Source organism: Actinomadura sp. NTSP31 (genome assembly GCF_041951385.1).
In the GTDB taxonomy this organism is placed as follows: domain Bacteria; phylum Actinomycetota; class Actinomycetes; order Streptosporangiales; family Streptosporangiaceae; genus Spirillospora; species Spirillospora napierensis.
Genome location: NZ_JBGNUT010000003.1, coordinates 442,915 through 500,585, shown reverse-complemented (window position 1 = coordinate 500,585; position 57,671 = coordinate 442,915). Strand labels below are relative to the sequence as shown.

Annotated in this window: 46 protein-coding genes; 32 read left to right on the top strand and 14 right to left on the bottom strand. The window is 73.6% G+C overall.

Annotated elements, in window-relative coordinates:
* Positions 1 to 341 precede the first annotated feature (341 nt).
* Positions 342 to 992 (top strand): HAD family hydrolase, encoded by a 651-nt coding sequence (locus ACA514_RS07460; RefSeq protein WP_375040269.1) that lies wholly within the window; start codon positions 342 to 344, stop codon positions 990 to 992.
* Between the two features lie 145 nt (positions 993 to 1,137).
* Positions 1,138 to 1,533 carry a cold-shock protein gene (locus tag ACA514_RS07455; protein WP_375040268.1) on the top strand — a complete coding sequence of 132 codons (396 nt, stop codon included), beginning with the start codon at positions 1,138 to 1,140 and terminating at the stop codon, positions 1,531 to 1,533.
* Positions 1,534 to 1,579: 46 nt separating this feature from the next.
* Here the strand turns inward: ACA514_RS07455 and ACA514_RS07450 are convergent, their stop codons facing one another.
* Positions 1,580 to 3,004 carry an MFS transporter gene (locus ACA514_RS07450; protein ID WP_375040267.1) on the bottom strand — a complete coding sequence of 475 codons (1,425 nt, stop codon included), beginning with the start codon at positions 3,002 to 3,004 and terminating at the stop codon, positions 1,580 to 1,582.
* A 179-nt stretch (positions 3,005 to 3,183) separates the two neighbouring features.
* Between ACA514_RS07450 and ACA514_RS07445 the strand changes: the two genes are divergently transcribed.
* Positions 3,184 to 4,041: a DUF3027 domain-containing protein gene (locus tag ACA514_RS07445; protein ID WP_375040266.1), complete on the top strand. Its 858-nt coding sequence runs from the start codon at positions 3,184 to 3,186 to the stop codon at positions 4,039 to 4,041.
* A 79-nt stretch (positions 4,042 to 4,120) separates the two neighbouring features.
* A complete protein-coding gene (locus tag ACA514_RS07440) occupies positions 4,121 to 7,123 on the top strand; it encodes a sacsin N-terminal ATP-binding-like domain-containing protein (RefSeq protein WP_375040265.1) in 3,003 nt (1,000 codons plus the stop codon).
* A 13-nt stretch (positions 7,124 to 7,136) separates the two neighbouring features.
* Here ACA514_RS07440 and ACA514_RS07435 read toward each other — a convergent pair whose 3' ends face one another.
* Together ACA514_RS07435 and ACA514_RS07430 are read right to left on the bottom strand one after the other, a co-directional pair.
* A complete protein-coding gene (locus ACA514_RS07435; RefSeq protein WP_375040264.1) occupies positions 7,137 to 7,493 on the bottom strand; it encodes a DUF2530 domain-containing protein in 357 nt (118 codons plus the stop codon).
* A gap of 36 nt (positions 7,494 to 7,529) precedes the next feature.
* Positions 7,530 to 8,093 (bottom strand): TetR-like C-terminal domain-containing protein, encoded by a 564-nt coding sequence (locus ACA514_RS07430; RefSeq protein WP_375040263.1) that lies wholly within the window; start codon positions 8,091 to 8,093, stop codon positions 7,530 to 7,532.
* Between the two features lie 110 nt (positions 8,094 to 8,203).
* On the opposite strand from ACA514_RS07430, the gene ACA514_RS07425 reads away from it, so the two are divergent.
* The 3 genes from ACA514_RS07425 to thpR all read left to right on the top strand — a co-directional run bounded on the left by ACA514_RS07425 (position 8,204) and on the right by thpR (position 11,253).
* Positions 8,204 to 8,671, top strand: a complete 468-nt coding sequence (locus tag ACA514_RS07425; protein WP_375040262.1) for a MarR family winged helix-turn-helix transcriptional regulator — start codon at positions 8,204 to 8,206, stop codon at positions 8,669 to 8,671.
* Between the two features lie 556 nt (positions 8,672 to 9,227).
* Entirely contained in the window at positions 9,228 to 10,469 is a 1,242-nt protein-coding gene (locus ACA514_RS07420) for an MFS transporter (protein ID WP_375040289.1), read from the top strand.
* A gap of 160 nt (positions 10,470 to 10,629) precedes the next feature.
* Positions 10,630 to 11,253: an RNA 2',3'-cyclic phosphodiesterase gene (gene thpR / locus ACA514_RS07415; protein ID WP_375040261.1), complete on the top strand. Its 624-nt coding sequence runs from the start codon at positions 10,630 to 10,632 to the stop codon at positions 11,251 to 11,253.
* Here the strand turns inward: thpR and ACA514_RS07410 are convergent.
* Together ACA514_RS07410 and ACA514_RS07405 are read right to left on the bottom strand one after the other, a co-directional pair.
* Positions 11,190 to 13,364, bottom strand: coding sequence for a hypothetical protein (locus ACA514_RS07410; protein ID WP_375040260.1), 2,175 nt, complete (start codon positions 13,362 to 13,364; stop codon positions 11,190 to 11,192). The two genes, thpR and ACA514_RS07410, sit on opposite strands and share 64 nt — an antisense overlap.
* A gap of 397 nt (positions 13,365 to 13,761) precedes the next feature.
* The gene (locus ACA514_RS07405; RefSeq protein ID WP_375040259.1) at positions 13,762 to 14,796 is read right to left on the bottom strand and encodes a hypothetical protein; all 1,035 of its coding nucleotides are present in this window, start codon (positions 14,794 to 14,796) and stop codon (positions 13,762 to 13,764) included.
* 239 nt (positions 14,797 to 15,035) lie between these two features.
* On the opposite strand from ACA514_RS07405, the gene ACA514_RS07400 reads away from it, so the two are divergent.
* A complete protein-coding gene (locus ACA514_RS07400) occupies positions 15,036 to 15,914 on the top strand; it encodes a hypothetical protein (RefSeq protein WP_375040288.1) in 879 nt (292 codons plus the stop codon).
* Between the two features lie 31 nt (positions 15,915 to 15,945).
* On the opposite strand, the gene serC is transcribed toward ACA514_RS07400, so the two are convergent.
* Together serC and ACA514_RS07390 are read right to left on the bottom strand one after the other, a co-directional pair.
* Complete coding sequence (serC, locus tag ACA514_RS07395) at positions 15,946 to 17,082, bottom strand: phosphoserine transaminase (RefSeq protein ID WP_375040258.1); 1,137 nt, start codon at positions 17,080 to 17,082, stop codon at positions 15,946 to 15,948.
* A gap of 10 nt (positions 17,083 to 17,092) precedes the next feature.
* A complete protein-coding gene (locus tag ACA514_RS07390) occupies positions 17,093 to 17,428 on the bottom strand; it encodes a hypothetical protein (protein WP_375040257.1) in 336 nt (111 codons plus the stop codon).
* A 208-nt stretch (positions 17,429 to 17,636) separates the two neighbouring features.
* Here ACA514_RS07390 and ACA514_RS07385 point away from each other — a divergent pair, with 208 nt between their 5' ends.
* Positions 17,637 to 20,528 carry a hypothetical protein gene (locus tag ACA514_RS07385; protein WP_375040256.1) on the top strand — a complete coding sequence of 964 codons (2,892 nt, stop codon included), beginning with the start codon at positions 17,637 to 17,639 and terminating at the stop codon, positions 20,526 to 20,528.
* Between the two features lie 92 nt (positions 20,529 to 20,620).
* On the opposite strand, the gene ACA514_RS07380 is transcribed toward ACA514_RS07385, so the two are convergent.
* Positions 20,621 to 21,730: a citrate synthase 2 gene (locus tag ACA514_RS07380; protein WP_375040255.1), complete on the bottom strand. Its 1,110-nt coding sequence runs from the start codon at positions 21,728 to 21,730 to the stop codon at positions 20,621 to 20,623.
* 92 nt (positions 21,731 to 21,822) lie between these two features.
* On the opposite strand from ACA514_RS07380, the gene pdxH reads away from it, so the two are divergent.
* The gene (gene pdxH, locus ACA514_RS07375) at positions 21,823 to 22,593 is read left to right on the top strand and encodes a pyridoxamine 5'-phosphate oxidase (protein ID WP_375040254.1); all 771 of its coding nucleotides are present in this window, start codon (positions 21,823 to 21,825) and stop codon (positions 22,591 to 22,593) included.
* Positions 22,594 to 22,655: 62 nt separating this feature from the next.
* Positions 22,656 to 23,954, top strand: coding sequence for an MFS transporter (locus ACA514_RS07370; RefSeq protein WP_375040253.1), 1,299 nt, complete (start codon positions 22,656 to 22,658; stop codon positions 23,952 to 23,954).
* Positions 23,955 to 23,964: 10 nt separating this feature from the next.
* Here the strand turns inward: ACA514_RS07370 and ACA514_RS07365 are convergent, their stop codons facing one another.
* Positions 23,965 to 24,669: a UdgX family uracil-DNA binding protein gene (locus ACA514_RS07365; protein WP_375040252.1), complete on the bottom strand. Its 705-nt coding sequence runs from the start codon at positions 24,667 to 24,669 to the stop codon at positions 23,965 to 23,967.
* 100 nt (positions 24,670 to 24,769) lie between these two features.
* Between ACA514_RS07365 and ACA514_RS07360 the strand changes: the two genes are divergently transcribed.
* The 3 genes from ACA514_RS07360 (at position 24,770) to ACA514_RS07350 (ending at position 29,028) form a co-directional block, all read left to right on the top strand.
* The gene (locus ACA514_RS07360) at positions 24,770 to 25,471 is read left to right on the top strand and encodes a metal-dependent transcriptional regulator (RefSeq protein ID WP_151542213.1); all 702 of its coding nucleotides are present in this window, start codon (positions 24,770 to 24,772) and stop codon (positions 25,469 to 25,471) included.
* A gap of 234 nt (positions 25,472 to 25,705) precedes the next feature.
* Entirely contained in the window at positions 25,706 to 28,033 is a 2,328-nt protein-coding gene (locus tag ACA514_RS07355) for a SpoIIE family protein phosphatase (RefSeq protein ID WP_375040251.1), read from the top strand.
* 14 nt (positions 28,034 to 28,047) lie between these two features.
* Positions 28,048 to 29,028: a zinc-binding alcohol dehydrogenase family protein gene (locus tag ACA514_RS07350; protein ID WP_375040250.1), complete on the top strand. Its 981-nt coding sequence runs from the start codon at positions 28,048 to 28,050 to the stop codon at positions 29,026 to 29,028.
* 192 nt (positions 29,029 to 29,220) lie between these two features.
* Here ACA514_RS07350 and ACA514_RS07345 read toward each other — a convergent pair whose 3' ends face one another.
* Together ACA514_RS07345 and ACA514_RS07340 are read right to left on the bottom strand one after the other, a co-directional pair.
* Entirely contained in the window at positions 29,221 to 30,039 is an 819-nt protein-coding gene (locus ACA514_RS07345) for a class I SAM-dependent methyltransferase (protein WP_375040249.1), read from the bottom strand.
* A gap of 133 nt (positions 30,040 to 30,172) precedes the next feature.
* A complete protein-coding gene (locus tag ACA514_RS07340) occupies positions 30,173 to 30,337 on the bottom strand; it encodes a hypothetical protein (RefSeq protein ID WP_375040248.1) in 165 nt (54 codons plus the stop codon).
* A 106-nt stretch (positions 30,338 to 30,443) separates the two neighbouring features.
* Between ACA514_RS07340 and ACA514_RS07335 the strand changes: the two genes are divergently transcribed.
* From ACA514_RS07335 to ACA514_RS07320, 4 genes are all read left to right on the top strand, one after another.
* Positions 30,444 to 30,842, top strand: coding sequence for a hypothetical protein (locus ACA514_RS07335; protein WP_375040247.1), 399 nt, complete (start codon positions 30,444 to 30,446; stop codon positions 30,840 to 30,842).
* A 150-nt stretch (positions 30,843 to 30,992) separates the two neighbouring features.
* Positions 30,993 to 33,032 (top strand): MFS transporter, encoded by a 2,040-nt coding sequence (locus tag ACA514_RS07330; protein ID WP_375040246.1) that lies wholly within the window; start codon positions 30,993 to 30,995, stop codon positions 33,030 to 33,032.
* Between the two features lie 107 nt (positions 33,033 to 33,139).
* Positions 33,140 to 34,273, top strand: a complete 1,134-nt coding sequence (locus ACA514_RS07325) for an acetyl-CoA C-acetyltransferase (RefSeq protein WP_375040245.1) — start codon at positions 33,140 to 33,142, stop codon at positions 34,271 to 34,273.
* Between the two features lie 109 nt (positions 34,274 to 34,382).
* Positions 34,383 to 35,177 (top strand): enoyl-CoA hydratase-related protein, encoded by a 795-nt coding sequence (locus ACA514_RS07320; RefSeq protein WP_375040244.1) that lies wholly within the window; start codon positions 34,383 to 34,385, stop codon positions 35,175 to 35,177.
* 27 nt (positions 35,178 to 35,204) lie between these two features.
* Here ACA514_RS07320 and ACA514_RS07315 read toward each other — a convergent pair whose 3' ends face one another.
* Positions 35,205 to 35,969 (bottom strand): IclR family transcriptional regulator, encoded by a 765-nt coding sequence (locus ACA514_RS07315; RefSeq protein ID WP_375040243.1) that lies wholly within the window; start codon positions 35,967 to 35,969, stop codon positions 35,205 to 35,207.
* A gap of 338 nt (positions 35,970 to 36,307) precedes the next feature.
* On the opposite strand from ACA514_RS07315, the gene ACA514_RS07310 reads away from it, so the two are divergent.
* Both ACA514_RS07310 and ACA514_RS07305 read left to right on the top strand, forming a co-directional pair.
* On the top strand, positions 36,308 to 38,290 hold the full coding sequence (locus ACA514_RS07310; RefSeq protein ID WP_375040242.1) for an acyl-CoA dehydrogenase family protein: 1,983 nt from the start codon (positions 36,308 to 36,310) through the stop codon (positions 38,288 to 38,290).
* Between the two features lie 267 nt (positions 38,291 to 38,557).
* Entirely contained in the window at positions 38,558 to 39,376 is an 819-nt protein-coding gene (locus ACA514_RS07305; protein ID WP_375040241.1) for a class I SAM-dependent methyltransferase, read from the top strand.
* A gap of 217 nt (positions 39,377 to 39,593) precedes the next feature.
* Here the strand turns inward: ACA514_RS07305 and ACA514_RS07300 are convergent, their stop codons facing one another.
* Together ACA514_RS07300 and ACA514_RS07295 are read right to left on the bottom strand one after the other, a co-directional pair.
* Entirely contained in the window at positions 39,594 to 42,578 is a 2,985-nt protein-coding gene (locus ACA514_RS07300; protein ID WP_375040240.1) for an AAA family ATPase, read from the bottom strand.
* 42 nt (positions 42,579 to 42,620) lie between these two features.
* Positions 42,621 to 43,685, bottom strand: coding sequence for a CaiB/BaiF CoA transferase family protein (locus tag ACA514_RS07295; RefSeq protein WP_375040239.1), 1,065 nt, complete (start codon positions 43,683 to 43,685; stop codon positions 42,621 to 42,623).
* Positions 43,686 to 43,871: 186 nt separating this feature from the next.
* Between ACA514_RS07295 and ACA514_RS07290 the strand changes: the two genes are divergently transcribed.
* The 12 genes from ACA514_RS07290 (at position 43,872) to ACA514_RS07235 (ending at position 57,547) form a co-directional block, all read left to right on the top strand.
* Positions 43,872 to 45,179 (top strand): hypothetical protein, encoded by a 1,308-nt coding sequence (locus tag ACA514_RS07290; RefSeq protein WP_375040238.1) that lies wholly within the window; start codon positions 43,872 to 43,874, stop codon positions 45,177 to 45,179.
* 151 nt (positions 45,180 to 45,330) lie between these two features.
* Positions 45,331 to 47,049, top strand: a complete 1,719-nt coding sequence (locus tag ACA514_RS07285; protein ID WP_375040237.1) for an LLM class flavin-dependent oxidoreductase — start codon at positions 45,331 to 45,333, stop codon at positions 47,047 to 47,049.
* A 182-nt stretch (positions 47,050 to 47,231) separates the two neighbouring features.
* Positions 47,232 to 48,368, top strand: coding sequence for an FAD-dependent oxidoreductase (locus ACA514_RS07280; protein ID WP_375040236.1), 1,137 nt, complete (start codon positions 47,232 to 47,234; stop codon positions 48,366 to 48,368).
* Positions 48,369 to 48,477: 109 nt separating this feature from the next.
* Positions 48,478 to 48,927 carry a VOC family protein gene (locus ACA514_RS07275; RefSeq protein WP_375040235.1) on the top strand — a complete coding sequence of 150 codons (450 nt, stop codon included), beginning with the start codon at positions 48,478 to 48,480 and terminating at the stop codon, positions 48,925 to 48,927.
* An 88-nt stretch (positions 48,928 to 49,015) separates the two neighbouring features.
* Positions 49,016 to 49,561: a chorismate mutase gene (locus tag ACA514_RS07270; protein WP_375040234.1), complete on the top strand. Its 546-nt coding sequence runs from the start codon at positions 49,016 to 49,018 to the stop codon at positions 49,559 to 49,561.
* 64 nt (positions 49,562 to 49,625) lie between these two features.
* Positions 49,626 to 51,557 carry a WD40 repeat domain-containing serine/threonine protein kinase gene (locus ACA514_RS07265; protein ID WP_375040233.1) on the top strand — a complete coding sequence of 644 codons (1,932 nt, stop codon included), beginning with the start codon at positions 49,626 to 49,628 and terminating at the stop codon, positions 51,555 to 51,557.
* Positions 51,558 to 51,677: 120 nt separating this feature from the next.
* A complete protein-coding gene (locus ACA514_RS07260) occupies positions 51,678 to 52,190 on the top strand; it encodes a SigE family RNA polymerase sigma factor (RefSeq protein WP_375040232.1) in 513 nt (170 codons plus the stop codon).
* Positions 52,187 to 53,266 (top strand): hypothetical protein, encoded by a 1,080-nt coding sequence (locus ACA514_RS07255; protein ID WP_375040231.1) that lies wholly within the window; start codon positions 52,187 to 52,189, stop codon positions 53,264 to 53,266. Before ACA514_RS07260 ends, ACA514_RS07255 begins: the two co-directional genes overlap by 4 nt.
* 24 nt (positions 53,267 to 53,290) lie before the next feature.
* Positions 53,291 to 54,247, top strand: coding sequence for a deoxyribose-phosphate aldolase (deoC, locus tag ACA514_RS07250; protein ID WP_375040230.1), 957 nt, complete (start codon positions 53,291 to 53,293; stop codon positions 54,245 to 54,247).
* 2 nt (positions 54,248 to 54,249) lie between these two features.
* Entirely contained in the window at positions 54,250 to 55,680 is a 1,431-nt protein-coding gene (locus ACA514_RS07245) for an aldehyde dehydrogenase family protein (RefSeq protein ID WP_375040229.1), read from the top strand.
* Positions 55,673 to 56,524, top strand: coding sequence for an aldehyde dehydrogenase family protein (locus ACA514_RS07240; protein ID WP_375040228.1), 852 nt, complete (start codon positions 55,673 to 55,675; stop codon positions 56,522 to 56,524). Before ACA514_RS07245 ends, ACA514_RS07240 begins: the two co-directional genes overlap by 8 nt.
* An 84-nt stretch (positions 56,525 to 56,608) precedes the next feature.
* Positions 56,609 to 57,547, top strand: a complete 939-nt coding sequence (locus tag ACA514_RS07235) for a hypothetical protein (RefSeq protein ID WP_375040227.1) — start codon at positions 56,609 to 56,611, stop codon at positions 57,545 to 57,547.
* The last annotated feature ends 124 nt before the right edge of the window (positions 57,548 to 57,671 follow it).

Below are 57,671 nucleotides of genomic sequence, written 5' to 3'. Positions count from 1 at the left end.
CTTCGCCGGGCCGGCCTGCGGCTGATCGTCCTTGGGGTTCGGGTGGCTCGTTCGAGCCCTACGTTTTCCCTGGTCAAACGGTTTTCGGCAGGGGGTGCGGGCATAACCACGACACGGGCGGCCGCCCGGGACCCGGCGAACCAGACCGGGCCGGGGCATCGAAGGCTCCCGCGCCAAGAGTTCCCGCGCTCTCCTACTCGGATCCCGTCGCATCGCCACTACCGGGAGAGCGCGGGTACTTGCGTCCGGGGCCGGTCCCGGGGGACCCGGCCGGACGGGATCGTCCCGTGCCGCACCCGGCGTTGGCAATCGCTCCATACCGGACCTTTACCCTGTTGGGCGTGCTGGACCTTGATTCGCCGAAGATTCCCCGTCCGGATGGGGCCGGATTCGCCGTCGGCTTCGACCTCGACCTCACGCTGGCCGACACGCGCGCCGCGATCGGCGCGGTGTACGCGGCGATCGCGGCGGAGACCGGCGTCCCCATCGACGTCGACGCGGTCGTCGGGCGGCTCGGCCCGCCGCTGGAGGACGAGCTGGCGTACTGGTTCCCGCCCGAGCGGATCCCCGCCATGGCGGACCTGTACCGGGCGTTCTACCCCGACATAGCGCTCCCGGCGACCGTGGCGATGCCCGGCGCCGCCGCGGCGCTGGCGGCCGTCCGGGCGGCCGGCGCCCGGGTCGTCGTGGTGTCGGGGAAGAACCAGCGGGACACCGAGCGCACCGTCCGCTACCTGGGCCTGGACGTGGACGCGGTCATCGGCGGGCTGTTCGGCGCCGACAAGGGGGCCGCGCTGGTCGAGCACGGCGCCCGCGCCTACATCGGCGACCACACCGCCGACGTGGACGCCGCCCGCGCCGCGTCCGCGGTGGCCGTCGGGGTCGCGACCGGCGCGTTCGACTCGGCCGCCCTCGCCGCCTACGGCGCGGACGTCGTGCTGCCCGATCTGCACGCCTTCCCGGAGTGGCTGTCGGGGTTCCGGGCGGCCTGATATCGGGGTGCCGCGGGGCGGGGGTCCGGGATAGCTTCATCCCGTTGCCCCAAAGGGCTTCGCGGGGGTCCCGGCCTGTTCACCGGTCCCCGGTGAGGCACTAATCTTGGGGTCGATTCAGGACGATTACCGAACGAGGTCTCCCGTGCCGACTGGCAAGGTCAAGTGGTACGACTCCGACAAGGGGTTCGGCTTCCTCACCCGCGACGACGGCGGTGAGGTCTTCGTGCACTCCTCGGCGCTGCCGGGCGGTGTGACGACGCTGAAGCCAGGCCAGCGCATCGAGTTCGGCGTGGTCGAGGGCCGGCGCGGCCAGCAGGCGCTGCAGGTGCGCGTGCTGGAGAGCCTGCCGTCGGTCGAGCGGACCATCGCCAAGCAGCGGCGCAAGAAGCCGGACGAGATGGTCGTCATCACCGAGGACCTGATCAAGCTGCTGGACGGGATCTCCAACACCTACCGGCGCGGCAAGCATCCTGCCCCGGCCGAGGCGAAGAAGATCGCGACGGTGCTGCGCGCGGTCGCCGACGACATCAGCGCGTAGCCGCCGGCCTCCGGCCGCGGTACGGCCACCCGGCGGGGGCGGGCGGTTAGGCGCGCATCTCGGGGTGGGCGTCCTTGATCGGGGCGCCCGCCTGGGAGCGGACGCGGCGCTGGGCGCCGGCCTGGCGGGTCAGCAGCAGCGCCAGCGACAGCGTGAGCGCCCCCGCGACGATCGCCAGCGCGACCCGGCCGTCCGCGACGATCGACATGCCGAGGCCGAGCAGCCCGCCGACCACCCAGGACAGCTGGTGCAGCGTCTCGGTCACCGCGAACGTGGACGAGCGGACCTCCTCGCCGATCTCCCGCTGGACGACCGCGTCCATCGACAGCTTGCCGAGGACCTGGCCGAGCCCGGCGGCGAGCGAGACGGCGAGCGCCGCCCACAGGCCGAAGAACAGCGCGGAGACCGCCGTGACGGCGGTGACGGCGGCGAGCGTCGCCGACACGATGAGCCGGGGCGCCCGCGCCTTCATCCAGGCGCCGAGGGCGGTGCCGATGAGGCCGCCGGCGCCCGCGAATGCCGCCAGCAGGCCGAGCGCGACGTTGTGCGACACCGGGTCGAACCGCTCCTCGCGCAGCAGGAACGCCAGGTAGAGCACCAGGAAGCCGGACAGCGCGCGCAGCACCGCGTTCGCCTGCATCGCCTCCGCGACGATCGGGCCGACGCGGGGGAGGGTCCGCCAGTGCCTCGCGGCCGGCTCGGCCGGTTCGGGCGGCGGGTCCGCTCCGGTGTCCGCCGCCGGTGAAGGGGCGGGGGCCTTGCCGGTGTCGGGGACGTCCACCCGCCTGGGCAGCCGCATCGCGAAGATGATCCCGAGCAGGAACATCGCGGTGCCGATGCGCAGCACCCAGCCGGTCCCGATCAGCACGGCCAGCCCCGCGCCCGCCGGGGCGGCGATCGACGAGCCGACCAGCCCGGCGAACGACGCCCGCGCGTTCGCCGTCACCAGCGTGATCTCCTCGGGCAGCAGCTGCGGCGTCACCGCGGCCCGCAGCACCCCGTACGCCTTGGAGACCACCAGCACGCCGAACGCGGCGGGCAGGAAGGTGATCGGGTCGTTGTGCGCGACGGCGCCCGCCATCCCCCAGCACAGCAGCCCGCGGATCGCGAACGTGCTGGCCAGCGCGTACCGGCGGACGTGCCGCATCCGGTCCAGCGCCGGGCCGATCAGCGGCGCGACGAGCGCGAACGGCGCCATCGTCACCAGCAGGTACAGGGCGACCTGGCCGCGCGCCTGGTTGACGTCCAGGCCGAAGAACAGCGACCCGGCCAGCGCGACCGTGACCAGCGCGTCCCCGGCCGAGTTCAGCGCGGACGCCTCGATCAGGACGCCGAGGCCGCTGCGCCCGGCGCCGTGCGCGTGGGTGACCCGGCGGGTGAGCCGCCCGGCCCCGCACACCGTCGAGCGGACGCCGCGCAGCGTCCGGCCCGCGCCGCCCACACCGGCGCGCACGGAGCGTCCCAGTCCCATCGCGCCCTGATCTCTCCTCGCTGGGTCGTGGCGGTGGCCCGGCCGCCCTCGCGGCCCGCCTCGTCGCGGATCCGGCCACCTGCTTGAGAGTACGTTCCCTTCTGGAGGGCCGGATCACCTCGCGCCGGGCAGGAGCCCCGTGTGTCGGGTCATCCCCCGTGATGCGCGAGAATCGACCTGTGAGCCCAACGCGTCAGTCCAGCCCCGCGCGTCCCGCCGCCGCGCGCACCGTCTCCGGGCCAGCCCGCCGGACCCGCACGCCCGCCGTCGACCCCGCCTGCGCCGAGGCCGCGGACCTCGCGCGGACCGCCGCCGAGGAGACCGCCCATCCGTCGCCCGTCGGCGAGCACCTCGGCATGCACGCCGAGGGCGACCGGGTGGTCACCCACTACTTCGCCGCGCTGGACCCGGCCTACACCGGGTGGCGCTGGGCGGTCACGGTCACCCGCGCCGCCCGCGCCAAGATCGTCACGGTCAGCGAGTGCGTGCTGCTGCCCGGCGACGACGCGCTCCTCGCCCCGCAGTGGGTGCCGTGGCTGGAGCGGCTGCGCCCCGGCGACCTCGGCCCCGGCGACCTGCTGCCGACCACGGCCGACGACGTCCGGCTCGCGCCCGGCTACGCGCAGGTCGACGACGCGGCCGAGCGCGAGGTGCAGTGGGAGCTCGGCCTCGGCCGGGTCCGGGTGCTGTCCCGCGAGGGCCGCGACGAGACCGCCGCCCGCTGGTACGACGGCGTCGCGGGCCCCCGCGCGCCGATCGCCGCGTCCGCGCCCGCCCAGTGCTCCACCTGCGGGTTCTACGTCGCGCTGGCCGGTGAGCTGCGGCAGGTGTTCGGGGTGTGCGCCAACGAGTACGCCCCCGACGACGGGCGCGTGGTGTCGGCCGACCACGGCTGCGGCGCGCACTCCGAGGCCGTCAACCTCCCGGCGGCGTCCGAGCACAACCCGCCGGTGATCGACGAGCTGGGCTACGACGTCGTCCCGTCCGCGGGCGAGGAGGCCGAGCCCCTGGACGACGAGGCGCTCGGGCACAGCTGACGACGAGCGGGCCGGTCCGGGGCGCCGAGGGGATTCCTCCGGGCGCCCCGGCCCGCGCGCGGCGAGGGTGGTGACGGCGGTGGGTGCTGATCCGTTCGGCACGGGCGTCCTGCGCGACCGCGTCCTGCGCGCCTGGGGCGAGTCCCCGGCGCGCTTCCGCGAGGACGCCAACACCGAGGAGGACCACGCCCTCGGTGGCTACCGCGACCGGGTGGTCATCGAGCTGGCGCAGAACGCCGCGGACGCCGCGCTCCGCGCCGGCGTCCCCGGACGGCTGCGTCTGCTGCTGGACACGGGCGCGGCGGAGGTGACGGCCTCCAACACGGGTGCGCCGCTTGACGCCGCCGGGGTCGAGGCCCTGTCCACGCTCCGGGCGTCTGCGAAACGTGATGACGCGGGCGCGGTGGGGCGCTTCGGCGTGGGTTTCGCGGCCGTCGTCGCCGTCACCTCGAACCCGTCCATCGCCTCGGCTACGGGCGGGGTCGAGTGGTCGGAGGAGCGGGCCCGGGAGCTGGTGCGGGGCCTTCCGGCCGTGGCCGGCGAGCTGGCGCGGCGGGAGGGGCGCGTCCCGTTGCTGCGGCTGCCGTTCGCGGCGGACGAGCCGCCGCAGGTGCCGGACGGGTTCGACACCGTCGTGCGGCTGCCGTTGCGTGCGGGCGCGGTCGATTCCGTGCGGCGCCAGCTGGAGCAGGTGGGTGCGGCGTTGATGCTGGCGCTGCCCGCACTGGAATTCGTAGAGATCGGCATCGACGGGGACGTGCGGGTGGTGTCCGCCGAGCGGCGCCACCCCGGGACGGTCGTCGTCGACGGGCAGGCGTGGCAGACCGTCGAGGCGCATGGGGCGACGCCGGCGGAACTGCTGGAGGACCGGCCCGTGGAGGAGCGCGCGCGGGCCGTCTGGCAGGTCCGGTGGGCGCTCCCGGAAGGCGGGCTTCCGGAAGGGACGCCCGCCGTCGTGCACGCCCCGACCCCCAGCGACGAGCGCCTCGACCTGCCCGCGCTGCTCATCGCGTCGTTTCCGCTCGCACCCGACAGGCGGCACGTCGCGCCCGGCCCGCTGACCGACTTCCTGGTGGACCGGGCCGCCGATGCCTACGTGGCCCTGCTGAAGGCGCGCCCCGCCGACCCCCGGTTGCTCGACCTGGTGCCCGGCCCGCTGGGCGCCGGCGAACTGGACGCGCGGCTGCGGCGGGCCGTCCGCGAGCTCCTCCCCGAAGCCGCGCTGCTCCCCGTGCCGGACGACGTGCCGGGCGACCCGGACGACCCCGAGGCCCACCGGATGCGCGGCCGGGACGCGGTGGTGCTGGACGCCCCGGCGGCGTTCCTGGACCTCCTCGCGGGCCGGGCCGGCGAGGACCCCGTGGTCGGCGGGCTGCTGCCGCCCGGCTGGCCCGCGCGCAGCCCCGCGCTCGGCGCGCTGGGCGTCCGCCGCGTCGAGCTCGCCGACGTCGTGGACGAGCTGGCCGCTGTGGACCGGGGACCGCGCTGGTGGCACCGGGTCTACGAGGCGCTCGCCGAGGCCGCCAGGGACGCTCTGGGGGCGCTCCCGGTGCCGCTGGCGGGCGAGACGGCCCGGACGGTCCGCGGGCCGCGCGGCCTCCTGGTCGCGGACGGCGTCGATCCGGCGGGCCTGGACGCGCTCGGCCTGCGGTTCGTCCATCCGGACGCCGTCCATCCGCTGCTGCTCAGGCTCGGCGCGGTCGAGGCGGGCCCGCGGGCGGTGCTCGCCGACCCGGCGGTGCGGGCCGCGGTGCAGGACTCCTTCGACGCCGACGACCCCGACGCGGTCGCCGAGGCCGTGCTGGGCCTGGTCGCGGCGGCACGGCTCGATCCGGGGGACGAGCCGTGGCTGGCGGAGCTGGCGCTCCCCGGCGACGACGGCGATCTCTACCCCGCCGGCGAACTGCTCCTGCCGGACAGCCCGCTGCGGACCGTGATGGCCGAGGACGCGCCGTTCGGCGTCGTCGCCTCCGAGGCGCTGGAGCGGTGGGGCGCCGAGCCGCTCACAGCGGTGGGCGTCCTGGACGGCTTCGCCCTCGCGCGCGCCGAGGACGTGAACCTGTCCGGCCTGGTGGACGAGGCCGAGACGCTGCACCTCGACGACGAGGACCGCTGGGCCGACGACGTGCTCGAACGGATCGGCCCGCAGGAGCTTCCGCCGCTCGTCCCGGAGTTCCAGGCCGTCCGCGACTTGGAACTGGTGGACGACTGGCCCGCCGCTCTACGGCTGCTGGCCGCGCCCCCTTGGCGCGCCGCCATCGTGGAGCCCGCGCACATCACGCTCCACACGGGACGCCGCGCCACTGTGCCCTCCTACACGGCGTGGTGGCTGAGCCAGCGTCCCGTCCTGGACGGCCGTAGGCCGGGCGAGTTCCGGCTACAGGGCGACGACGCGCTCGCCGGGCTCTACGACGTCGCGCCTACGGGATTCGATGAGCAGTTGTTGCTGGCGCTGGGCGTCCGCACGTCGCTGGTCGATCTCCTTGACGAACCCGGCGGCGCGCAAGAACTCCTCGACCGGATGGGCGATCCGTGGCGCGCCGTCAGCCGCGTCCAGCTCGGCGGCCTGTGGACGGCCCTCGCCGACGCCGAGGTGACCGTGGAGCCGCCCGAGCACGTCCGCGCCGTGGTGGACGGCGCGGTGGAGGTCGTCGACGCTGCGGACGCCCTCGTCCTGGACAGCCCCGACCTCCTGCCGCTGCTGGCCGGGCAGCCCCTCGTCATCGCCGCGCAGGGCCGCGACGCCCGGCTCGCCGAACTGCTCGATCTGCCCCTGGCCGGTGACGAGGTGCCGGGTGTGGTGGAGACGGCGGGGGAGAAGCGGCCCGTGCCGGACGCCGTCCGGGCCGTGCTGCCCGACGCGCCGGCCACGTACCTCGCGCATGAGCGGCTCGTAGTGGACGGCCAAGAAGTCCTGTGGTGGACGGGAGACGGCGAGATCCACGCCGGCGGTACCGGCGGCCTCGCGCGCGCGCTCGCCTGGGCCTGCGGGGACTGGGCGGCCCGGCTGCTCGCCGAGGCCGTCCTGCGCGATCCCGAAGCCCTGCCCGTGCTGCTGGCCGAAGACGACCTGGAGCCCTAGACGCCGGCGCGTCCTAGACGTCGGCGTCGGACGTCTCGACGGCGTCCTCCCGCGTGACGCCCGGGGGCTCCGCCGCGGAGGGCTGCGCCTCGGAGGGTTGCGCGGCGTCCTCGACGGCGGCGTCGCGGCGGGCGGCGCGGGCCGCCTCCTGCCGCTCGCGGCCCGCCTGGAGCCGCGGGATGTACCAGACGCCGAACAGGCCGGTCACGACACCCGTCACGCACACCCACAGCCACCAGCGGTCCCCGGACGGCGTCCCGGCGATCAGCAGCACGACGAGCGCGACCGCCCACGCCGCGGTGCCCATGAGGGCCACGCGGACGTCGTTGGTCCGCATGGGCGGCGGGTCCGGGCGGCGCGGAGGGGTCATGCGATCAGGTTACGCGGCGGGCGCGGGAGAGCCTCGTCACACCCTGGGCTGGGAGAAGCCGGAGGTGAGGACGGTGATGAGCCGCTCGTAGCTGGCCTCCAGGTCCGCCGGCAGGCCGAACCCGCCGGAGGCCTCCAGGATGGCGAAGCCGTGCACCGCCGAGCGCAGGCAGCGGGCCGCGTGGACGAGCTCCGGGCCGTCGAGGCCGTAGCCGCGCAGCACCGCGTAGATGACCCCGAGGAGGCGCTCCCCGGCGGCGTCCCCGGCAGGTCGCCGCTCGGCGGACTGCTCCATCGACGCGTAGCGGCTAGGGTGCTCCACGACGTAGCCGCGGTAGGCGCGCATCAGGGCCGCCACGGCGTCGTCGCGGGAGCGGCCCATGGCGGCGTTCCCGAGCCGGTCGGCCAGCTCTTCCAGGATTCTCTCGGTCACCAGTTGTCGCAACTCGGCCAGGTTGCGGACATGCTTGTAGAGGGAGGGGGTCGCGACCCCGGCCCGTCCGGCGACCGCCGCGAGGGTGAGGGCACCGGGTCCGCCGGCGTCCACGACGGCGATGGCGGCGTCCACCACCGCGTCCGGCGACAGGCCCGCGCGCGGCATCCCGGTCCCCCTTCTCGTCGACTTAATAGCCAAAAAGCTAATCTCATTAGCCGATCGTGTCAAGGAGCGGGCGTGGCAGCATGGGGCATCAGCACGGGAGACCAATGACGATGACTACGCCACCGACCGGCGGCCGGACCGCCTCGCCCCCGGGGCTGGCCGAGGAGCTGCGCATCTCGATCGCGCGGCTGTCGCGCCGGCTGCGGCACCTGCGCCCGCCGGCGCCGGGCGGCGGGCCGAACCCGCTGTCGCTCACCCAGTTCGCCGCGCTCGCGGCCATCGAGCGGCACGGCGCCATGACGCCCCGCGAGCTGGCCGACCACGAGAAGGTGCAGCCGCCCTCGATGACGCGCGTCATCGCCTACCTGGAGGAGCGCGGGCTCGTGGTGCGCAACCCGCACCCGACCGACGGGCGCCAGGTGGTGCTGAACGCCACCGAGGAGGGGACCTCGCTGCTGCGCGCCGAGCGGCGCCGCAAGGAGGCCTGGCTGTCCACGCGGCTCGGCGAGCTGACCGACGCCGAGCGCGAGATCCTGCGCCGCGCCGCGCCCATCATCGACAAGCTCAGCCGCTCCTGACGCCCGCGCGGCGGCGGGTTTCGGGCGCCGCGTTCCGGCGCGGTCCGCGGTGCCGCGCGGGGCTGCGTTTGCCGGAATAGCACTCGCGCGATTATCGTTAGCCTTGATAATGACTTCTGCTAACGATGGTCCTGACGAACCGGACGGTGCCCCGGCGCGCGGGGCACGCCCGGGGCGGCCCGCGCGTCCCGGCGCCGCGCTGCCCGTGGCGCCCCGCGCGCGCCGCCGCCGTCCCGTCCCCCGGACCTCCCCTCATTCCCCCCATTCCCCCTTCCATCCGGCAGGGCGCTCGGACGCCGCAGCGCCGCCGCCGCACGTCGAGGACGTCGCCCGGGGGCAGCGCGCCGGGAGCCCCTCTGGAGCGGTCCAAGAGCCCGGCGTCGAGCCGTCTCCGGAGACGCCCGCCGGGCAGGCCGCCGAGGCGCCCGAGGCCGTCGTCGCCGCCGAGGCCGACTCCGTCGCGGAACCGCCGCAGGACGCCGAGCCTTCCGAAGAGGCCGCGCCTGCCGACGAAGCCGACGAAGCCGACGAAGCCGAAGAGCAGAGCCACGGCGGCATGTTCCGCTCGCTGCGGACCCGCAACTACCGCCTGTACGCGAGCGGCCAGGTCGTCTCCAACACCGGCACCTGGATGCAGCGCGTCGCGCAGGACTGGCTCGTCCTCGACCTCGCCCACAACAACGGCACCGCGCTCGGCATCACCACCGGCCTGCAGTTCCTGCCGCTGCTGCTGTTCGGCCTGTGGGGCGGAGTGATCGCCGACCGCTACCCCAAGCGCCGCGTCCTGATGATGACGCAGGTGTCCATGGGCGCGCTCGCGCTGATCCTCGGCGTCCTCACCGTCACCGGCCACGCGCAGGTCTGGCACGTGTACCTGCTGGCGTTCGGGCTCGGCCTCGCCACCGTCGTCGACAACCCGACCCGCCAGTCGTTCGTGATCGAGATGGTCGGCAAGAGCGACCTGCCCAACGCCATCGCGCTCAACAGCGCCACCTTCAACGGCGCCCGGCTGCTCGGCCCCGCCGTCGCCGGCGTGCTGATCGCCGTCATCGGCACCGGCCCGGTGTTCCTGGTCAACGCGGCGTCGTTCGGCGCCGTCCTGCTCGGCCTGTACGCGATGCGGGAGAGCGAGCTGTACGCGGCGGCCACCGTCAAGCGCGCCAAGGGGCAGCTGCGCGAGGGCCTCCGCTACGTCCGGGGCCGCCGCGACCTGGTCCTCGTCCTGGTGATGGTCGGGTTCGTCGCGACGTTCGGCATGAACTTCCAGATGACGACCGCGCTGGTCGCCAAGGAGGTCTTCCACACCGGGGCGTCCTCGTTCGGCCTGGCGTCCAGCATGCTGGCGCTCGGCGCGCTGACCGGCGCGCTGTTCGCCGCCCGGCGCGTGGCCAAGCCGAGGCTGCGGCTGCTGCTCATCGCGGCGATGACGTTCGGCGTGATGGAGACCGCCGCCGGGCTCGCCCCGACGTACTGGTCGTTCCTGGTCCTGCTCGTCCCGGCCGGGATCGCGCTGATGACCTTCACGACGTCGGCGAACGCGACGATGCAGCTCGGCGTCCAGCCCGAGATGCGCGGCCGGGTGATGGGCCTCTACATGTTCGTGTTCATGGGGACCAACCCGCTCGGCGCCCCCACGGTCGGCTGGATGGCCGAGCACTTCGGGCCCCGGCTCAGCATCGTGCTCGGCGGCCTGGTCTCGATGGCCACCGCGGCCGTCGTGGCGCTGCTCGCGGCGCCGCGCGGCTCGATCCGGCCGGCGCTGGCCCGGCTGTGCCGCGTCCCCGTCCCCGGAAGGTGACGCCCGGCGGCGCCGACGCCCCGATGACGCGCGGCGCCGACGCCTCCGGGTAAAGCGCGCCGCCGGCGCCCCGGTAACCGGGGCCGATGGCGCAGCGCAACCGCGTGACAACGGGTGCCGTCTGCTGGAAAGCTGTTGTGGTGGCTCTCCGGACGTTTCCATGAGGCTTTTCGTGGCGCTCGTACCGCCACCGGACATCCTGGATGAACTCGAGGAGGCCGTCCTTCCGCACAAGGGCGACATTCTCGGACTCAAATGGATCCGGCGGGAGCTACTCCACGTCACCCTCGCCTTCCTGGGCGAATGCGACGACCGCACCGTCGACCGGCTGCTGCCCCGGCTGGAGCGCGCCGCGCGGCGCCACGAGCGGATGACGCTGTCGCTGGCGGGCAGCGGGGCGTTCCCGGGCAGCGGGGCGCACGCCCGCGTCCTGTGGACGGGCCTGTACGGCGACCGCCGCGACCTGGCCCGGCTGGCGGCGTCCGTCGCCGCCGCGGGGCGCCGCGCCGGGACCCCGCCCGACAAGCACCGATCGTTCCGCCCGCACATGACGCTGGCCCGGTCCCGGCAGCCGATCGACGTGCGGCCCCTCATGGAGGCCCTGTCGGCCTTCGCCACCGGCTCCTGGACGGCGGACTCCGTCCAGCTGATGTGCAGCCACCTGCCGGGCAAGCAGTACGACCAGCTCACCTACGAACCGCTGAAGACCTGGTCGCTGCGTCAGAGCTCGGGCGGCGGAGGCGCGGGCAGGTCGGCGTCCGGCGGGCCCCAGGGGACGCCGTAGCGCTCGCAGGCGCGGCGCAGCTCGTCCAGGTCGGGCGGGAACGTCACCTGCCGCAGCACGCGCCCTGAGGGCCCCCAGACGACCAGCCGGGGCAGCCGCTCCGTCGCCTCGTCGATGCCGACGCCGCCGACCCGGTCGCGGGCGAGGTCCCATTCGACCTTGCCGCGCCGGGTCACGACGGCCAGCCCGGCGGACGACACGCGCAGCTGCGGCCGGTTGCGGTCGTAGAGCCAGTAGCCGGCGAGGCCGATCAGCAGACCGGCCGGCACCGACCAGCTCGCCGTGGTGCCGAACCCGCCGAGGTCGGGGCCGAGCCACACCGCCCCGATCAGCGCGACCGCCTCGCACAGCAGGACGCTCATCCCGTACGTGCCGACGCGCGAGCGCCGCGTCGCGTCCAGCAGCGTCCCGGGCGCGGTCACCGGGCTCGGCGGCGCCGGCACCGTGAAATCGAACTCCGGCTCGTCGGCCGGCTCCCCGGACGCCCGCGACGCCTCCCGCTCGCTCTCCGGTACGGATCCGGGCCTGGAGCCGGACCGGGTGTCGGGCGCGGCGCCCGGCGCGGGCAGCGACGCCGTCGCGCGGGTCTCCGGCTCCGGCGCCGTCAGCGTCGACATCGCCGAATGGAAGGCGGCGCTCATGTAGGCGTCGTACTCCGCGTCGTTCACCGGCAGGCCCGCCCGCCGCGCCGACTCCCGCAGGTCCGTCCGCGAGATCCGCAGCGCCGACAGCGGCGCCGCGAAGAACTCGTCGCCGTCGCTGTCGTAGAGCCGCACCCACGCGTGCCCGGCGATCGTCAGCAGCTCGATGCCGCCGATCCGGTCCTCCGGCATCTTCAGCACCACGTCGCCCGCCGCGTCCGCCCAGCCGAGACCGCCGTCCGCGACGACCAGCCGCCCGCCCGGGACCTGCGCGAAGATGTCCGGCAGCCCCTCCAGGCCGTACTCGGGACGGCGCGGCGCCCGCGCCCCCGGCGTGATCACGTGGTAGCCGTGGTCGTCCAGCGCGTGCGCGAGCTGGAACCCGTCCAGGCCGTGCGCGGGCAGCCGGGCGACCAGCTCCAGCCGGTGCCCGAACGCCAGCGCCGCCAGCTCGGCCCGGCGCGGCTCCCCGCTCAGCGGGTCCAGCCGCAGCCCCGGCCCCACCACGACCGCCGCGACCTTCCCCGACGGCAGGTCCTGCAGCCGGCGGCGGCCCGGCCGGGCCCGCACCAGCAGCCGGTCCGCGGTGATCGTCCAGCGCACCCGCGCGGCCCGCAGCAGCCGCCGCCGCGCCGCCAGCACCCCGGCGATCGCGGCCAGCGCCCAGCAGCCCGCGGCCAGCCGCGCCTCGAACCCGCCCGCGCCCTGCACCGCGATCCGCACGATCATGACCGCGCCCAGCACGGCCGTGAGCGTGCCGAGCAGCGCGACGCGGCGCCGCCCCGGCAGCGGGTCCGGGGTGTCGAGCCGGAATTCCCCGCGCTCGGCCGCCGCGCCGTCGGCGTCCCTCTCGCGCGGCGGCTCGTGCACGGCCGCGAGCAGCGCCGCCTCCTGGTCCAGCAGCCGTTTCTCCGCGGCGTGGTCGCGCGGCAGCGGACCCGGCGGGAACGGGCCGCCCGGCACGTCCCCGTCCCGGTCCGGCAGCCGCAGCGCCTCGTCCAGCGCGGGATCGAGCAGGTCGCCGGCCTCGCCGTCCAGGATGTGCATCGGGATGCCCAGCCGCCGCGCCGTCACGAACAGCGCCAGCGGCTCCAGCCCCATCGCCGTCAGCCCGCCGACCGCCGTCCGGCCGAACCGGTGGAAGACCGTCAGCATGCCGTCGCCGGTCGTGATCGCGAGCCCGTCGATCCGGTCCCGCTCGTAGCGGACCGTGCTCAGCCCGCCCTTGCCGACTCGCTCCAGCCCGGCCGCCGACAGCCGCCAGTACGGCCGGGGCCGGCGCCGGCGCGCCTCCGGAGCCGCGCCCAGCACCCACGGGAACGCCGAGACCACCGCGATCAGCAGCGCCCACAGCCACACCGGGCGGATCGGCAGCAGCGCCAGCGCGACCGCCAGCAACGCGAACGGCCCCGCCGCGACCGGCCGCCACCGCCCACCGGTCCCCGAAAGCCCGACCAGTTCGGTGTTCATTGCATCGCCCTTGGCGTCAGGCCCTGGGGGGCCTTCCTTCGGCGGGCACTGCCTGCGATCGCTGCATCGCTTCGACTCGCCCTGGGGGCTCGCTGCGCGATCGAGTCCTCGCAGGCTCGAACTCGGCTTCGCTCGCGATCGCGACGGTGAGGTCCGCCGTGGCCGAGGTTCAAGCCACCGGCGGTGATTCCTGTGGGGGAGGGGTTGGCACCCTGGGGCATTCGGTGCCCTCCTTCGGCGGGCGGCTGGGCGAACAGGGGGGACGCTTCGGCTCGCTTCGCGGTCGAATTCTCGCAAGCGCGGTGCGGGCTTCGCAGAGGTTCGGGGTTTCGCGGAGCAGACCGTGGCGGGGCGGTCAGGTCCCGGCCGGCCACAGCGGTCACAGCCGTCTCGTGTGTCATCCGCGTCTCCGGAACAGGCCGAATCCGACCAGGGCGGCGATGGCGAGGGCGATGATCAGGCCCGTGCGGGTGTCGCCCGCGTCCCGGTGGCCCCGGTCGGCGTCGTCCTTCTTCTCGGCCTTCGTGGTGGCGGTGATCGACGGCGATGACGACGGCCCGGCCGCGCCCGGCACCGGGACCTTGTAGACGGGCTGGTCGTCGCCCTCGGACCCGGCCAGGAAGTACCTGCCGTCGGACGTGTAGGTGATCGACTCGCCCTGCGGCTGGAACGGCAGCGACACCGAGCCCAGCGACCTGCCGGGCCGTCCGTCCGGCTTCACGGCGTACATGCGGGCGCCGAAGTAGGTGCGGATGACGCAGGTGCTTCCGTCCGGTGCGAACGCCCCGTCCGTCGCGATCGCGGGCGCCTTGCCGATCTTGTGCATGACGTTGTACCCGGACGCGCGCAGGCGCTTCGGCCCCTCGTAGACCGCGCCGCCGAACAGCTTGCTGGCGATGTAGAGCCGGTTCGTGCGCGGGTTGACCATCATCGTCTCGGCGTTGCGCGGCCCGTCGGCGTACTTGATCCTGAACCTGGTGGCGCGGATCGTCTGGCTGCGCAGCTGCGCGGGCTCGGGGATCCGGTAGACGGTGACGTACGGCCAGGCGCCGCCGAGGTTGTCGCCGATGTCGCCCACGTAGATCGCGGGACGGCCCCGATCGTCCTTGCCGAGCGCCATCGCCTCCCAGTCGCGCGCGCCCGCGCCGCCCAGCGTCAGCACGGCGAGGACCCGCCCGTCCGGGCCCAGCGCGTAGATCTTCGGGACGCCGCCGGAGTCGTTGTGGGTGTAGACGACGCCCGGATGCGCGGTGCTCGCCGCGAGCCCGCTGGACTCGGTGATCCGTGGGTCAGCGATCTTGAAGGCGACGGTGTCGTCGGGCGCCGACGCGGCCCTCGCGGCGGGCGCGGACCAGGCCGTGGCGGCGGCGCCGAGAGCCAGTGCGGCGGCCGCGCGGACGCCGGCACGCGCGGGCAGCGGACGCACTGACATCTCCCGATCAACCCCGTTCCCCCGCCCGGTCGATCATACGACGCGCCCCGCCCCCGGGGCCGCTCCGGCGGTCAACGCAGGAGCGCGCCGACGACCACGGCCAGGATCAGCGCGGTCAGCACGGTGGGGAGCAGCCATTGGGGCGCGCGGTTCACGCATTGAGCTTATGCGGCGTCGCGGACGCCGCGAACCGGACGGCGATGATCTGCATCTCATCTGGCATGTGCGGTTTGTTCGGGGTGGTCCGCTCGCCCTTCGCCGACGATCCCGGCCGGGCGTCGGACGCGTTCGTGACGCTGGGGGCGCTCGCCGAGGAGCGCGGCACGGACTCGGCGGGGCTGGCGCTGCTCGGCGGCTGGCCGGGGCTCGGGCACGACGGCTGCCGGGTGGTGAAGGGCCGCGGCCGGTTCTCCGGCGTCTGGCGCACCGAGCTGCTCGCCGAGCTGGACCGGGCGCCCGTCGCGATGGGCCACACCCGCTGGGCGACGCAGGGGTCCCCGGCGGAGGCGGCGAACGCGAGCCCGATGCTGGTCGCCGGCCCCGGGCCGAAGTCGGCGGGCCTCGTCGGGACGCACAACGGCGACGTCGACGCCCGCGGGCTGCGGGAGCGGTTCGCGCTGCCCGTCCCGTCCGGCACCACCGACAGCGAGACGGTCTTCCAGCTGCTCGCCGGGCGGTCCGGCCCGTCCGGTGTCACCGGCGTGCTGGAGGCGCTGGTAGGCCGCGCGGCGCTCGCCTGGGTGGACCGCGACCAGCCGACCCAGGTGCATCTGGCGCGCGCCGCGCTGAGCCCGCTGGCCGTCGCCGTCGACTCCCAGCAGAACGTCTACTGGGCGTCGAACCCGCGTTGGTTCCGCGTCGTGCAGCAGTACACGCGGGTCCGGTTCGTGACGATCGTCATGCTCCGCGAGGGCACCTACATGCGGGTCGGCATGGAGCGGGCGCCCGGACGCCGCGACCGGCCGCAGGTGCTCGCGGCGGCGTCCTTCGTCCCGACGGCCCGTCCCGCCGACCACGACGACCGGGTCTGGACGGGCTTCACCGACGCCGACCGCCGCCAGGACCGCGCGACCCTCCGCCACCGCCTGACGCCCCCGAACCTGGCCCCCGTCGCCTGACCCGGGGCCGGAACCCCGGGGTCAGGACTGCCTAGAGCCGCTCTACGACGTATTCGATGCAGGTGGTGAGGGCTTCGACGTCGGACGGGTCGATCGCCGGGAACATGCCGATCCGCAGCTGGTTGCGGCCGAGCTTGCGGTACGGCTCGGTGTCGACGATCCCGTTGGCGCGCAGCGCCTTGGCGACGGCCGCCGCGTCGACGTCGTCGTTGAAGTCGATCGTGCCGACGACCTGCGAGCGCTGCGCCGGGTCGGTCACGAACGGCGTCGTGTACGAGGTCTTCTCGGCCCAGGTGTACAGGCGCTGCGAGGAGTCGGCGGTGCGCGCCGTCGTCCAGGCCAGGCCGCCCTGCGCGTTCATCCACTCGATCTGCTCGGCGAGCAGGATCAGGGTGGCGACGGCGGGGGTGTTGTAGGTCTGGTCCTTGGACGAGTTGTCCCGGACGGTCTTCAGGTTGAAGAACTCCGGCACGTACCGGTCGGACGAGGCGATCTCGTCGATGCGCTCGAGCGCGGCGGGGGAGGCGAGCGCCACCCACAGGCCGCCGTCGGCGGCGAAGCACTTCTGCGGCGCGAAGTAGTAGACGTCGGTCTCGGTGACGTCCACGGGCAGGCCGCCGGCGCCGGAGGTGGCGTCCACCAGGACGAGGCCGTCGCGCGCGATGGTCCCGGCGGGACGCTTGATCGGCATCGCGACGCCGGTCGAGGTCTCGTTGTGGGTGAGGGCGTAGACGTCGACGTCCTCCTCGGCGGACGCCTCCGGGTGCGTGCCGGGCGGGCTGTCGATGACGGTCGGGTTCCCCAGCCACGGCGCGCCCGTGGTGACCTTGGCGAACTTGCTGGAGAACTCACCGAACGTCAGGTGCTGCGAGCGCTGCCGGACGAGGCCGAACGCGGCGGCGTCCCAGAACGCGGTCGTGCCGCCGTTGCTGAGCAGGACCTCGTAGCCGTCGGGGAGGGAGAACAGCTGCGCCAGGCCCTCGCGGACCCGGCCGACGAGGGACTTGACCGGCTTCTGCCGGTGCGAGGTGCCCAGGTACGTCGAGCCGGACTCGGCGAGCGCGGCGAGCTGCTCGGGACGGACCTTGGACGGCCCGCATCCGAAGCGGCCGTCCGCGGGCTTGATGTCGGCGGGAATGGCAATGGCTGGATTCGCGCTTTCGGTCACTCGCAGAAGGCTACTTGACCCGCCGTACGACCCAGGTAAGCAGGGCCACCAGCATGACTCCGCAGACAGCGGCGACGACCCCCGGCGGATAGATCCAGGCGCGGCCGTGGGCGTGGTCGTCGATGGCGGCGCGGACGGCGTCGAAGGTCAGGTACGCCAGCAGCGCGGCGCACAGGGCGGCGGCGATGCGTCCGGAGAGGGCGTTGGTGCGGCGGCGGCGTTCCTCGCGTTCCGCCGCGTAGCGGCGCATCTCCTCGGCCGGGTCGGTCTCGGGTTCCGCGGGGCGGACGGCCGCCGCGGCCGGGCCGATGTCGCCTTCGAGCGGCTCGTCTGGGTCGTCGGTCACGGGCTCCATGATGACAAACCCGTGCAGGTGCGGGCACCTCGCCCGGGCCTTCGCAGGTGACGGAATCAGCGCGATCGGCGGGTGATTCTCGGAAATTTTCGATCCATTTCGCTGTACTTGGCGTCCAATGTCCAAAGGGCGTGCGCAGGGGGCGCGGGCCGGGACGAGGGGCCGCCGGGGGGACGAGGGCGAGAGCGAGGGGTTTTCCATGCCGGGCGACGGCGACCGGATCCTGTCGGAGGATCGGCTGCGCGGAGTGCTCGACCTGTTCGAACGGCTGCGGGAACGGCCGCCGTGGCGCTGGCGGGAGCGGCTGCGGCCGCTGCTGTTGCTGCTCGGTCCCGCCGGGGCCGCCGGGCACGTCGCGGAGATGTTCAAGAACCGGTGCGAGCAGGAGCGGGCGCCCGTCTCGCACATCGCCGCCGACACGCCCGCCACCGACGTCGCCGGCGTGCTGCGGGAGGCCAAGCGGGAGCTGTCGCAGCCGAGCAGCCGGGCGCGCGGCGAGCCGGCGCTGCGGTTCCCGCTGCTGGAGATGGCGCTGTGGCTGCGGGACCTGCGCGAGATCCGGCTCGCCGGCGACCAGTCGCCGCCCCGGTACGCCTCGTCGTCGGAGCGGGAGAACTTCCAGCTCGTCCGGCGGCTCACCCACCCGCCCGTCGGCGACAACGAGAACGCGCGGCGCCGCGAGCTGAACCGGGTCATCCGGCGGCGCGGCCGGGACGTGCTGCGCGACCTGGAGGAGCCGCGCAGCCGGACGACGAACTTCCTGTCGTTCCTGGAGCAGATCGCGCCGATCGGCGTGGCCGTGGTCGCGCTGATCAGCGCCGGGACGGCCGCCGCGCTGGACCTGGCGTCCGCGGTGCTGGCCGCCGTCGTCGGGCTGGCGTTCGTCACGGTCCAGATCGTCGCCCGGACGCGCGGCTGGTACGGGGTGCGGCGGTTCGGCTGGTTCGTCGGGCAGCCGTACCTGCAGCGCGACTCCACCGGCTTCCTCGGCTTCGCGCTCAACGTGTTCGACCCGCGGCCCGTCGAGCCGGACGACCACGCCGAGCAGCTCGACCTGCTGCTGGTCGCGGCGTTCCTGGAGGACCTGCGGCGCAACTACCGGCGCGACTACCGGCGGGCGGCGTGGGCGCGGGTCCGCTACCCGGTGCTGATCTTCGAGCATCTGGCGGCGGGGCATCCCGGCGTCCGGGTGATCGAGTACATCGAGCGCGTCCGCGCCGACAGCGGCGACGGCGCCGCGCCCCCGGGGTTCGACCCGCTGGTCGTCACCGCGGGCGTCGACCCGGCCGCGCCCGCCGAGGACGGCCCGACCGCAGCGTCCGGGCCCCGGCTGGTGGACCGGCTCGCGCAGGCGGTGCGCGTCGACCTGTGGTCGGGGGAGCCGCAGAGCGTGCTCGCGGCGCGCGCGCTGTGGGACCGGTACTGGCGCGAGCAGCGGCGCGTCGGCGTCCTCGGGTCGCGGCGGGAGCTGCGCGTCGACATCACCCGCGACCCCGGCGGCGACATCCCGCCCGTCCGGCCGGTGCGACGCCGTCCCCGGATCGCCCATCCCGCGCTGCCGTGGATCGCCATGGTGGCGGTCGCCGCCGCGTCGGTCACGGTCATCTCCGTCCAGGTGGACCGGTACTGCTCGCCGTTCGGCATCAAGCGGACGGCGTCCGGCGAGTGCATCGGGATCACCGACGGGTCGTTCAAGTTCGGCGAGGTCAGCGACGGCGAGAACAACGACAACCGGCTCTCGTCGGTGCTGGGGCGGCTGAAGAAGCAGAACGACGCGGTGTCGCGGTCCCGCAAGCCGTACGCGACGGTCGTCTACCTCGGGCCGATCACCGCCGACCCGGCCATCCAGAACCGGCAGCTGGACCTGCTCTCCGGAGCCGAGGGGGAGCTGGTCGGCCTCGCGATGGCGCAGGAGGAGTTCAACGCCGCGAGCCAGAGCCTGCGGATGCGGGTGCTGGTGGCGAACGCGGGCGCCCGGTTCCAGCACGCCCGGCAGGTCGCCGAGCAGATCCGCGGGCTGGCGCTGAAGGACCGGTCCGTCGTGGCGGTCGTCGGGTTCGAGCAGAGCCGCGCCGAGACGCAGGACGCGATCAAGGTGCTGTCGAAGTCGGCGCTGCCGATGGTCGGCACCGCCAACAGCTACAACGAGACGGGGATGCTCGACCACAACGCGGGCTTCTCCCCGTACTACTTCCGCCTGGCGCCGCCCAACAAGCGCCTGGCGGAGCACGCCGCCTACTGGGCGAGCCACGGGCAGGTCGGAGGCAAGCCGGCCCGCACCGTCGACGTCATCTACAACGCCGACCCCCACGACCTCTACAGCAAGGACCTGGCCTCGTCCTTCAAGAGCTCCTTCACCGGCTACGTCAAGGGCGGGCAGGTCGTGGTCCGCGACTACGACAGCCCCGGCAACCTCGACAAGACGGTCCACGAGCTGTGCCAGAAGCCGCCGGACCTGTTCTACTACGCGGGCCGGTCGGACGAGTTCCGCACCTTCACCAACGTCCTCCAGCACACCTGCCCCAGCGGGCAGATCGTGCTGGCCGACGACGAGATCGCCAAGTACGTCAGCGACAACGCCCCGCAGATCGGCCGGGTGGCGACCTTCCGGCTGTTCTACATGCCGCTCGCCGCGCACGAGGCGTGGACGGACGCGTGGGTCGGCGACCGCCGCAACGTGTTCTTCAACGCCTACCCCGGCGCCGTCGGCTCGATCATCGGCGCGAAGGCGCCGCGCGACCTGCGGCCGTCGGAGACCCGGGCCGCGGTCAGCTACGACGCCGCCTCGATGATCGGGTTCGTGGCGAACCAGGTCTTCACCGCGCAGGCCGCGCCGCCGACCGCGGGCGGGGTGTTCGCCGCGCTGGACGACCCCGGCGAGGGCCCGCTGTGGAACGGCGCGAGCGGCGTGCTGCAGTTCACCGGCCGCGACCAGGGCCACGTGGTGCCGGACAAGCCCGTCCTGCTCGCCACCGTCCGCCCGGACGGCGCCGTCGAGGTCAAGGAGGTCTGCGGCCGCCTCGTCACCGGCCACCAGGCCAGGGCGGACTGCCCGGCCGGGGACGGCGCCGCGCCCGCGCCGTCCCGCTGAGGACGCACGAAGGCCCCCGGTTCCCTGCGAACCGGGGGCCTCAGGCGCGTTGCGGCGGGGGCGGGCGCCGGCCGGCTCAGCCGGCCGGGCGGTCAAGCACTGCGCTTGAGGACCTCCGCCGCGCCCCGGACGTCCTCGATGGAACGGGTGCCGGGGCCGGTGTAGCGGGCGCTCGGCCGGACGAGGCGGCCGGTGCGCTTCTGCTCCAGGATGTGCGCGGCCCACCCGGCGGTGCGGCCGCAGGTGAACATCGCGGGCATCATCGCGGTCGGGACCTCGGCGAAGTCCAGGATGACCGCGGCCCAGAACTCCACGTTCGTCTCGATCGGACGGTCCGGGCGGCGCTCGCGCAGCTCGGCGAGGGCCGCGTCCTCCAGGGCCTTCGCGGCCTCGTAGCGCGGCGCGTCCAGCTCCCTGGCGGTGCGGCGCAGCACCCGGGCGCGCGGGTCCTCGGCGCGGTAGACGCGGTGCCCGAAGCCCATCAGCCGGTCGCCGGAGTCGAGGATGTCGGTGACGACCTTGCGGGCGTCGCCGAGCTGCTCGACCTTCTCGATCATCGGCAGGACGCGGGCCGGGGCGCCGCCGTGCAGCGGGCCGGACATCGCGCCGATCGCGCCGGAGATGCTGGCCGCCACGTCGGCGCCGGTGGAGGCGATGACGCGGGCGGTGAAGGTGGAGGCGTTCATGCCGTGCTCGGCGGCGGAGACCCAGTAGGCGTCGATGGCCCGGACGTGCTGCGGGTCGGGCTCGCCGCGCCAGCGGACCATGAACCGCTCGGTGATGGTGGAGGCCTCGTCGATCCGGCTCTGCGGGACCATCGGGACGCCGATGCCGCGCGCCGACTGGGCGACGAACGACAGCGCGGTCACCGACACCCGGGCGAGGTCGGCGCGGGCCCGCTCGTCGGAGATGTCCAGCAGCGGCTTCAGCCCGTACGCGGGGGCGAGGGTGGGGAGCGCGCTCTGCACGTCCACCCGGACGTCGCCGGAGGTGACCGGCAGGACGTGCGGGTCGGCGGGGGCGAGGCCCGGGTCGAAGCTGTCGTCGACCAGCAGGCCCCAGGCGTCGCCGAAGGAGACGCGGCCGACGAGCTCCTCGATGTCGACGCCCCGGTAGCGGAGGGCGCCGCCCTCCTTGTCCGGTTCGGCGATCTCGGTCTCGAAGGCCACGACCCCCTCAAGACCGGGTTTGAAGTCGGACATGTCGTCCTGCCTTTCGTCCCCAAGAGTGATAAGGCGGTGCCGTGCCATTGAACCCTGTCCGCCCTACTGACCAGTACCCAGGTCCATGTGAGATGCACAGTTCCCAGGTGAGAGGCTCAGACGCTGTGGATTCCCCAACGCCCGACCCCGCACGGCTCCGCAGATCCTACGAGGGGGGCGAGTTGGCGGAGGGGGCCCTCCCCGCCGATCCGCTGGCGCTGTTCGCCGCGTGGTTCGCCGACGTGCACGCGTTCGGGCTCCCCGAGCCGAACGCGATGGTGCTGGCCACGGCGTCCGCCGACGGGGTCCCGAGCGCGCGGACGGTCCTGCTCAAGGGGTACGGGCCGCACGGGTTCCGGTTCTTCACGAACTTCACCTCGGACAAGGGCCGCGACCTGGCGGAGAATCCGCGCGCGGCGCTGGTCTTCCCGTGGCATCCGATGCACCGGCAGGTGCGCGTCGCCGGCCCGGTGTTCCGGCTGACGCGGGACGAGTCGGAGGCGTACTTCCGGACCCGCCCGTACGGGTCGCGGCTCGGCGCGTGGGCGAGCGAGCACCAGTCCGGCGTGATCCCGGACCGCTCGGTACTGGAGCGGCGGTTCGCCGCGCTCGCCGAGCGCTGGCCGGATCCGGCCGCGGCGCCGGGGGCGGAGGCGGTGGCGGAGGGGGACGCGGTGCCGCTGCCGGACTTCTGGGGCGGGTACCGGGTCGTCCCGGAGACGATCGAGTTCTGGCAGGGCCGCCGCGACCGGCTGCACGACCGCTTCCGGTACCGGCGGACGGCGCTGGACGAGCGGGGCGAGCCGCTCGACGCGGACCCGGACGCGGCCGATCGGTGGGTGGCGGAGAGACTGTCTCCGTGACACCGGAACAGCAGCCATCCCCCGCCTGTGCTCCTGACACCCCCGAGGGAGGCGGCCCGGAATTGCCGGACGCCGCCGACGATCCGGCGCATCCCGGGCCCCGGCGCCGGGGCCTCGTGCGCCGCCTCGCGATCGACACCCGTCCCCTGCGGCACGCGCCGTACCGGCGGCTGTGGCTCGGGCAGGGCGTGTCGTTCATCGGCTTCCAGGTCACCGCCGTGGCGGTGCCCGTCCAGGTCTACGAGATGACCGGGTCGTCGTTCTGGGTGGGCGTGCTCGGGCTGGTCAACCTCGTCCCGCTGATCGTGTTCGGGCTGTGGGGCGGCGCGGTCGCCGACCACATGGACCGGCGCCGGCTGCTGTTCTGCGCGTCCTGCGTGATGTGGGTCGCGACGCTGCTGCTGCTCGTCCAGGCGCTGCTGCACCTGGAGAGCCTGCCGCTGATCATGATCGTGGTGGCGGTGCAGGCGACCGGGTTCGCGGTGTCGTCGCCGACCCGCAGCGCGATCATCCCCCGGCTGATCGACAAGCCGCTCGTCCCGGCCGCCAACACGCTCAACTTCACCGCCAGCCAGGTGGGGATGCTCGCCGGCCCGCTGTTCGCCGGCGTGATCCTGGCCCGCTGGAGCTACGGCGCCGCCTACGGAATGGACGCGGTGCTGTTCACCGTCGGGCTGTGGGCGGCGCTGCGGCTGCCCTCGATCCCGCCGCTCGGCGACGTCACCGGCACCCCCGGGCTCCGGGCGGTGATCGACGGGCTGCGCTACCTCGGCACCCAGCCGGTCCTGCTGATGTCGTTCGTCGTGGACATCATCGCGATGGGCGTCGCGATGCCGCGCGCGCTGTTCCCGGAACTGGCCGAGACCCGGTTCGGCGGGGAGGGCGCGGTCGGCTACCTGTTCGCCGCGATCGCGATCGGGGCGTTCCTCGGCGGGCTGATCTCCGGCTGGATCGGCCGCGTGCACCGGCAGGGGATCGCGCTGGTGGTGTCGATCGTCGTGTGGGGCCTGGCCGTGGCCGCCGCCGGGCTCGCCCACCAGCTGTGGCTGGCGGTCGTGCTGCTCGCCTTCGGCGGAGCCGCCGACCTGGTGTCGTCGGTGTTCCGGCAGACGATGCTCCAGACCTACGCGCCGGACGAGATGCGCGGCCGCCTCCAGGGCGTCTTCACCGTCGTCGTCGCGGGCGGCCCCCGCCTCGGCGACCTGCGCGCGGGGGCGGTCGCGAGCGTGGCCGGCGCCACCGCGTCCTGGGTCGGCGGCGGCATCGCCTGCGCCGTCCTCGTCGTCGTCGTGGCCCTCCTGGTCCCCGCGCTGCTCCGCTACGACACGCGCACGGCCGAGACCGTCCCCACCACCACCTGACCGGACCGCGTCAGCGGAGGGCTCGGGCGACCACCTTGAGGTCGTCGAGGAGACCGGCGTACACGGCGTCGCGGTCCTCGGCGCGCAGGACGGCGGACGGGTGGATCGTCGCGACGACCTGGGTGTCGGCCTCGCCGGGCGGGGCCTCGTCGATCTCCCGGCCGGCGGCCGGGGTGCCGATCGTCTCCAGCTCGGGCAGGGCGAGCAGGCGCCCGCGCAGCCTCGTCACCCGGAACGAGGAGCCGAGCAGCGCCTTGCCGGCCGTCGCGCCCAGCGCGACGACCACGTCCGGGTCGAGGGCCCGCAGCTCGGCCAGCAGCCACGGACGGCACGCGCGCATCTCGCCCACGTTCGGCGCCTCGTGGATGCGGCGCTTGCCGCCCGCTTGGCGCTTGAACTTGAAGTGCTTGACGGCGTTGGTGATGTACACCTCGCCGCGCTCGATCCCGGCCTCCTCCAGCGCCCGGTCGAGGACGCGTCCGGCCGGGCCGACGAACGGGTGGCCCTGGCGGTCCTCCTGGTCGCCGGGTTGCTCGCCGACCAGCACGACGCGTCCGCCGGCGGAGCCCTCGCCGAAGACGGTCTGCGTGGCGTTCTCGTAGAGGCCGCAGCCCCGGCAGCCCGCCGCGGCGTGGCGCAGGGCGTCCAGATCGGTGCGCTCCTCGGGGGAGTCCGGGAGGTACGGCTCGGCGTCGTGGGAAGTTTTCGCGTTCATCTCGCGTTCCCCCGTACCCGCCGTCCGGGGGATATTCGCGCGGTCCGGCGGCAGGGGCCCATAGCAAGTAGACTTCGAGGCCATAAGACTGGAGGGAGCTGTGACCTCACACGGCCTGATCGATACCACGGAGATGTATCTCCGGACGGTGTTCGAGCTCGAAGAGGAGGGGATCATCCCCCTCCGCGCGCGCATCGCCGAGCGGCTCTCCCAGAGCGGCCCGACGGTGAGCCAGACGGTCGCGCGGATGGAGCGGGACGGGCTGCTGCGGGTCGAGGGTGATCGGCACCTCGAACTGACCGACAGCGGCCGTGGCCTCGCCACCCGCGTCATGCGCAAGCACCGGCTCGCCGAGTGCCTGCTGGTCAACGTCATCGGACTGCCCTGGGAGGACGTCCACATCGAGGCCTGCCGGTGGGAGCACGTGATGTCGGAGGAGGTCGAGCGGCGGCTGGTCGCGCTGCTGGACAACCCGACCACCTGCCCGCACGGCAACCCGATCCCCGGCCTGGACGAGCTGGGCGGGCACGGGGACGACGCCGCCGCCGCGCCCCTGTCGGTGATGACCGCGGTCGCCAGCGCCTCCGGTGCCGCCGCCGTGGTCCGGCGGATCAGCGAGCAGGTGCAGATGGACAGCGACCTGATGCTTAGACTCAAGCAAATAGGGATACAACCGGGACGAGAGGTGACTCTCCGGGCGACCGATGACGGGGTGCGGGTGACCTGTGACGACGAGGCCGACGGTGCTGCGACGGAACTGCCGCGCGACATCGCCGAGCACGTGTTCGTCAGCAGGCGCTGACACGGTCGGCGTGCCGCCCCCCACCCCCGCCTCGACGGTCTATACCGAAGATCTCCACACCATCGCGCCGTTCGGGCGTATCCCGGCGGCGGGTTCGTCGTTCAATACGACGAGGCAGACACGTACGCGGCCCCTGCCGCGACGCCCGGTGATCATCGCCGCGGGCGGCGCGGGCCGGCCGCGCGGAGGCGAGGCGGTCACCGGCGGGACCGCGACTGGTATCGGGATGGGGAGATGAAGCGTTGGGGGGAAGCGTCCTTCGAGGCGCATCTGCCGCCCGAGACCGTCCTCAACCAGATGGAGATGGCGGTCATCGTCTGTGACCGCTTCAGCAACGTCATCTACGGCAACGCGTTCGCGCGGCAGCTGTTCGGCTTCGGCGGCGACGAGATCATCGGGCACTCGGTGCTGTCCCTCGGCATCGCCGAGGAGGACCACGAGCAGGCCACCGAGCTCGCCAAGCACGTCCTGAAGGGCGGCGTCTGGGAGGGCACCTTCTGCAACCTGCGCGCCGACGGCACCACCGTGTACACGCGCGCGCACGCCGTCCCGCTGCGGCACCCGTCCGGCGCCGTCGACGGCGTCGTGATCTTCGCGCGGGAGGCGCTCCGCTCCAACCAGCGCGACCAGGAGCGCTACGGGCTGCTGGAGCGCATCGGCGAGCGGCTCGCCGGGTCCCTCGAGCTGGAGGCGACGCTGCGGCGCGTCGCCGACACCCTCGTCCCGCAGTTCGCCGACCACTGCTTCATCGACCTCTACAGCGGCGACCGCCTCTACCGGCGGGTGTCGCGGCACGCCGGCAACTGGGAGCCGCCGCCCGGCACCTGGGCCGAGGTCGGCGAGCCGGTCTCCTACCCGCCCGGCCACTTCAGCGCCAAGGCGATGGCGCGCCGCGACGCCGTCCTCGTCGAGGACATGGTCCAGCACCGGTTCTCCGCCCCCTCCGAGTCGTCGCTGCGGCTCGGCGAGTCCATGGGCGTCACCTCGGTGATCTCCGCGCCGCTGCTGGTGCGCGGCGAGATGCTCGGCGTGATGAGCCTGGCGCTGTCGAACCTGTCCAAGCGGCCCGACCCGCACTACGACGGCTTCGACCGCGACCTGCTCGGCGCCATCGCCAGCCGCGTCGCGCTCGCCGTCGACAACGCGATGCTGTTCGAGGAGGAGCGCGAGACCGCGCTGGCCTTCCAGAAGCACCTGCTGCCCGGCGACCGGCCGCCGCACCTGGACGGCCTGCAGATCGCCTGGCGGTACGAGCCGGCCCGCCCGCTGGAGGCGCACGGGCACGGCATCCAGACCCAGGTCGGCGGCGACTGGTACGACGTGATCCCGCTGTCGGCCGGCCGCGTCGGCCTCGTCATCGGCGACGTCGAGGGCCGCGGCGCCCGCGCCGCCGCCGTGATGGGCCAGCTGCGCGCCGCGCTGCGCGCCTTCGCCCAGGACGACAAGCCCCCGGCCGACATCCTGCGCAAGCTCGACGAATGGGTCCGCACGATGACCCGGCCCGAGCGGATGCGGTCCGGCTGGAACAGCGACGACCTCGTCCGGCCGCCGCTGGTGTCGTGCACCTACTTCGTCTACGACGCCTGGTCGCGGGTGCTGGAGTTCGCCAACGCCGGCCACGACCCGCCGCTGCTCATCGTCGACGGCGAGGTCGGCGAGCTGGACTTCGAGAGCGAGGGCGCCATGCTCGGCGTCCGCGCCCCCGGCATGGGCGGCGAGATCCTCTTCAACGAGGAGCAGACCGAGCTGAAGCCCGGCGCCACGCTGGTGCTCTACACCGACGGCCTCATCGACCGGCGGCCCAAGGACGACGGCGAGTACTACACGCGGGAGGAGTCCCGCGAGCTGGTCCGCGCGGCCGTCCAGCGGGTCGCGCGCGGCGGCGTCGAGGCCATCGCCAACGCCGCCTACGACGCCGTCCCCGGCGACATCGACGACGACGTGGCGATCGTGGTGATCCGCACCGCCGGCGACGAGCTGGCCGTCGAGGAGCGCACCTTCCCCGCCGAGCCGATCATGGTGTCGGAGGCGCGCCGGATGGCCGCCGACGCGTTCGCGTCCTGGGGCATGCTCGACGAGCAGGCCGAACTGGCCTGCCTGCTGGTCTCCGAGGTCGTCACCAACGTCGTCCTGCACGCCACCGCGACGCCGCAGCCGCGCCGCGAGACGGTCGTCCCGGTGCCCGCCGGGCCGCCCGGCCGCGGCGGCGAGCCGCTGAGCGCCCCGCCGCCCGTCCAGTTCAACACCGCACAGGTCGGCGGCGCGTTCGACGCCGCCCTCGACCCGGGCGGGTTCGACGAGGACGACTGGAACCTCGGCGCCGACCTCGGCCGCCGCGAGCCGCCCACCAAGGAGTTCCGGCTCCGGCTGCGGCGCGGCGCCGACGCGATCTGGGTCGAGGTGTTCGACTCCGACATGCGGCTGCCGCGCATCCGCAGCGCCGGCGAGACCGACGAGGGCGGCCGCGGCCTGTACCTGGTCGACCAGCTCGCCACCCGGTGGGGCGCCCGGCCGACCAGCGACGGCAAGGCCGTCTGGTTCGAGTTGCCGCTCACCCCCTGATGCGGGCGTGGGCGGTGCGCGCGCCGGCTCCGATCGCCTCGGGGCCGCTGCGCCGCGCCGACCGGGACGTCCCGTCACCGGGCCCCGGTGAGCTGCTGGTGCGCGTCCTCGCCTGCGGCGTCTGCCGGACGGACCTGCACGTCGCGGAGGGCGACCTGCCCGTCCACCTGCCCGGGGTGACGCCCGGCCACGAGATCGTTGGCGAGGTGGCCGAGGCGGGCGCGGGCGCGCTGCACGCCGCGGGCGACCGGGTCGGCGTCGCGTGGCTGCGCGGCACCTGCGGCGCCTGCCGGTTCTGCCGCCGCGGCGCCGAGAACCTGTGCCCGTACTCGGTCTACACCGGCTGGGACGCCCACGGCGGCTACGCCGAGTACGCCCTGGCCGTCGACGCCTACACCTACGCGCTGCCGCCCGAACTCGACGACGTCCGCGCCGCGCCGCTGCTGTGCGCGGGCATCATCGGCTACCGCGCGCTGCGCCGAGCCGACCTCCCGCCGGGCGGGCGCCTCGGCATCTGGGGATTCGGCGGCTCCGCGCACCTCGCCGCGCAGATCGCCATCGCCGAGGGCGCCGACGTGCACGTGTTCACCCGCAGCCCGGCCGCCCGCGAGCTGGCCCGATCCCTGGGCGCCTCCTGGGCCGGTGACTCCTTCGACGCCTCGCCCGACCCGCTCGACTCGGCGATCGTCTTCGCGCCCGCCGGCGGGCTCGTCCCCGCCGCGCTCGAACGCCTGGACCGCGGCGGCACCCTCGCCATCGCCGGCATCCACCTGAGCGACGTCCCGTCCCTGGACTACCAGCGGCACCTGTTCCAGGAGCGCCAGGTCCGCTCGGTCACCGCCAACACCCGCGCCGACGGCGAGGAGTTCCTCCGCCTCGCCGCCCGCCTCGACGTAGCCGTCACGACCCACCCCTACCCCCTGGACGAAGCCGACCGCGCCCTAGCCGACCTGGCCGCCGACCACTTCACCGGCGCCGCCGTCCTGATCCCGTGATCCCGGCCTCAGCCACCTCCGCAACCACGCAACGACCCCGACCGTCGCGATCGCGAGCGAAGCCAAGTTCGAGCTTGCGAGAACTTGATCGCGCAGCGAGGCCCCCAGGGCCGAGTCGGAGCGATGCAGCGATCGCACGCAGTGCCCGTTGAAGGGAGGGCCTCCAAGGCCCGACCGCCAAGGGCGGTGCAATCAAATGGGCTCGGCCGCTACGTGGGCCCAGGATTGGGTGAACCAGAGTTCGCCGCCGATCACGCGGGGCTTGGCGCCCGTGCGGGGGCCGCCGTCGACCTCGTCGGTGAGCGCCTCGCGGATCATGTCGGCGGACGCCTCGTCCCGCGCGCCCGCGAGCCACGGCTCGACCGGCCGCTCGACGGTGAACACGTCGAGGCGGCGGATGCTGCCGCCCGCCGAGGTGATCATCTCGGTGAGGCGGGCGATGGACGGGGTGCCCGGGTGGTCCGGGTCGCGCAGCCGCTCGATCCGGTCCCGCTCCGGGCCGGCCAGGTTGCCGCGGACCAGGTCGGCGATGACGAGCCGGCCGCCCGGCCGGCACACCCGCAGCAGCTCGGGCAGCACCTGTTCCGGCTCGCCCAGGGTGTAGAGCGAGAACCGGGCCGTGACCAGGGAGAACGTGTTGCTCCGGTAGGGCAGGGCGGTGGCGTCGGCCTTGACCGCCGGGTCGGCGGGACGGGGCCGGGGGTCCTCGCGCGTCGCCGTCGCGGGCGGCCGGTCCGGGTCGGTGGCCGGGCCGGTGATGCGCACCGGGCCGGTCCCGAACTCGACCGTGGACATGCGGCCGCCCCGGCTCGGTTCCGCGGGCGCCGGCGCCGCGTCCACCGCGGTCATGTGCCGGACGCGGGGGCCGAGCGCGGCGGGCATCGGGCCGCGGCCGCGCGCCACGTCCAGGCAGACGTCGGCGCGGTCGGGCTCGACGAACTCCAGCAGGCGCCTCAGGTGCGGGGCGATGCCGCCTGCGGTCTCCTGGACCGGGGTCGCCGGATGCGGCACGGGTGGTCTCCCTCGGCTCGGACCGGCTCCGCGGGGTACGGGGAACGGGCGTGAAGCCGGTTTCGCCAGTTATGACTCCCGGGCCCGGCGGGAAGTTCGGCGCCGGCGCCGGGCAATTGCCCCGGCGGGCGTGTCAGCCGCGCAGGTGCTCGCCGTACAGCGCCCCCACGACCAGCACGAACACGATGATCACCGCGCTGCGGGTGGGCATCGGCATGCGCAGCTTCACCGCGACCCAGCGCACGCAGAACGCGGCGAGCACCGCGACGACCGCGAGGCTGAGAAGGCCCTCGTCCATGGTCACCTTCCGTCCGGGGGAGTGCCGCCATCTAGAACGATAGACGCGTAAGGCAATGGTTACCTCGGCGTAGGGGCCCGGCGCGGTCCCCGATAACCTCGCGGATGTGGCAGATGCGAAGGAAGTAGACGGCCGGGACCGCCTGGACGGCCTCATGACCAACGTGGCGCGGGCGCGCGTGGCCCTGGGCCTCGCGGCGTTCGCCGCCCCCAAGCTGACCGTGAAGCTGATGACGTCGGCCGGCGGGAGCGACCCGGGACGCGACTACGTCGCCCGGATGTTCGCCGCCCGCGAGATCGCGCTCGGCGCCGGTTACCTGCTGAGCGACGAGACCGGGCGGCGGCTGTGGGCCCGCGCGGGCCTGCTCGTCGACTCCCTCGACACCGTCAGCGGGCTGCGGACCCGCCGCGGCCTCCCGCTGTGGGTGACCGCCGGGGCCACCGCGATCGCGGGCGGCTCCGCCGCCCTCGGCGCAGCCAAGGTGGCCCGCGACATCCTGCGCTGACGCGTGCCCCCGGAACGGGCCCCCGGTGCGCGGGGGGCCGTTCCGGTGCGTCGCGCGCCCGTCCACGGGCTCCGGCGGGCCGGGTTCCGATTTGGGGTGATCTCCGTGGGTAGTCCTCTCCCGTCACACTGGTGAGGGGGGAACGGCGGAATGACCGCTGACACGGTGGCGCGCGACGAGAAGGCCATGCCCAAGGGCCGCGACCTGTACGTCATCCTCGGCGCGCTGATGCTGGCCATGCTGCTGGCCGCGCTGGACCAGACGATCGTCTCCACCGCCCTGCCGACCATCGTCAGCGACCTCGGCGGCCTCAACCACCTGTCCTGGGTCGTCACCGCGTACCTGCTCGCCTCCACCGCCTCGACGCCGCTGTGGGGCAAGCTCGGCGACCAGTACGGCCGCAAGCGGCTGTTCCAGGGCTCGATCGTCATCTTCCTGATCGGGTCCGCGCTGTGCGGCATCGCGCAGGACATGAACCAGCTGATCTTCTTCCGCGCGCTGCAGGGCCTCGGCGGCGGCGGGCTGATGGTGCTCGTCGTCGCGATCGTCGGCGACGTCGTCCCGCCCCGCGACCGCGGCCGGTTCCAGGGCCTGTTCGGGGCCGTCTTCGGCGTGGCCAGCGTGTGCGGGCCGCTGCTCGGCGGCTGGTTCGTCGACAACCTGTCCTGGCGCTGGGTGTTCTACATCAACGTCCCGATCGGCATCGTCGCGCTGCTGGTCATCGCCGCCGTCCTGCACGCCTCGGGGGAGCGCGAGCGGCACCGCATCGACTACCTCGGCACGCTGCTGATCGTCGGCTGGTCCGTCGGCCTGGTGCTGATGACGACCTGGGGCGGCACCCGCTACGACTGGCTGTCGGCGCCGATCATCGTGCTCGCCGCGGTCTCGGTGGTGCTGATCGGGGTCTGGCTGCTGGTGGAGCGGCGCGCCGCCGAGCCGATCATGCCGCCGCACCTGCTGCGCCACTCGGTGTTCGCGCTGTCCTCGGCGATCAGCTTCGTCGTCGGCTTCGCGATGTTCGGCGCGCTCACCTTCCTGCCGATCTTCCTCCAGGTCGTGCACGGCGTCTCGCCGACCCTGTCCGGGGTGCACCTGCTGCCGATGATGATCGGCATGCTGGTCGCCTCGATCGGCTCCGGCCAGCTGATCAGCAAGACCGGCCGCTACAAGCTCTTCCCGGTGGTCGGCACGCCGCTGATCGCGATCGCCCTGTACCTGCTGTCGCGGCTGGACGAGAACTCCTCCACGCTGTCGATGAGCCTGCGGTTCGCGCTGCTCGGGTTCGGCCTCGGCCTGGTGATGCAGGTCCTCGTCATCGCCGTGCAGAACGCCGTCTCCTACTCCGACCTCGGCTCGGCCACGTCCGGCGTCACCTTCTTCCGGCAGATCGGCGGGTCGTTCGGCGTCGCGGTGTTCGGCTCCGTCTTCAGCAACGAACTGGCCTCGCACGTCACGGACCTCGCGAAGAACGGGATGCTGCCGCCCGGCTTCGACCCGGCCGCCGTCCAGGGCAACCCGAAGCTCCTCGACAGGTTCCCGGGCCCGGTGAAGCACAGCGTCCTGCACGCCTACGCCCAGTCGATCGACACGGTGTTCCTGTGGGCCGTCCCGTTCGCGGCGGTCGCGTTCGTCCTCACCTGGTTCCTGCGCGAGGTCCCGCTCCGCGCCACCTCCCAGACGCGCGACTACGGCGAGGGCTTCGGCGGGGCGCCGACCGTCCGCTCGTCCCGGCACGAGATCGAGCGGGCGCTCAGCGAGCTCATGCGCCGGGACGCCAAGGCCGCGGAGGCCTACAACCGGCTCGCCCGCCTCTGCGGCGTCGACATGCCCGCCGGCAGCATCTGGGCGCTGTGCCGGATCGCCAAGGACGGGACGGTCTCCGGGACCGAGCTGGCCGACCGCGCCGGCGTGCCCGTCGAGGACGGCCGTCCGTACGTCGACCGCCTCGTCGACGCCGGGTACGTCCAGCGGGCCGACGGCGCCCTGACCGTCACCCCGTCCGGCGAGGCCGCCGCCGAACGGCTGTTCGCCGCCCGCCGCGAGGGCCTGGCGAAGCACGTCGAGGGCTGGTCGCCCGAGGACTCCCCCGAGCTGTCGGACGTCCTGACCCGCCTCGCCCGCGTCTCCCTGGGGCAGGACGCCGACGGCGAGGTCCTGCGGCCCGGCGAGGCCGCCCGGACCGCGTCCTGACGCCGAGACTCAGCTCACATAGCGTTGCGCTATCGGAGATGTAATCTCATACTGACGACCGAATCTCACTCGGTTTCGGGACGGAACCCCAATATTCTGGAGGCGTAGTGGCCGAGGCGTACATCGTCGGCGCGGTCCGTACCCCCGTCGGTACCAAGAAGGGCGCCCTCAAGGACGTGCATCCCGCCGACCTCGGTGCGCACGTGCTCAAGGAGCTCGTCAACCGGACCGGCGTCGACCCGTCCGCGGTCGAAGACGTGATCATGGGCTGCGTCATGCAGGCCGGCCCGCAGGCGCTGGACATCGCGCGCACCGCCTGGCTGTCGGCCGGGCTGCCGGAGAGCGTGCCCGGCGTCACCATCGACCGCCAGTGCGGCTCCTCCCAGCAGGCGATCCACTTCGCCGCGCAGGGCGTCCTGTCCGGCACCCAGGACCTGGTCGTCGCCTCCGGCGTCGAGCACATGGCCAAGGTGCCGATGGGCGCGACCATCGTGCAGGGCCTCGACTTCCCGTACGGCGAGGGCTGGGGCGAGCGCTACGGCCAGCAGGAGATCTCCCAGTTCCGCGGCGCGGAGCTGATGGCCGAGAAGTGGGGCTTCACCCGCGAGGACCTGGAGAAGTTCGCGCTGGAGAGCCACCGGCGCGCCGCCAAGGCCATCGAGGCCGGCTACTTCGACCGCGAGATCGCCCCGCTGGCCGGGCTGGCCAAGGACGAGGGCGCCCGCCCCGACACGACGCTGGAGAAGATGGCGGGCCTGAAGACCCTCCGCGAGGGCGGCGTCATCACCGCCGCGGTGTCCTCGCAGATCTCCATCGGCGCGTCGGCGCTGCTGCTGGCCTCCGAGGAGGCCGTCAAGCGGTACAACCTGACCCCGCGCGCCCGCATCCACACCCTCGCCGTCACCGGCTCGGACCCGGTCTACATGCTGACCGGCCCGATCCCGGCGACGGAGAAGGCGCTGAGCAGGGCCGGCCTCAAGATCGACGACATCGACGTCTTCGAGGTGAACGAGGCGTTCGCCCCGGTCCCGATGGCGTGGGCGCACGACACCGGCGCCTCGCTGGAGAAGACCAACCCCAACGGCGGCGCGATCGCCACCGGCCACCCCCTGGGCGCGACCGGCGGCATCCTCATGACCAAGCTGCTGCACGAGCTGGAGCGCACCGGCGGCCGCTACGGCCTCCAGACGATGTGCGAGGGCGGCGGCCAGGCCAACGCCACCATCATCGAGCGTCTTTGATCCCACGATCGTCCTCCCGTGGCCCGTCCCCGGTTCGGGGGTGGGCCACGGGTGTGTCCGGCGGGCGGGATGATGGCCCGGTCGTTCCCTGGACCGCTGAGGGTGGAGCATGTACGAGACGATCCTTTACGAGGCCGCGGAGCGGGTCGCGCGGATCACGCTGAACCGGCCGGACGCCCGCAACGCGCTCAGCGACCGGATGATCGACGAGCTGCTGGACGCCTTCGGCCGGGCCGGGGCCGACGACGGGGTGCGGGTCATCGTGCTGACCGGGGCCGGTGACCGGGCGTTCTGCGCGGGCGCCGACCTCGGCGGGCTCGGCCGGGCCCAGGCGGACGGGCGGTCCGTCGCCGACGCGGGCGCGATCCGCGCGAGCGCCCCGTTCCGGCTGTTCACCGCGTTCCCGAAGCTCGGCAAGCCGATCATCGCGCGGCTCGCCGGGCACGCGGTCGCCGGCGGCCTCGGCCTCGCCGCCGCCTGCGACCTGGTGGTGGCGGCCGACGACGTCAAGCTCGGCACCCCCGAGGTCAACGTGGGGCTGTGGCCCATGATGATCATGGCGATCATCAACCGGAACGTGGCGCCGAAGCACGCCTTCAAGCTCTACTACACCGGGCAGCGGATCACCGCCGCCGAGGGACGCGACATCGGCCTGGTCACCGAGGTCGTCCCGCGCGCCGAACTGGACGCGCGGGTGGACGAGCTGGCCCGCACCATCGCGTCCAAGAGCCCCCTCGGCCTGCGCCGGGGCCGCGACGCGTTCTTCGCGATCGAGGGCCGCCCGCTGGAGGACCAGGTGGAGCACCTGCTGTCCGAGCTCGTCGCCCTGGCCGCCACCGAGGACGCCAAGGAGGGTATCACCGCGTTCCTGGAGAACCGCCCTCCGGACTTTCAGGGCCGCTGACGGCGCGCACGCCCGCCGGCGGGGGAGTCAGGAGGCGGCGGTCAGGGTGAGCGTCCGCTGGAGTTCGGCGGCGCGGGCGCGCATCCGGTCGGCGGACTTCTCGATCCTCGGGAGCTTGCCGGTGCGGCAGGAGATGGCGAGCGCGCCGACGGCCGTGCCGGTGGCGTCGGTGACCGGCACCGCGGCGCAGCCGGTGCCGAGGGCGTACTCCTCGCGGTCGAGGGAGAGGCCGTCCGGCGAGCTGAGCGCGCCGAGCAGCCGCCCGGGCTCGGTGATGGTGTGCGGGGTCAGGTCGACCAGCGGGTGCCGGGACAGGTAGTCGCGGCGCCGCTCCTCGTCGAGCTGGCTCAGCATGCACTTGCCGAGCGCGGTGGCGTGCGCGGCCTCGTCGAAGCCGACCCACACGTCCACGCGGGGCGCGCGCGGGCCGTCGGCGATGTCGATGAGCCGGATCTCGTCGTCCACGTGCATGCCGAAGTAGCAGGCGACGCCCAGCTCGTCGCGGAGCGCGACGAGCGTCGGGCGGACGTGCGCGAGCAGCTGCTGCGTCCGGCTGCGTCCGTGCAGCGACTGGACGCGGTCGCCCAGCACCCAGACGCCGTCCGGGAGCCGCATGGCGTAGCCCTCGTGGGCGAGGGTGCGGAGCAGGTGGTACGTGGTGGCGAGGGGCAGCCCGGACTCGCGGGCCAGCTGCTTGGCGGGCGCGCCGCTCGGATGCGACGCCACCGCCTCCATGAGATGCAGGGCGCGCTGCACCGAGGCGATGAGCGTGGGTCTGCGTGTCTCATCCATCACGCACAGCGAACCCCTCCGGCCCGGCCAGGTCAAGGCCTTTGCCGATACTCGGGTCATTGGATCACTTCTCGGGTGTCTTCGCGGGAGCTCTCCGAAGTCCCCCGGCTAATGGCGATCTGATGGAACGGTCCTGTTCGCGCGCCTTTCCGGTTGTCGGCATCTTTCTCACCCGCAGTCCCGTAAATCGCACGCGACACGCCTGGACGGCGCGGGAGTGGGCGGCGCGCCGACTGGGGAGTAACTTCGGGTGGGTGCAACCTCCGGGGCGCCGAACCCGGAGCCCAGGGCCGCCGCCGCGAGGGCGGGAACGGCGGAAGCCGCTTCGAGGAGCCGGGATGAGCCAGCCGAGTCGCAGCCAGACCCCCGTCGACGAGCGGACCGCCCGGCGGGTCGCCGAGGAGGCCCGGGAGACCGAATGGCGGCTTCCGAGCTTCGGAAAGCAGCTGTTCCTCGGCGATTTCCGGCTCGATCTCGTGCACCCGCATCCCCGCCCGGACGACGACGCGCGCCGCCGCGGCGAGCAATTCCTCGCGCGGCTCACCGAGTTCTGCGCCACCCGGATCGACGCCGCGCTGATCGAGCGCGAGTCCCGCATTCCGGACGAGGTGGTCGAAGGGCTGCGGGAGATGGGCGCGCTCGGCATGAAGATTCCCGAGCGTTATGGCGGGCTCGGTCTCAGCCAGCTCTATTACGGCCGCGCGCTGATGGTCGTCGGGTCCGTCAGCCCGGCGCTCGGGGCGCTGCTGTCGGCGCACCAGTCCATCGGCGTCCCGCAGCCGGTGAAGATGTTCGGGACGCAGGAGCAGAAGGACGTCTGGCTGCCGCGCTGCGCCCGCGAGATCAGCGCGTTCCTGCTCACCGAGCCCGACGTCGGCTCCGACCCGGCCCGGCTGCGCGCCACCGCCGTCCCCGACGGCGACGACTACGTCCTCAACGGGGTCAAGCTGTGGACGACCAACGGCGTCGTCGCCGACCTCGTCGTCGTCATGGCCCGCGTCCCGAAGCCGGACGGCCCCCAGCCGGACGGGCGCAAGGGCGGCATCTCCGCGTTCATCGTGGACATGTCCACGCCCGGCATCACCGTCGAGAACCGCAACGCGTTCATGGGGCTGCGCGGCATCGAGAACGGCGTGACGCGCTTCCACGACGTCCGCGTCCCCAAGGCCAACCTGATCGGCGCCGAGGGCGCGGGCCTGAAGATCGCGCTCACCACGCTGAACACCGGGCGGCTCTCGCTGCCCGCGATCTGCGCGGCGAGCGGCAAGTGGGCCGCCAAGATCGCCCGCGAGTGGTCGAAGGAGCGGGTGCAGTGGGGGCGGCCGGTCGGCGAGCACGAGGCCGTGGCCCGCAAGGTCGCCTTCATCGCCGCCACCGCGTACGCGCTGGAGGCCATGCTCGACCTGTCCGGCCAGCTCGCCGACGACGAGCGCAACGACATCCGGATCGAGGCGGCCCTCGCCAAGCTGTGGTCGTCGGAGATGGCCTGCCGGATCGCCGACGAGCTGGTCCAGCTGCGCGGCGGGCGCGGCTTCGAGACGGCCGAGTCGCTGGCCGCGCGGGGCGAGCGCGGCGTGCCCGCCGAGCAGCTGCTCCGCGACCTGCGGATCAACCGGATCTTCGAGGGCTCCACCGAGATCATGCATCTGCTGATCGCCCGGGAGGCGGTGGACGCGCACCTGTCCGTCGCCGGCGACATCATCGACCCCGACGCCTCCGCCGCGGCGAAGGCGCGCGCGGCGGCGAAGGCGGGCGGCTTCTACGCGCGCTGGCTGCCGACCCTGGTGACGGGAGCGGGGCAGCGGCCGAAGGCGTACGCCGAGTTCGGCGCGCTCGCCAAGCACCTGCGCTACGTCGAGCGCGCCTCCCGCAAGCTGGCCCGGTCCATCTTCTACGCGGCGGGCCGCTGGCAGGGCAAGCTGGAGTACAAGCAGGGATTCCTCGGCCGGATGGTCGACATCGGCGCCGAGCTCTACGCGATGAGCGCCGTCTGCGTCCGCGCCAACGCCGATTCCTCCGGCCTCGGCCCGCTCACCGGATCCGTCGCGGACGGCCCGAGCGAGACCGATGTCCCCGGCGCCTCCGCCGTCCTGCTGGCCGACGCGTTCTGCCGCCAGGCGCGGGTGCGCGTCGAGGAACTCTTCGACGGCCTGTGGCGCAACACCGACGAGATGGACGTCAGGCTCGCGCGCGCCGTCCTCGCCGGCGATTTCGCCTGGGTGGAGGACGGCGTATTGGACCCCTCCATTCCCGGCCCCTGGATCGCGCCAGCCGAACCAGGCCCGAGCGACAAGGCGAGCGTGCACCGCACGATCGGCTGAGAACGCCGCCATGACCTGCGGTGCGTGACCGCTGGACTGCCGTGCGCTACGGTGACCTGTCCCGGCGACCGGTTCGCTTGACCGGTTGTGCCGGGGCACACCGGTCGTCGGCCCGGCGCACCGTTTCTGAACGCCGGGCAATGCGCTCGCGTACGGATGGGTAGACTGACCCGACCTTGCGCCAGAGATCAGACCATCCCGAGGGATCCGGTCACGTCGATCCGGCGAAAACAAGCAGAACGCCAACGCACCCAGCGAGCGGGAAGTATGCAGCAACCTGGTCAGAAGAAGTCCATCGCAGGATCCCTACTCAATCTCATCGGCAGCGGCCCGAAACCCGCTCCCGCGGCACCCACGGCGGGAGACGGAGAGGTCATCCAGCCCGCCGCCGGCGAGGGGGCCCTGGAGAACCATCTGGGCGGTGACGAGGCCCGCAACTACCGCAAGTACGAGTACGAGACCGTCGCCCCCCACGTCGGGCGCTCCCTGCTGGAGATCGGCTCCGGGCTCGGGCATTTCTCCGAGCAGTTCGCCGGGCGGCTCGACTACCTCGTCGTCAGCGACAACGACCCGTACTGCGTCGGAGAGCTGCGCAAGCGCTACGACGGCGACGACGACGTCGAGGTCATCGACCTCGAACTGCCGGCCGAGATCCAGATCCGGCAGAAGGTCGACACGGTCGTGATGATGAACGTCCTGGAGCACATCAAGGACGACGTCCAGGCGCTGCGCGACCTGGCCTCCGTCACCCTGCCCGGCGGCCGGATCGTGATCTGGGTGCCCGGCTACATGCAGCTGTACGGCGACTTCGACCGCAAGGTCGGGCACGTCACCCGGTACACCCCGGCGACGTTGGAGGCCTCGGTGCGCGAGGCCGGGCTCGTCCCCGAGGTGCTCAAGCCGATCAACTTCCTGGGCGGGATCGCCTGGTGGTTCGCGGTGCGCCGCGGCGGCGCCGGCTACCCCGACCCGCGGCTGGTCAAGATCTACGACCGGACGGTCGTGCCGGTCACCCGCGCCATCGAGCGCGTGGTCCGCCCGCCGTTCGGGCAGACCGTCTTCTGCGTGGCGCGCGTCCCGCGCTAGCGGTCCGCGACGGGCACGGCGGGCACGAGATCATCACCATCTGAACTCGTGCCCGCCGTTTTCGGTATGTCGCCCGTTACACGGCGCAATGGGCGGAGCACACTGGGCAGTGGCCGGAACGGTCGCGGGCCGCCTCTCCGGGGGGAGAAGCACCGCCTGCTTCCGCGGCGCGCGACCGCGAAGGCCGGCCACGTCAGTTCCCGTGTGGTCCGACGGTTCAGTGGCGGGAGTCCGGGAGGGGGGCTCCCGCCACCGAGCCCTGCCCGTTCGAACCCCCGCCCCGCCCGTTCGAGGCGGCGAACAGGGCCAGCCGGTGCGCGGTCGCGGCGGCCTCGCCGCGGTTGGCCACCTCGAGCTTGCCCAGGATGTTCGACACGTGCACGCTGGCCGTCTTCACCGAGATGAACAGCGCCTCGGCGATGTCGCGGTTGCTGCGCCCCTCGGCGACCAGGCGCAGCACCTCGTACTCGCGCGGGGTCAGGCCGAGCGGCGCGGACGGGTCGGGGCCGCCGCGGCGCGGCGCCCGGGTCCGCCGCAGCAGGTCGGCGACCCGCTCCGCCAGCGGCGCGGCGCCGAGGTCCGCGGCGGCGTCCGCCGCGATCCGCAGCCGGGCCGACGCCCCGTCGTGGTCGCCGCCCGCCAGCGCGGCCTCGGCGGCGCCGACGAGGGCCTGCGCCCGGGCGAACGGGTTGCCGAGCGCCTCCCACGCGGCCGCGGCCCCGTCCCAGGCCGCCAGGTCGAGGACGCCCCGGGCGCGGGCCGCCTCGGCGTCGAGGGTCAGCTTGTGGGCGCGCTGCAGGGGGCCGCTGATCGTCAGGCCGGCGGCGCGCTCCTCGATCCGCCGCAGCATCGCCGCGGCGGACGGCCCGAGCTCGGCGCAGGCCGTGACGCCCGCGGTCAGCACCGGCAGCGCGTACCGGGCGTCGTCCGGCAGGCCCGCCTCCTCGATGACGCCCTCCACCGCTGGGAACACGTCCTGCGGGCGGCCCTCGGCCAGCGCCATCCGCGCCTCGAGCCACAGGGTGGCGAAGTAGTCCTGCGTCTTCAGCCACTTCATCTTGAGCCGCATGATGTCGCGGGCGCCGTCGAGCCGCTCGCGGGCCGTCCGCATGTCGCCGCGCGCGAGCGCGATGCCGCCCGACAGGACCAGCAGCGAGGTCCGGATCGTCACCGACGGCTCCTGGCCCATGGCGTGGTTCATCACCGCCATGGCCTCGTCCCAGCGCCCGAGGGAGACGAGCGGCTCGGCCTGGTTGATGCACAGGAACGTGCCCTGCGTGCGCTCCACGCCGTACTCGCGCGCCAGTTCCTTGCCCTGCCCGGCGACGGCCGCGGCGTCCTCGTGCCGGCCGCTCCCCTCCAGGAAGTGCGACTTGATGACGTAGTACCGCAGCAGCGCCCGGTGGTTGCCGCCGGCGGCGGCGGTCCGCTCGATGTCGGCGAGCATGTCCGTGGTCGCGGTGCCGGAGTAGTCGGAGTAGTCGATGTCGGCGCAGAACAGCGTGATGAGCGCTTGCGCCTCGGCGAACGGGTCGGCGAGTTTGCGCGCGATGGCCAGCGACTCCGCCGCCGCGGCGCGGGCTTCGGGGATGTCGGTGGTGAACCGCACGTAGGTCGCGAACGTCGCCAGGACGCGCGCGCGGAGGACCGTCGGGGGATCGGCCGGCAGCGCGTTCATCGCGGCGCGCAGGTCGTCGACGAAACCGGGCCGCGCCATCTCGTAGCGCATGTGGCCGCGCAGCTCCAGCAGCGCGGCCCAGCGCTCGATGTCCATCGCGTCCTCGCCGGCGGCCTCGACCTCCTTCAGCGCGGCGGTGACGAGCTTGATGCCCCGGTCGTACTCGCCGGCGAGGTCGGCGGCGCTCGCGGCGTCCTCCATGACCTTGATGTGGTCGGCGCCGATGCGCTCCGCCGCGTCGGGCACCCGGTCCCACAGGTTCAGCACCCGCGACAGCATCGTCAGGCACTCGGCGTAGGCGAGCGCCTTGCGCGCGTCCGCCGCCGCCCGCCACGACGCGACGAGCGCCCACGTGGCGTCGTTGGCCGCCTTCCAGTGGTGGCTGAGCTCCACCCAGAGCCGCCCGGACGGCACGAGCCCCGGGTCGTTCTCCAGCGCCTCGGCGTAGCGGGTGTGCAGCCGCGTGTACTCGCCGGGCAGCAGGTCGTCGTGGATCGCCTCGCGGATCAGCGCGTGCCGGAACGCGTAGCCGTCGCCGTCCACGACCAGGACGTTCGCCGCGACGGCCGGCCGCAGCACGCGGGTCAGCGCGGCGTCGTCCAGCCCGGACACGGCGGCCAGCAGGGCGTGCTCGATCCGGGTGCCGCCGCCGCTGGCGTCCCGCAGCACGTCCTGGGTCTCCTCGGGCAGCCGCTGCACGCCCGCCAGCAGCAGGTCGCGCAGCGACTCGGGCAGCTCGCACGCCAGCGTGCCGTCGTCGTCGAGCAGCGCCTCGATGAACAGCGGGTTGCCCTCGCTGCGGGCGTCGATCCGGTCGACCAGGCCGGGCGGCGGCGGCTGCCCGAGCACCGCGGTGACCAGCGCCGCGACGTCCGAGCGGGCCAGCCGGGTGATCTCCAGCCGGGTGACCCGGTCGACCCGTTCCAGCCCGCCGAGCAGCGGGCGCAGCGGATGGGTGCGGTGCAGCTCGTCCGACCGGTACGTCACGACGATCATGACCGGCGCGGCGCCCTGGTTGCGCACCAGGAACGACAGCAGGTCGCGGGTGGACCGGTCCGCCCAGTGCGCGTCCTCGATGACCAGGACGACCGATTCGCGCTCGGCGAGCCGCTCCAGCAGGGTGAGTACCACCTCGAACAGCCGGGCGCGCTCCTCGCCGGACGCGGCGTCGCTCTCCGGCTCGCCGAACTCCGGCAGCAGCCGGGCGAGGCTCCCGGTGTCGCCGCGCGGGACGAGCGCCGCGACGCCGTCGATGCCGATGTCGCGGACGAGCCCGCGCAGCACGGTGGTGAACGGCGCGAACGGCAGGCCGTCGGAGCCGAGCTCCAGGCAGCCGCCGACCAGCACGCGGGCCCGCCCGGTGCCGCCGGCGGACGCCGCGAACTCGCGGATCAGCCGGGTCTTGCCGAGGCCGGCCTCGCCGCCGACCAGGACCGCGCCGGGGGCCGCCGCCAGCGCGTCCTCCAGCACGCCCAGCTCGGCCGACCTGCCGACCAGGACGGGACACATCGCACGCGCGCTCACGTCACAAGAATGCCAAATGAATCCGACAATCCCACCTGAATATCAGTCGGTGAGACGTCGCCAGCCCTGCCCGGCGTGCTCGTCCAGGCCGGCGACCGGGCCGCCCGGGAGCGGCGGGTGGGCGGTGGTGCGCACCGGCCCCGCGTCCAGCACGCCGCGCGCCCGGAAGTGCTCGAGCTCCAGCATCTCGGCGCCGCTCAGCAGCGGCGCCACCGGCGCCCCGGCGGCCGACAGCAGCTCCATCGCCTCGTCCCTGGTCAGCCGCCCGATGGCGGCCGCCACCTCGGCGTCCAGTTCGGCGACGCGGCCGAGCCGCTCGGCGAACGGCACCTCCGCCGCCTCGGCCAGGCCGAGCGCGCGGCAGACGGCCGCCCAGAGCCGCTCCTCCGACACGACCCCGAGCGTGATCTTCGACCCGTCCTTGGTGGCGTACACGCCGTATCCGGGCACGGGCCCGGTCACGTGGGGCGCCGGCGCGGCCTTCGCGGGCTCCTGCGGCCGGGTCGCCTCGGGGACGGTGCTCGTCCAGTGCGCCAGCACGTCGGCCATGCCCAGGTCGATCCGGTCGCCGGCGCCGGTGGCGCGGGCCTTCAGGCACGCCGCGGTGATCGCGAACGCGGCCATCGTCGCGGCGGCCATGTCGGCGACGGGCAGTTCCTCCAGGCCCGGGGACACCGCGTCCGGCGGCAGCGTCGCCGCGTACGCCCGGTAGTTGACGTCGTGGCCCGGCACCTGCGCGAGCGGCCCGTCGGCGCCGTAACCGGAGATGGAGCAGTACACCAGCCGGGGATTGAGCGCGCGCAGGGCGGCGTCGCCCACCCCCAGCCGGTCGGCCACCCCGGGCCGGAACCCCTCCACGAACACCTCGGCGTCCGCCGCGAGCTCCCGGCACCGCTCCCGCCCGTCCTCGGACTTCAGGTCCAGCACGATGCTCCGCTTGCGCCGGTTGAGCAGGTCGAAGTGCCCCTGGAACATCCGCATGGGCTCCCCGCCGGGCGGCTCGACCTTGATGACGTCGGCGCCGAGCTGGGCGAGGAGCTGCGTGGTGTACGGGCCGGGCCGCCACATGGTCAGGTCCAGCACGCGCAGTCCGTCCAGCGGCGCCATGTGATCTCTCCGCGTCCTCGGCCCTCCGGCGGGCGGGCGCCCGGCCTCCCGCCATCGTGTCGATCTCGGGGCCGCTCAGTCAAGCAAGTGCTTGGTCTGGCTGTGCCGGAACCAGGGAACGGCCGCCATGGTCCCTCCCGTCCTATCCGGAGCAGGTTCACCGGAGATCGCATCACGAGGACGAGCATGGGGACGCAGACGATCTGGATCGGCGAGAAGCGGCTGTGCCAGGTGACCGTGTCGGGCTTCCAGGACGTACCGGGATTCGGTCCTCTCCCCGAGGGCCGGGTGAACGGAGGCGGGAAGATCGTGCGGGGCGCGCGGGCGAGGCTGCTGCGGCACGGCGTGGTGATCGCCGAGGACCTCCGTATCGGGGCTCTGATGAGAAGGACCTTCCCCAGGTCCCGGCTGGAGGCCGAGGAGCGGGTCCAGATCCTGGGCCGGTGCATCATGGCCATCGGTCACCGGCACGTCCTCGACGGCGATCAGATCCAGGCCTATGTCCGCCCGGACCCCGCCGGGGGCAGTCCCGATCTCGTTCTGGGATACCAGGACCCGATCCCGGAACGACGGCGCCTGCTCGGACGGGCCGAGGTCCGCGAGGTCACCCCCGATCCCCTGGCCGGACCGGTCGCGCGGGTCGTCGTGGCCGAAGGCGGGCTGGCGGTCGGCGCCCGGGTGCGGGTCGTGCGCGATGGACGGCCGGTGGTCGAGGCGCTGCGCCTGCTGGCCCTCGCGGACGGAGGCGGCGGACCGCTGGACGAGCTTCCGCAGGGAAGCGCCGGGACCCTGTTCCTGGGCCACTTCGATCTCCGCCCCGGAGACATCGTCCACGCGTACGACGTGCCGCCTCCGCAGCAGACCGAGGGACGCAAGCGACTCCTCACCGTCATGTCCGCGGGGTCGAATGCCATGGTGGCCGTGGCGCGTGTCCAGCCGGTGCAGTTCTCGCCCCATGGGGGAGAGCCGTTGGCCGTCGGGCACCGCGCACGGGTGCTGCGCGGTCAGGTCGTCGTGGCCGACGGACTGACCATCGGCCTCGTCCAAGAGCCGGGCATGCTCCAGGAGGTGGCCGTCGACTACGGCACCAAGGCGCGCGTCGGCTGGCTTGATGTCGGCGTCGACTTCCCCGGCCTCCGGATCAGGGACGAGATCGAGCCGTACGAGGTCCTTCCCGCCGAACACGAGCCGGAACCGGAGATCACTCGGCCCCAGAGCAGACGGTTCTTGGTCGGTTTCACGGTGGGAGTGGGCGCCGTCATCGCCTTGTTCGGTTCTTTGGACGTCTGGGCGTGCGTGACGGCATGGCGGTCGTTCCGGACGCCGCCCGCAGACGACACCACCCTGGACTGGGGCTCGGCGCTTGGTCTCGCTCTGTTCTTCACCGTGATCACCGCCCTGTCCACCTGGATGCTCGTCCTGGGGCACATCCGCCAGCGCCAATGGCGCGAGCGGGCACGCCGGCGCACCGGCCCCGCCGACAAGGCCGTCTAACGCAACGCCTGTTCCAGGCCGGCTCAGGTGGCCGGTGGCGGCGGGGGCACGCGGTCGGGGAGGTCTGTTGACGGGGCGTCCAATTCGGGTGATGCTGGCCGGGTAAGGCCAGGTCGCGGGGTCTGTTTTCGCTGGTCACCGCTGTGTGGGGGTGGTTGGGATCCGTTTCGGGCTCTTCTACGAGCACCAGTTGCCCCGGCCCTGGGAGGACGGGCGGGAGCTGCGGCTCTATCAGGACGCGCTGGACCAGGTGGAGATCGCCGACCGGGTGGGGTTCGACTACATCTGGGAGGTCGAGCACCATTTCCTGGAGGAATACAGCCATTCGCCGGCGCCGGAGGTGTTCCTCGCGGCGGCGTCGCAGCGGACGAAGCGGGTGCGGCTCGGGCACGGGATCGTCCAGCTGCCGCCGGCCGTCAACCATCCCGCGCGGATCGCCGAGCGGATCGCGGCGCTCGACCTGGTGTCCAACGGGCGGGTGGACTTCGGGACGGGAGAGTCGAGCTCCGGCGCGGAGCTGGGCGGGTTCGGGGTGCGGCGGACGGAGAAGCGGGCGCAGTGGCAGGATGCGATCGACGCCGTCACCCGGATGTTCGTCGAGGAGCCGTTCGCCGGGTGGAGGTCGCCTTATCTGCGGATGCCGCCGCGCAATGTGATTCCCAAGCCGGTGCAGAAACCGCATCCGCCGCTGTGGGTGGCGTGTTCCAGGCGGGAGACCATCCAGTTCGCGGCCCGGAACGGTATCGGGGCACTGTCGTTCTCGTTCGTGGAGCCCGAAGATGCGGGTAAGTGGGTGGACGAGTACTACCGCATTCTGGCCTCGGAGGAATGCGTCCCGGCCGGGTTCGCGGTGAATCCGAACGTGTCCGTGGTGCTTCCCATGATGCTGCACGAGGACGAGGCCACCGCGATCGACCGCGGTATCGACGGGGCGCATTTCTTCGCGTTCGCGCTGGCCCACTACTACGGGACGACACCGCACGATCCCGGGCGCACCAGCGTGTGGGACGAGTTCCAGGAGCGCCGGGCGTCCAAGGGGTTCGACCGCGAGCAGATCATCGCCAATGCCGAGTCGCTGAACGTGAACGTCGGCTCCCTGCGCGGCGCGGTGGGAACTCCCGAGCAGGTCGTCGATCTGATCCGGCGGTACGAGTCGGTCGGCGTCGACCAGATCTCGTTCGTGCTGCAGTCCGGGCGGAACGAGCACGAGCACATCTGCGAGAGCCTCGAATTGTTCGGCTCGTCGGTGCTGCCGCATTTCGTGGAGGGCCGGGAGGAGCGGGAGGCGGCCAAGGCGGAGCGTCTCGCGCCCGCGATCGAGGCGGCGCTGGCGCGGCGGAAGCCCGCCCGGCAACTGCCGCCCGGTTACCGGATCGACGAGGACGCGGAGGTGGCGCGGGCGCTGCGCCCGTCGCGGTCGCGGCGGCCGGTGCGGCGGGAGCTCCGCGCGACGGCCCGGCGGCGGGCCGCGCAGGGCTTCTACAAGCTGGTGCACGGCAGGACCGACGAGCAGATCGAGCGGCGGTTCGGGCCGGGAGCGCAGCGGCTGTTCTTCGCCGGGATGGCCCGCGCGTTCGATCCGTCGGCGGCGGCCGGGTTCGAGGGCGACATCGAGTTCCGCCTGACGCCGGGGCGCGGGGCCCCGACCGCATGGACGATCCGGATCTCGGGCGGACGGGCCCGGGCCGTCGCCGGCGGGTCGAAGGAGCCGGACGTCGCGCTGACCGTCCGGACGGCCGACTTCCTGCGCATCCTCGCGGGCGACGCCAACCCGGCGTCGATGCTCATGGACGGGAAGCTGCGGATCCGGGGGAACTACGAACTGGCGCCGCGTCTCAGTGAGATGTTCGGCGGCCCGTCCCCCTACTGAGGCCGAAGGGTGGCCGTGGTCCCCCGATCACCACGGCCACCATGACGTCTGATGCAGGATGGGCCGTCCGGGTTCGGGGAACGATCCGACGAATGCCGGGAACTTTCGCTTTGGGTGTTGTGGGGGGCGGGCTCATGTACTACAAGTAGTAGTACTACAGCCTGTCGTCGATTGGGGCGGGGATGCGCATTCTCATCGCGGGCGCGGGGATCAGCGGCCTCGCGGCGGCACGGGGCTTCCAGGCGGCGGGGCATCGGGTGACCGTGCTGGAGCGGGCGGAGCGGCTGCGCGCCGGGGGCGGGGCGATCACGCTGTGGCCCAACGGCGTGACCGTGCTGCGCGACCTCGGCGTCGACCTGACCGGGCTCGGCGAGCCGCTGTCGGCGGTCGGGCTGCTGAGCGCGCGGGGCAGGCCCGTCCTGACCATCCCGGGGAAGGATCTGGAGGCCCGGCTGGGCGTGCCCGCCCTGGGCGTCGCGAGGACCGACCTGCTCGCCCGGCTCTTCGAGGGGCTGCCCGACGGGACGGTGCGGTTCGGCGAGCGGTTCGCGCGCTACGTCCAGCACGGCCGGACCGTGCGCGTCGAGACCGAGTCGGGGGCCGTCCACGACGCCGACCTCCTCATCGGCGCGGACGGCGCCTGGTCCCGTGTGCGCGCGGCGGCGTTCGGCGCCAACGTCCCGAAGGCGACCGGCGTGGCGACCGTGCAGGGGCTCATCCCCTCGAAGGTGGAACTCGACGGGCGCTCGCTGATGCTGATGGGACGGGAGGGCGACGCCGGGTTCGGGCCGGCGGGCGACGGCCGCGTGTGGTTCTTCTTCGACGTCCCGTGGCCGCCGGACGGCCCGGCCGGACGCCCGCTGGAGTACCTCCGGCGGCGCTTCGGCGGCTGGGCCTGGCCCGTCGGCGACCTCCTGGCCGAACTGACCGACGACGACGTGCAGGTCTTCCCGAACCACCGGCACGCGATCCCGCGCCGCTGGGGCCGGGGGCGGTGCCTGCTGATCGGCGACGCCATGCACGTCATGCCCCCGTTCTTCGCGCAGGGGACCAACCAGGCGCTCGAAGACGTGTCCGCGCTCCTGCGCCTGCTGGAGCAAGGGGAGGAGCAGCTGAAGCGCTACGGCCCGCTGCGCCGACGCCAGACCCGGCTCGCCGCATCGCTGGCCACCAACGGCCGTTTCGTGAGGGAGCCGCTCAGCCTCGTGCAATCCGAGCCCGTCCTGCGCCTGATGGCCGCGACCTCCGATTCCTCGGCGACGGCCGCCGTGACCGCGATCCTGCGCGCCACCAGCAACCGCCTCGAAATACGCCAGTGACCGCTGGTGCGATTGGGGGGATCGCTGCATAGTGCTTGTGTGAAGCGATCGCCTGTGGCGGCGGCCGTGCCGTTGCACGCTCCGCCACGGCCCGGAAGGGACTCCGCTGATGACCGACTCGCAATCCGCCGCCCCGGACGACACCGCCGCAACTGACGACGCCCCCATGCCGCCCGTGCGGCCTGGCATGTTCCTGCTCGAACTCGTGCCGGTGCCCGTCGGCGACATCGACCGGGCCAAGGCGTTCTACACCGGCCTCGGCTTCAACGCCGACGTCGACGTGCGGCCCGCGGACGGGGTCCGGGTCGTCCAGCTCACCCCGCCGGGCTCGTCCTGCTCGATCAGCCTGACGCAGGGCCTCCCCGGCCTGGACATGCCGGTCGGCTCGCTGCGCGGCCTGCACCTGGTCGTCAGCGACATCGAGCAGGCCAGGGCCGAGTTCATCGAGCGCGGCGCGGACGTGGCCCCGGTAGAGGACGCCGGCGGCGTCCTCTACGCCCGTTTCTCGGACCCGGACGGCAACACCTGGACCCTCCAGCACATGCCGTGGCGCACCTGACCGGGTCGGTCCACGTGGACGCCGCGGGCTTGGACCAGGCCGCCGAGACCGCCACGCAGGTCGCCGGGCACCGCACTAGCTTTGGGGCGTGAGGTCTTTCGGGGTCGGTGTCGTCGTGGTGGTTCTGGGCGGGTTCGCCGTTCCCGCGCACGCGGCGGACGGGCTGGCGCCGCTGGTCGACGTGGCGGCGCGGCGCCTGGACGTCGCGGACCTGGTCGCCGCCGCCAAGTGGGGCACGGGCAAGCACATCGAGGACCGGGCGCGCGAGCGGCAGATCCTGGACTCGGTCGCCGAGCGCTCGGTGCGGATGGGCATCGATCCCGAGACGTCCAAGCGGATCTTCCGCGACCAGATCGAGGCGGGCAAGCTCGTCCAGCGCGGCCTGTTCGCGCGCTGGACGGTACGCCCCGGCGAGGTCCCGGCGCACCGGCCCGACCTGGAGAAGGAGGTCCGGCCGCTGCTCGACCGGATCACCGGTGAGCTGCTCGCGGACATCAAGGACACGCAGGATGCGCGGCGGGGCCCGTCGTGCCGCGCGGAGCTGGTGAAGGCGGCCGGACGGGCCGAGGCCGCCCGGCATCCCGACGTCCTGCACCGCGCCGGGCTGGTCCGGGCGATTTCATCGATCTGCTGACGATGCGCCTTTGGGGCTATTGGACCCCCTGTCGGCATGGTTATGTGCCCCTGTGACACGGGACGTGGGAAAAGTCGTGATCGGCCGGTACCGGCTGGCGGGGATGCTCGGCGAGGGCGGGATGGGCGCCGTCTGGCGCGCACACGATGAGCGGATGCGCCGCGACGTGGCGCTCAAGCAGCTCAAGCTGCCCGCGAGCCTGGAGCCCGGGCTGCGCGAACAGCTGGTGGCGCGCATGGAGCGGGAGGCCCGGTCGGTCGGGATGCTCAAGCATCCCGGCATCATCACCGTCCACGACCAGTTCCACGACGAGGACGGCCTGCCCTGGATCGTGATGGAGCTGGTGCGGGGCCGCTCCCTGGACGCCGCCGTCCGCGAGGACGGTCCGCTGGACGAGGCGGAGGCCGCCCGGATCGGTGCGCGGATCGCCGAGGCGCTGGCGGCCGCGCACGAGGCAGGGGTCGTGCACCGCGACATCAAGCCGGCCAACATCCTGCTGGAGGGCGACCGGGTCGTGGTCTCCGACTTCGGGCTCGCCGCCGTCCCGGGGGAGACCGCCCTGACGGCCACCGGCGCCCTGCTGGGCACGCCCGCCTTCCTGGCGCCCGAGCAGGTCGACGACCGTGAGGCCACCGCCGCGTCCGACGTCTGGTCGCTGGGCGTCACCCTGTACGCCGCCGTCGAAGGGCGGCCCGCCTTCACCGGCGGCACCATGGCGGCGCTGCTCCTGGCCGTCTCCCGTGGCGAACCCGCCCCGATGCGGCGTGCCCGGCTTCTGGCGCCGGTCCTGCGGGACCTGCTGCGCCGCGATCCGCGGCGGCGCCCCAGCGCCGGGGCCGTCGCCGCCACCCTCAACGCGCTGGCCGGAACGCCGCCCGTCGAAACCCGGCCCGCGGAGACCCCGGCGGCCGGTGCCGTCCCGCCGCTGCCGTTCGCGGAGCCCTCCCGCCGTGCCTTCCTGATCAGCGGGGGCGCCGCCGCCGTCGCCCTGGCCGTCCCCATCGGCTACGCCCTCACGCACGACGGAGGGTCGGGGCACCCCCACGCGAGCCGCACGCCCACCGCCTCGGGCCCGTCCTCCCTGGGGAAGGTGCTGACGGGCCATACGGGCCCGGTCACCGCGGTGGCGTTCAGCCCGGACGGGAAGACCCTCGCCAGCACGAGCGACGATCGCACGGTGCGGCTGTGGGACTCCGCGACCCGCGCGCCCATCGGGCAGCCCCTCACCGGCCACACGGACGCGGTGCTCGCGGTGGCGTTCGATCCGCACGGGAAGACCCTGGTCACCGGGAGCAGCGACAAGACGGCGATCGTGTGGGACGCCGCCACCCGCCTCCCGGTCGGCAAGCCTCTCACCGGCCAGTACGACGCCGTCTGGACGGTCGCGTTCAGCCCCGACGGCAAGATCCTCGCCACCTCGGGCGGCAGCGAGGTGCTGCTGCGGCGCGCGAGCACGCGCAAGGCCTTCGGCGATCCCGTCGTGCACCTGAACACCGTCAGCGCGATGGTGTTCAGCCCGGACGGGAAGACCCTGGTGACCACGGCCGGCGACAACGTGTACGTGTGGGACCTGGCCGACCCCGCGCGCGCCCGCTGGCGGAACCTCAAGGAACGCGCCGGCGGCATCGGCGGGTTGGCGTTCAGCCCCGACGGCGAGATCCTCGTCACCGGAAGCGCGGCCGACGGCGAGATGCGGTTGTGGAAGGCGGCCACCCGCCGGCCCATCGGCAAGCCCTTCGCCGCCGGCGGGCGCGGCATCGAGGCGGTGGCCTTCAGCCCCGACGGCAAGATCCTGGCCACCGGAGGCGACGACAACATGGTGCGGCTGTGGGACGTGGCCGGCCGCAAACCCCTCAGAGTGCCCCTCACCGGGCACGCGAACAGCGTCGTCTCGGTGGCGTTCAGCCCCGACGGCAGGACCCTGGCCAGCGCGAGCAGCGACCGCACCCTGCGGTTGTGGGACATGGCGGCCCTGGGCCTGCCCGCACCGGCCTAGCGATTCGTGCCGGTGCGGGCCCTGGTGCGGGCCGTTCCGCCGATCTGCTGACGTCGTGCATGCAACCTCCCGGCGCTCCGGCCGCATCAAGGGGGTGTGGAAGGGCCGAGGAGCATGCGCATGCAGGGACGGGACGACGAGTTCACCGCCTACGTGACCGCCAGGACGCCCTGGTTACGGCGGGTCGCGTACCTGCTGTGCCAGGACTGGCACCGGGCGGACGATCTCGTGCAGACCGCGATCACCCGCCTGTACCTGCGGTGGCACCGCGCGTCGGCGGCGGACAACCTCGACGGCTACGCGCGGACGGTGCTGGTCAGGGTGTTCCTCGCCGAGCAGCGCGGCGGCTGGCGGCGGCGCGTCCGGCTCGTCGCGGAGCCGCCCGACGAACCGGGCGGCCCGGCCGACCTCGACGGCGGCCTGGACCTGCGGGACGCGCTCGCCGCGCTGCCGCCGAGGCAGCGGGCCGCCGTCGTGCTGCGCTTCTACTGCGATCTGTCGGTCGAGCAGACCGCCGGCGTCCTCAACTGCTCGACGGGGACCGTCAAGAGCCAGACGGCGCGCGGGCTGGACGCGCTGCGCCGCGTGCTGCAACCGGTGCAGAGCCTTACGGATGGGGAGAACCCGGCATGAACGACCTGAAGGAGCGGCTGGAGCGGATCGCCGCGGCGCCCGGACCGGTGACGTCCGTGGACGCGGCGGCCGCGGTCAGGAGGGGGCGCCGGATCAGGCGCGGGCGGCGGGCCGCGGTGGGCGGGCTCGCGGCGGGGCTCGCGGCGGCCGCGGTCGCGGCCGCAGTGCTGCCCGGCTCGCCGGACGAGCCGCGCCGCGTCCGGCCGGCGGAGCAGGTGCGGTACCCGGACCTGCTGGTCCCGCCGGCGTCGTTCGGCTGGTTGCCGCCCGGCTACGCGCAGAGCAAGGTCTCGCGCGACGACCAGGAGCGGCCGAGCGTCACGGTCTCCGCGGGCATGGGCAAGGGCAAGGACGCGGAAGGGGCGGCGTCGGCGGTCGAGCTGACCGTCCTCGGACCCGGCAAGGAGCCGCCGATCGCGCACCTGCCCGGCGGGAAGAAGGGCCGCTGGACGGGCACGGCGCTCATCAACGGGGTCGTCGGGCACTGGACGATCGAGCCGGGCGGGCCGGGCTCCGGCCAGGTGCCGGCCGAGCTGCGCTGGGAGTACCGGCCGCATCAGTGGGCGCTGCTGTCGGTCTTCGACCGCGGGATCGCGAAGAAGGAGACCGTCCAGCGCATCGCGAAGGGGGTGCGGTTCGGCGGCGTCAGGCCCGTGGCGTTCCCGTTCCGGGCGACCGGCGTACCGGCAGGGCTGAAGCCGGCACAGGTCTCGCTCGGCCAAGGCCCGGACGCCGAACTCTGGCTCACCTCCACCGGGCAGGAAAGCGGCGATCTGCTCATCACGGTCACCCCCGCGGGCAAACGAGCCCCCGGGCGGACCAACACGACGGTTGACGGGCATCCCGCGTTCGACTCCCGCCTGCCTCACACCGGCCCGAAGGCGAAGACGGATCGGAACCCCGCGGAGGCGCAGCGGCTGGTCGTCTACGGCGTCCACGGCCTCGACGTCACCGTGCAGGCGACGGGCGGGCCGCTGCGGCTCCTGCAGCCCAAGGGCGGGCTGACCGGCCTCTACCACCGCGTGACGCTGCTCGGCGGCGACCCGGCGCGCTGGACGACGGCGCCGCTCGGCTGACCGGGACATGTGCCGTTTGTGCCGATGGGGGTCTTCGGCGATGCTGGGGGCGTGTCAACGGAGACTCTCATCGGCGCGGCCGAACTGCGCGCGTTCCTGCACGGTCTTCCCGGTGTCGACCAGGTCGGCGCGCAGGAGCGCGCGGCCCGGCTCGCCACGCGGTCGATCAAGACGTCGGCGAAGGCCGAGGCCATCGACCTGGCCATCTCGATGGTGGACCTGACCACCCTGGAGGGCGCCGATACGGCCGGGAAGGTGCGGGCGCTGTGCGCGAAGGCCGCCCGGCCCGACCCGTCGGACGCGACGGTCCCCAAGGTCGCCGCGGTGTGCGTGTACCCCGACATGGTGGAGACGGCCGTCGCGGCGCTGGACGGGTCCGGCATCGGGGTCGCGTCCGTGGCGACGGCGTTCCCGTCGGGGCGGGCGCCGCTGGAGGCGAAGCTCGCCGACACGCGGGCGGCGGTCGCGGCCGGCGCGGCCGAGATCGACATGGTGATCGACCGGGGCGCGTTCCTGTCCGGCGACGTCCTGAAGGTCTTCGAGGAGATCACCGCGGTCAAGCAGGCCTGCGGCGGGGCGCACCTGAAGGTGATCCTGGAGACGGGCGAGCTCGCGACGCTCGACAACGTGCGGCGCGCGTCGTGGCTGGCGATGCGGGCCGGCGCCGACTTCATCAAGACCTCCACCGGCAAGGTGTCGCCGGCGGCGACGCTGCCGGTGACGCTGGTGATGCTGGAGGCCGTCCGCGACTACCGGGCGGCCACCGGCCGCCAGGTCGGGGTGAAGCCCGCGGGCGGGATCCGCGCCACCAAGGACGCGATCAAGTACCTGGTGCTGGTGAACGAGACCGCCGGACCGGACTGGCTGACCCCGCGGTGGTTCCGGCTCGGCGCGTCCAGCGTGCTGAACGACCTGCTGATGCAGCGCCGCAAGCTGTCCACCGGGGTGTACTCCGGTCCCGACTACTTCACCCTGGACTGATCATGGTGTTCGAGTACGCGCCCGCCCCCGAGTCCCGGTCGGTCGTCGACATCCGGCCGTCGTACGGGCTGTTCGTCGGCGGCGAGTTCGTCGACGGGCACGGCGAGCCGTTCAAGTCGATCAACCCGGCCGACGAGAGCGTGCTGGCCGACATCGCCTGCGGCGACGAGTCCGATGTCGACCGCGCCGTGCAGGCGGCCCGCACCGCCTACGACACGGTGTGGGGGCCGATGCCGGGCGCCGAGCGCGCCAAGTACCTGTACCGGATCGCCCGGATCATCCAGGAACGTTCCCGTGAGCTGGCCGTGCTGGAGTCGATCGACAACGGCAAGCCGATCCGCGAGTCCCGCGACGTGGACGTCCCGCTGGTCGCGGCATGGTTCTTCTACTACGCCGGCTGGGCCGACAAGCTCGGCCACGCCGGCTTCGGCCCCGACCCGCGCCCGGTCGGCGTCGCGGGCCAGGTCATCCCGTGGAACTTCCCGCTGCTGATGCTCGCCTGGAAGATCGCGCCCGCGCTGGCCTGCGGCAACACCGTCGTGCTGAAGCCGGCGGAGACGACGCCGCTGACCGCGCTGCTGTTCGCCGACATCTGCCGCCAGGCCGACCTGCCGCCCGGCGTCGTCAACATCATCACCGGCGCGGGCGAGACGGGCCGCGCGCTCGTGTCCCACCCCGGCATCGACAAGGTCGCGTTCACCGGGTCCACCGACGTCGGCCGCCAGATCGCCCGCACCCTCGCCGGGACGTCGAAGAAGCTGACGCTGGAGCTGGGCGGGAAGGCCGCGAACATCGTCTACGCGGACGCCGCGCTCGACCAGGCCGTCGAGGGCATCGTCAACGGCATTTTCTTCAACCAGGGGCACGTGTGCTGCGCCGGGTCGCGGCTGCTGGTGCAGGAGTCGGTCGCCGACGAGGTCCTCGACCGGCTCAAGGCGCGGATGGCGACGCTGCGGGTGGGCGACCCGCTCGACAAGAACACCGACATCGGCGCCATCAACTCCGCCGAGCAGCTCGACCGGATCCGCGAGCTGTCGTCGGCCGGCGAGCAGGAGGGCGCGACCCGCTGGTCACCGCCCTGCGACCTGCCCGACCGCGGGTTCTGGTTCGCGCCGACCGTCTTCACCGGCGTCGCGCAGTCGCACCGGATCGCGCAGGAGGAGATCTTCGGCCCCGTCCTGTCCGTGCTGACGTTCCGCACCCCCGACGAGGCCGTCACCAAGGCCAACAACACGCCCTACGGGCTGTCCGCCGGGATCTGGACGGAGAAGGGCTCGCAGATCCTGTGGACCGCGCAGCGGCTGCGCGCCGGGGTCGTGTGGGCCAACACCTTCAACAAGTTCGACCCCGCCTCCCCGTTCGGCGGCTACAAGGAATCGGGGTTCGGCCGCGAAGGCGGACGCCACGGGCTGGAGGGCTATCTCGATGTCTGACCGACTCACCGTCCGCAAGACCTACAAGCTGTACATCGGCGGCGCGTTCCCGCGTTCGGAGTCAGGCAGGTCCTATCCCGTGACCGACGGCAAGGGACGGTTCGTCGCCAACGCGTCCCAGGCGTCCCGCAAGGACGTCCGCGACGCGGTCGTCGCCGCCCGCAAGGCGTTCGGCGGCTGGTCGGGCCGCACCGCCTACAACCGCGCCCAGATCCTCTACCGCGTCGCCGAGATGCTGGAGGGACGCCGCGGCCAGTTCATCGACGAGGTCCGGCACGGCGGCGCGTCCAAGACGCAGGCCGCCGCCGAAGTCGACGCGGCGATCGACCGGTGGGTCTGGTACGCCGGATGGGCCGACAAGGTCTCCGCCGTCGCGGGCGCCGCCAACCCCGTCTCCGGGCCGTTCTTCAACTTCTCCACGCCCGAGCCCACCGGCGTCGTCGGCGTCGTCGCGCCCGACTCGCCGCTGCTCGGCCTGGTGTCGGTGGTCGCGCCCGCGATCGTCACCGGCAACACCGCCGTCGTCGTCGCGTCCGAGCCCGCGCCGCTCGCCGCCGTCACCCTCGCCGAAGTCCTCGCCACGTCCGACCTGCCCGGCGGCGTCGTCAACATCCTCACCGGGCACCGCGCCGAACTCGCGCCGTGGCTCGCGTCCCACATGGACGTCAACGCCGTCGACCTCACCGGCGTCCCGGACGGCGACGTGCCCGCGCTCCAGGAGAGGGCGGCCGAGAACCTCAAGCGCGTCTTCCGCGCCGCAGGCGACTGGGCCGCGGACCCCGGAACCGCGCGTCTGACGGCGTTTCTGGAGGTCAAGACGGTGTGGCACACCGTGGGCGTCTGAAAGTGGAAATGGCGCGGAGTGTGTAGAGCGTCACGAACGGTGGAATAGATCTCCCCGTAACTGATCATCACGGGGGGTAGATCAGTGCCTACCAAGACCGCACCGCGTACGACGACGAGCCGAGGCACGGCCGGTCGTACGAAGAGCACCACGTCCAAGTCCACGGCCGCCAAGAAGACGGCCGCCAAGAGCACCTCGGCCGCGAAGTCGCCGACGAGGTCCACGACCAGCCGCTCGACCGGGAGCAAGACTCCGGCGAAGCGGACCAGCGCGGCGTCCAGCCGCACGGCCACGGCGGCGTCGACACGCGTCACCAAGGCCGCCGACCAGGCCAAGGCCGCCGCCACGCAGATGAAGTCGGTGGCCACCAAGGCGTCCTCGTCGGCCAAGGCCATGACCGCGATGACCAAGGCCATGACCACCGCCACCAAGGCGATGACCGACGCCGCCAAGGCCATGAACGCCGCGGCCAAGGACATGGCGAAGCAGCAGAAGGCGGCTTCTTCGACGGCCGCCAAGAGCAAGACCGGCACGACCGCGCGCAAGAGCACGGCGTCCGGGACGGCCCGCAAGACCACCGCGGCGGCGAGCCGCGCACGGTCCACGACGTCGGCGCGGGTGGGATCACCGAAGTCGACCGCGCGCAAGACCACGGCGTCCAAGACCCGGCCGTCCACCGCGAAGAAGACGACGGCGGCCAAGCCGCGGACGAGCGCCGCGCGCAAGACCACCGCGTCCTCGTCCCGGACGACCGCGAGCACCAGGAGCGGCACGGCGCGCAAGAGCACGGCGTCCCGCTCGGCCGGCACCGCCCGCAAGTCGAGCGCCTCGGGGACGGGCAAGGCCGCCTCGACCCGCCCGCGAGCGGGCGGCGCCACGGCCCGGCGCGCCGCCGAGTCGGCCGCCGCGACGGCACCGCCCGCCGGGCCGATGGTCGAGCCGAAGACCTCCAACGGCCTTCAGCACTCGACCAGCACCGACGGCGGTTTCCTGACCGGCCTCACCAACGCCGGCCAGCGCTGACCGCTGTCAGGGCGGTAGCCCCGGGGGTCTGGGGGTCCGCCCCCAGAGGGAACACTGACCGCTGTCAGGGCGGTAGCCCCGGGGGTCTGGGGGTCCGCCCCCAGAGGGAACACTGACCGCTGTC

What these genes read in the sequence shown, in the direction of transcription:
- ACA514_RS07450 (WP_375040267.1), bottom strand. Translation starts at nt 3,004, where the DNA reads ATGGGACTGGGACGCTCCGTGCGCGCCGGTGTGGGCGGCGCGGGCCGG.
- ACA514_RS07435 (WP_375040264.1), bottom strand. Translation starts at nt 7,493, where the DNA reads ATGACCCCTCCGCGCCGCCCGGACCCGCCGCCCATGCGGACCAACGAC.
- ACA514_RS07430 (WP_375040263.1), bottom strand. Translation starts at nt 8,093, where the DNA reads ATGCCGCGCGCGGGCCTGTCGCCGGACGCGGTGGTGGACGCCGCCATC.
- ACA514_RS07425 (WP_375040262.1), top strand. Translation starts at nt 8,204, where the DNA reads ATGACTACGCCACCGACCGGCGGCCGGACCGCCTCGCCCCCGGGGCTG.
- ACA514_RS07420 (WP_375040289.1), top strand. Translation starts at nt 9,228, where the DNA reads ATGTTCCGCTCGCTGCGGACCCGCAACTACCGCCTGTACGCGAGCGGC.
- thpR (WP_375040261.1), top strand. Translation starts at nt 10,630, where the DNA reads ATGAGGCTTTTCGTGGCGCTCGTACCGCCACCGGACATCCTGGATGAA.
- ACA514_RS07410 (WP_375040260.1), bottom strand. Translation starts at nt 13,364, where the DNA reads ATGAACACCGAACTGGTCGGGCTTTCGGGGACCGGTGGGCGGTGGCGG.
- ACA514_RS07405 (WP_375040259.1), bottom strand. Translation starts at nt 14,796, where the DNA reads ATGTCAGTGCGTCCGCTGCCCGCGCGTGCCGGCGTCCGCGCGGCCGCC.
- ACA514_RS07385 (WP_375040256.1), top strand. Translation starts at nt 17,637, where the DNA reads ATGCCGGGCGACGGCGACCGGATCCTGTCGGAGGATCGGCTGCGCGGA.
- ACA514_RS07380 (WP_375040255.1), bottom strand. Translation starts at nt 21,730, where the DNA reads ATGTCCGACTTCAAACCCGGTCTTGAGGGGGTCGTGGCCTTCGAGACC.
- pdxH (WP_375040254.1), top strand. Translation starts at nt 21,823, where the DNA reads ATGCACAGTTCCCAGGTGAGAGGCTCAGACGCTGTGGATTCCCCAACG.
- ACA514_RS07365 (WP_375040252.1), bottom strand. Translation starts at nt 24,669, where the DNA reads ATGAACGCGAAAACTTCCCACGACGCCGAGCCGTACCTCCCGGACTCC.
- ACA514_RS07355 (WP_375040251.1), top strand. Translation starts at nt 25,706, where the DNA reads ATGAAGCGTTGGGGGGAAGCGTCCTTCGAGGCGCATCTGCCGCCCGAG.
- ACA514_RS07340 (WP_375040248.1), bottom strand. Translation starts at nt 30,337, where the DNA reads ATGGACGAGGGCCTTCTCAGCCTCGCGGTCGTCGCGGTGCTCGCCGCG.
- ACA514_RS07330 (WP_375040246.1), top strand. Translation starts at nt 30,993, where the DNA reads ATGACCGCTGACACGGTGGCGCGCGACGAGAAGGCCATGCCCAAGGGC.
- ACA514_RS07320 (WP_375040244.1), top strand. Translation starts at nt 34,383, where the DNA reads ATGTACGAGACGATCCTTTACGAGGCCGCGGAGCGGGTCGCGCGGATC.
- ACA514_RS07315 (WP_375040243.1), bottom strand. Translation starts at nt 35,969, where the DNA reads ATGGATGAGACACGCAGACCCACGCTCATCGCCTCGGTGCAGCGCGCC.
- ACA514_RS07310 (WP_375040242.1), top strand. Translation starts at nt 36,308, where the DNA reads ATGAGCCAGCCGAGTCGCAGCCAGACCCCCGTCGACGAGCGGACCGCC.
- ACA514_RS07305 (WP_375040241.1), top strand. Translation starts at nt 38,558, where the DNA reads ATGCAGCAACCTGGTCAGAAGAAGTCCATCGCAGGATCCCTACTCAAT.
- ACA514_RS07295 (WP_375040239.1), bottom strand. Translation starts at nt 43,685, where the DNA reads ATGGCGCCGCTGGACGGACTGCGCGTGCTGGACCTGACCATGTGGCGG.
- ACA514_RS07290 (WP_375040238.1), top strand. Translation starts at nt 43,872, where the DNA reads ATGGGGACGCAGACGATCTGGATCGGCGAGAAGCGGCTGTGCCAGGTG.
- ACA514_RS07280 (WP_375040236.1), top strand. Translation starts at nt 47,232, where the DNA reads ATGCGCATTCTCATCGCGGGCGCGGGGATCAGCGGCCTCGCGGCGGCA.
- ACA514_RS07275 (WP_375040235.1), top strand. Translation starts at nt 48,478, where the DNA reads ATGACCGACTCGCAATCCGCCGCCCCGGACGACACCGCCGCAACTGAC.
- ACA514_RS07260 (WP_375040232.1), top strand. Translation starts at nt 51,678, where the DNA reads ATGCAGGGACGGGACGACGAGTTCACCGCCTACGTGACCGCCAGGACG.
- ACA514_RS07255 (WP_375040231.1), top strand. Translation starts at nt 52,187, where the DNA reads ATGAACGACCTGAAGGAGCGGCTGGAGCGGATCGCCGCGGCGCCCGGA.
- deoC (WP_375040230.1), top strand. Translation starts at nt 53,291, where the DNA reads ATGGGGGTCTTCGGCGATGCTGGGGGCGTGTCAACGGAGACTCTCATC.
- ACA514_RS07245 (WP_375040229.1), top strand. Translation starts at nt 54,250, where the DNA reads ATGGTGTTCGAGTACGCGCCCGCCCCCGAGTCCCGGTCGGTCGTCGAC.
- ACA514_RS07240 (WP_375040228.1), top strand. Translation starts at nt 55,673, where the DNA reads ATGTCTGACCGACTCACCGTCCGCAAGACCTACAAGCTGTACATCGGC.